The organism is Rhizobium sp. NFACC06-2 (genome assembly GCF_900101425.1).
Classification (GTDB): domain Bacteria; phylum Pseudomonadota; class Alphaproteobacteria; order Rhizobiales; family Rhizobiaceae; genus Agrobacterium; species Agrobacterium leguminum.
This window is the reverse complement of the sequence record NZ_FMVA01000001.1, coordinates 1-55191: the sequence shown is the minus strand read 5'-3', so window position 1 is coordinate 55191 and position 55191 is coordinate 1. Positions and strand designations below refer to the sequence as shown.

At 60.2% G+C, this 55191-nt stretch carries 58 protein-coding genes (1 of these 58 only partly in view); 32 read left to right on the top strand and 26 right to left on the bottom strand.

All coding sequences use genetic code 11. The features are described 5' to 3' along the window. Both F3H58_RS00300 and F3H58_RS00295 read left to right on the top strand, forming a co-directional pair. Nucleotides 1–441: the 3' portion of a cytochrome c biogenesis CcdA family protein gene (locus F3H58_RS00300; protein ID WP_149740864.1), read on the top strand. 306 nt of this gene lie to the left of the window's left edge; the window shows 441 of its 747 coding nt (coding positions 307–747); the start codon falls outside the window, past its left edge; its stop codon occupies nt 439–441. 34 nt (nt 442–475) lie between these two features. Beyond that, entirely contained in the window at nt 476–1414 is a 939-nt protein-coding gene (locus F3H58_RS00295) for an AEC family transporter (RefSeq protein ID WP_065655176.1), read from the top strand. Here the strand turns inward: F3H58_RS00295 and F3H58_RS00290 are convergent. Continuing rightward, nucleotides 1398–2606, bottom strand: coding sequence for a UbiH/UbiF family hydroxylase (locus F3H58_RS00290; RefSeq protein WP_149740863.1), 1209 nt, complete (start codon nt 2604–2606; stop codon nt 1398–1400). The two genes, F3H58_RS00295 and F3H58_RS00290, sit on opposite strands and share 17 nt — an antisense overlap. Before the next feature lie 209 nt (nt 2607–2815). Between F3H58_RS00290 and pcsA the strand changes: the two genes are divergently transcribed. The 10 genes from pcsA (at nt 2816) to F3H58_RS00240 (ending at nt 14067) form a co-directional block, all read left to right on the top strand. Further along, nucleotides 2816–3541: a phosphatidylcholine synthase gene (pcsA, locus tag F3H58_RS00285; RefSeq protein WP_035263562.1), complete on the top strand. Its 726-nt coding sequence runs from the start codon at nt 2816–2818 to the stop codon at nt 3539–3541. Nucleotides 3542–3752: 211 nt separating this feature from the next. After that, the gene (locus F3H58_RS00280) at nt 3753–5312 is read left to right on the top strand and encodes an ABC transporter ATP-binding protein (RefSeq protein WP_188128765.1); all 1560 of its coding nucleotides are present in this window, start codon (nt 3753–3755) and stop codon (nt 5310–5312) included. Beyond that, entirely contained in the window at nt 5302–6393 is a 1092-nt protein-coding gene (locus tag F3H58_RS00275; protein WP_003523441.1) for an ABC transporter permease, read from the top strand. Before F3H58_RS00280 ends, F3H58_RS00275 begins: the two co-directional genes overlap by 11 nt. Then, the gene (locus F3H58_RS00270) at nt 6393–7313 is read left to right on the top strand and encodes an ABC transporter permease (protein WP_188128720.1); all 921 of its coding nucleotides are present in this window, start codon (nt 6393–6395) and stop codon (nt 7311–7313) included. The genes F3H58_RS00275 and F3H58_RS00270 overlap by 1 nt, the downstream gene beginning before the upstream one ends. A 35-nt stretch (nt 7314–7348) precedes the next feature. Further along, on the top strand, nt 7349–8422 hold the full coding sequence (locus F3H58_RS00265) for a BMP family ABC transporter substrate-binding protein (protein WP_149740861.1): 1074 nt from the start codon (nt 7349–7351) through the stop codon (nt 8420–8422). Nucleotides 8423–8634: 212 nt separating this feature from the next. Further along, the gene (locus tag F3H58_RS00260; RefSeq protein ID WP_149741312.1) at nt 8635–9372 is read left to right on the top strand and encodes a FadR/GntR family transcriptional regulator; all 738 of its coding nucleotides are present in this window, start codon (nt 8635–8637) and stop codon (nt 9370–9372) included. A gap of 222 nt (nt 9373–9594) precedes the next feature. After that, nucleotides 9595–10956 (top strand): bifunctional UDP-N-acetylglucosamine diphosphorylase/glucosamine-1-phosphate N-acetyltransferase GlmU, encoded by a 1362-nt coding sequence (glmU, locus tag F3H58_RS00255; RefSeq protein ID WP_149740860.1) that lies wholly within the window; start codon nt 9595–9597, stop codon nt 10954–10956. 102 nt (nt 10957–11058) lie between these two features. Beyond that, a complete protein-coding gene (gene glmS / locus F3H58_RS00250; protein ID WP_149740859.1) occupies nt 11059–12885 on the top strand; it encodes a glutamine--fructose-6-phosphate transaminase (isomerizing) in 1827 nt (608 codons plus the stop codon). Further along, the gene (locus tag F3H58_RS00245) at nt 12882–13385 is read left to right on the top strand and encodes a GNAT family N-acetyltransferase (protein WP_149740858.1); all 504 of its coding nucleotides are present in this window, start codon (nt 12882–12884) and stop codon (nt 13383–13385) included. Before glmS ends, F3H58_RS00245 begins: the two co-directional genes overlap by 4 nt. Before the next feature lie 13 nt (nt 13386–13398). After that, a complete protein-coding gene (locus tag F3H58_RS00240) occupies nt 13399–14067 on the top strand; it encodes a DUF502 domain-containing protein (RefSeq protein ID WP_059760288.1) in 669 nt (222 codons plus the stop codon). Nucleotide 14068: 1 nt separating this feature from the next. On the opposite strand, the gene F3H58_RS00235 is transcribed toward F3H58_RS00240, so the two are convergent. The 4 genes from F3H58_RS00235 to recG are packed head-to-tail and all read right to left on the bottom strand — an operon-like array spanning nt 14069 to nt 17151. Further along, nucleotides 14069–14452, bottom strand: coding sequence for a type II toxin-antitoxin system VapC family toxin (locus F3H58_RS00235; protein ID WP_149740857.1), 384 nt, complete (start codon nt 14450–14452; stop codon nt 14069–14071). Continuing rightward, nucleotides 14449–14706 (bottom strand): type II toxin-antitoxin system Phd/YefM family antitoxin, encoded by a 258-nt coding sequence (locus F3H58_RS00230; RefSeq protein WP_149740856.1) that lies wholly within the window; start codon nt 14704–14706, stop codon nt 14449–14451. The genes F3H58_RS00235 and F3H58_RS00230 overlap by 4 nt, the downstream gene beginning before the upstream one ends. 54 nt (nt 14707–14760) lie before the next feature. Continuing rightward, nucleotides 14761–15033: a hypothetical protein gene (locus tag F3H58_RS00225; RefSeq protein ID WP_149740855.1), complete on the bottom strand. Its 273-nt coding sequence runs from the start codon at nt 15031–15033 to the stop codon at nt 14761–14763. Nucleotides 15034–15045: 12 nt separating this feature from the next. Beyond that, the gene (recG, locus tag F3H58_RS00220; protein WP_149740854.1) at nt 15046–17151 is read right to left on the bottom strand and encodes an ATP-dependent DNA helicase RecG; all 2106 of its coding nucleotides are present in this window, start codon (nt 17149–17151) and stop codon (nt 15046–15048) included. A gap of 189 nt (nt 17152–17340) precedes the next feature. On the opposite strand from recG, the gene F3H58_RS00215 reads away from it, so the two are divergent. The 3 genes from F3H58_RS00215 to F3H58_RS00200 all read left to right on the top strand — a co-directional run bounded on the left by F3H58_RS00215 (nt 17341) and on the right by F3H58_RS00200 (nt 21880). Beyond that, nucleotides 17341–17652, top strand: a complete 312-nt coding sequence (locus F3H58_RS00215) for an FAD assembly factor SdhE (protein ID WP_065655165.1) — start codon at nt 17341–17343, stop codon at nt 17650–17652. A gap of 4 nt (nt 17653–17656) precedes the next feature. Beyond that, the gene (gene mfd / locus F3H58_RS00210) at nt 17657–21154 is read left to right on the top strand and encodes a transcription-repair coupling factor (protein ID WP_149740853.1); all 3498 of its coding nucleotides are present in this window, start codon (nt 17657–17659) and stop codon (nt 21152–21154) included. Between the two features lie 381 nt (nt 21155–21535). Beyond that, nucleotides 21536–21880: a hypothetical protein gene (locus F3H58_RS00200; RefSeq protein ID WP_013636325.1), complete on the top strand. Its 345-nt coding sequence runs from the start codon at nt 21536–21538 to the stop codon at nt 21878–21880. A 57-nt stretch (nt 21881–21937) separates the two neighbouring features. Here the strand turns inward: F3H58_RS00200 and F3H58_RS00195 are convergent, their stop codons facing one another. From F3H58_RS00195 to F3H58_RS00185, 3 genes are read right to left on the bottom strand one after another with little or no spacing between them, the layout of a single operon-like run. Beyond that, nucleotides 21938–22870, bottom strand: coding sequence for a DMT family transporter (locus F3H58_RS00195; protein ID WP_149740852.1), 933 nt, complete (start codon nt 22868–22870; stop codon nt 21938–21940). A gap of 51 nt (nt 22871–22921) precedes the next feature. After that, nucleotides 22922–23590 carry a DsbA family oxidoreductase gene (locus F3H58_RS00190; protein WP_149740851.1) on the bottom strand — a complete coding sequence of 223 codons (669 nt, stop codon included), beginning with the start codon at nt 23588–23590 and terminating at the stop codon, nt 22922–22924. A 39-nt stretch (nt 23591–23629) separates the two neighbouring features. Further along, nucleotides 23630–25477: an extracellular solute-binding protein gene (locus tag F3H58_RS00185; RefSeq protein ID WP_149740850.1), complete on the bottom strand. Its 1848-nt coding sequence runs from the start codon at nt 25475–25477 to the stop codon at nt 23630–23632. A gap of 307 nt (nt 25478–25784) precedes the next feature. On the opposite strand from F3H58_RS00185, the gene F3H58_RS00180 reads away from it, so the two are divergent. Then, nucleotides 25785–26441 carry an invasion associated locus B family protein gene (locus tag F3H58_RS00180; protein WP_003523420.1) on the top strand — a complete coding sequence of 219 codons (657 nt, stop codon included), beginning with the start codon at nt 25785–25787 and terminating at the stop codon, nt 26439–26441. Between the two features lie 92 nt (nt 26442–26533). Here F3H58_RS00180 and hspQ read toward each other — a convergent pair whose 3' ends face one another. From hspQ to F3H58_RS00160, 4 genes are all read right to left on the bottom strand, one after another. Then, nucleotides 26534–26863 carry a heat shock protein HspQ gene (gene hspQ / locus F3H58_RS00175; RefSeq protein ID WP_149740849.1) on the bottom strand — a complete coding sequence of 110 codons (330 nt, stop codon included), beginning with the start codon at nt 26861–26863 and terminating at the stop codon, nt 26534–26536. Nucleotides 26864–26951: 88 nt separating this feature from the next. Then, nucleotides 26952–27872, bottom strand: a complete 921-nt coding sequence (locus tag F3H58_RS00170) for a DMT family transporter (protein WP_149740848.1) — start codon at nt 27870–27872, stop codon at nt 26952–26954. 100 nt (nt 27873–27972) lie between these two features. Then, nucleotides 27973–29382, bottom strand: coding sequence for a type I glutamate--ammonia ligase (gene glnA / locus F3H58_RS00165; RefSeq protein WP_003523416.1), 1410 nt, complete (start codon nt 29380–29382; stop codon nt 27973–27975). 71 nt (nt 29383–29453) lie between these two features. Continuing rightward, nucleotides 29454–29792 (bottom strand): P-II family nitrogen regulator, encoded by a 339-nt coding sequence (locus tag F3H58_RS00160; protein ID WP_003515720.1) that lies wholly within the window; start codon nt 29790–29792, stop codon nt 29454–29456. Nucleotides 29793–30150: 358 nt separating this feature from the next. On the opposite strand from F3H58_RS00160, the gene F3H58_RS00155 reads away from it, so the two are divergent. Then, nucleotides 30151–31626, top strand: a complete 1476-nt coding sequence (locus F3H58_RS00155; protein WP_149740847.1) for an NAD(P)H-hydrate dehydratase — start codon at nt 30151–30153, stop codon at nt 31624–31626. A gap of 260 nt (nt 31627–31886) precedes the next feature. Here the strand turns inward: F3H58_RS00155 and F3H58_RS00150 are convergent, their stop codons facing one another. Beyond that, nucleotides 31887–32927, bottom strand: a complete 1041-nt coding sequence (locus F3H58_RS00150) for a GlxA family transcriptional regulator (protein WP_149740846.1) — start codon at nt 32925–32927, stop codon at nt 31887–31889. A gap of 271 nt (nt 32928–33198) precedes the next feature. Then, nucleotides 33199–33417: a hypothetical protein gene (locus F3H58_RS00145; protein ID WP_080856461.1), complete on the bottom strand. Its 219-nt coding sequence runs from the start codon at nt 33415–33417 to the stop codon at nt 33199–33201. A 126-nt stretch (nt 33418–33543) separates the two neighbouring features. Between F3H58_RS00145 and F3H58_RS00140 the strand changes: the two genes are divergently transcribed. Further along, nucleotides 33544–34482 (top strand): LysR family transcriptional regulator, encoded by a 939-nt coding sequence (locus F3H58_RS00140; RefSeq protein WP_020810641.1) that lies wholly within the window; start codon nt 33544–33546, stop codon nt 34480–34482. A gap of 53 nt (nt 34483–34535) precedes the next feature. On the opposite strand, the gene F3H58_RS00135 is transcribed toward F3H58_RS00140, so the two are convergent. Together F3H58_RS00135 and F3H58_RS00130 are read right to left on the bottom strand one after the other, a co-directional pair. After that, a complete protein-coding gene (locus tag F3H58_RS00135) occupies nt 34536–35456 on the bottom strand; it encodes a methylenetetrahydrofolate reductase (RefSeq protein WP_149740845.1) in 921 nt (306 codons plus the stop codon). Nucleotides 35457–35546: 90 nt separating this feature from the next. Then, nucleotides 35547–36323, bottom strand: coding sequence for a formyl transferase (locus tag F3H58_RS00130; RefSeq protein ID WP_149741311.1), 777 nt, complete (start codon nt 36321–36323; stop codon nt 35547–35549). A 192-nt stretch (nt 36324–36515) separates the two neighbouring features. On the opposite strand from F3H58_RS00130, the gene F3H58_RS00125 reads away from it, so the two are divergent. Both F3H58_RS00125 and F3H58_RS00120 read left to right on the top strand, forming a co-directional pair. After that, nucleotides 36516–36677: an entericidin domain-containing protein gene (locus tag F3H58_RS00125; protein WP_003495552.1), complete on the top strand. Its 162-nt coding sequence runs from the start codon at nt 36516–36518 to the stop codon at nt 36675–36677. 118 nt (nt 36678–36795) lie between these two features. Next, nucleotides 36796–37548 (top strand): phosphodiester glycosidase family protein, encoded by a 753-nt coding sequence (locus tag F3H58_RS00120; RefSeq protein ID WP_502706406.1) that lies wholly within the window; start codon nt 36796–36798, stop codon nt 37546–37548. 9 nt (nt 37549–37557) lie between these two features. Here F3H58_RS00120 and F3H58_RS00115 read toward each other — a convergent pair whose 3' ends face one another. Continuing rightward, complete coding sequence (locus F3H58_RS00115) at nt 37558–37908, bottom strand: hypothetical protein (RefSeq protein ID WP_065655212.1); 351 nt, start codon at nt 37906–37908, stop codon at nt 37558–37560. Nucleotides 37909–38300: 392 nt separating this feature from the next. Beyond that, nucleotides 38301–38567, bottom strand: a complete 267-nt coding sequence (locus tag F3H58_RS27070) for a hypothetical protein (RefSeq protein WP_185740874.1) — start codon at nt 38565–38567, stop codon at nt 38301–38303. Between F3H58_RS27070 and F3H58_RS00105 the strand changes: the two genes are divergently transcribed. Both F3H58_RS00105 and F3H58_RS00100 read left to right on the top strand, forming a co-directional pair. Next, nucleotides 38566–39969, top strand: a complete 1404-nt coding sequence (locus F3H58_RS00105; protein ID WP_149740843.1) for an L-serine ammonia-lyase — start codon at nt 38566–38568, stop codon at nt 39967–39969. The two genes, F3H58_RS27070 and F3H58_RS00105, sit on opposite strands and share 2 nt — an antisense overlap. Before the next feature lie 65 nt (nt 39970–40034). Then, the gene (locus tag F3H58_RS00100) at nt 40035–40469 is read left to right on the top strand and encodes a DUF1489 family protein (RefSeq protein WP_035260632.1); all 435 of its coding nucleotides are present in this window, start codon (nt 40035–40037) and stop codon (nt 40467–40469) included. A gap of 83 nt (nt 40470–40552) precedes the next feature. On the opposite strand, the gene F3H58_RS00095 is transcribed toward F3H58_RS00100, so the two are convergent. Next, a complete protein-coding gene (locus tag F3H58_RS00095) occupies nt 40553–41161 on the bottom strand; it encodes a transglutaminase-like cysteine peptidase (protein ID WP_003523403.1) in 609 nt (202 codons plus the stop codon). 233 nt (nt 41162–41394) lie between these two features. Here F3H58_RS00095 and F3H58_RS00090 point away from each other — a divergent pair, with 233 nt between their 5' ends. After that, nucleotides 41395–41589, top strand: a complete 195-nt coding sequence (locus F3H58_RS00090; RefSeq protein ID WP_149740842.1) for a hypothetical protein — start codon at nt 41395–41397, stop codon at nt 41587–41589. Between the two features lie 271 nt (nt 41590–41860). Here F3H58_RS00090 and F3H58_RS00085 read toward each other — a convergent pair whose 3' ends face one another. Both F3H58_RS00085 and F3H58_RS00080 read right to left on the bottom strand, forming a co-directional pair. Next, complete coding sequence (locus tag F3H58_RS00085; RefSeq protein ID WP_003508056.1) at nt 41861–42478, bottom strand: PilZ domain-containing protein; 618 nt, start codon at nt 42476–42478, stop codon at nt 41861–41863. 182 nt (nt 42479–42660) lie between these two features. Beyond that, on the bottom strand, nt 42661–43218 hold the full coding sequence (locus F3H58_RS00080; RefSeq protein WP_188128719.1) for a PAS domain-containing protein: 558 nt from the start codon (nt 43216–43218) through the stop codon (nt 42661–42663). 353 nt (nt 43219–43571) lie between these two features. Here F3H58_RS00080 and F3H58_RS00075 point away from each other — a divergent pair, with 353 nt between their 5' ends. After that, nucleotides 43572–44309, top strand: coding sequence for a rhomboid family intramembrane serine protease (locus F3H58_RS00075; RefSeq protein ID WP_149740840.1), 738 nt, complete (start codon nt 43572–43574; stop codon nt 44307–44309). Between the two features lie 154 nt (nt 44310–44463). Further along, nucleotides 44464–44898: a CBS domain-containing protein gene (locus tag F3H58_RS00070; RefSeq protein ID WP_003523399.1), complete on the top strand. Its 435-nt coding sequence runs from the start codon at nt 44464–44466 to the stop codon at nt 44896–44898. Nucleotides 44899–44969: 71 nt separating this feature from the next. Here the strand turns inward: F3H58_RS00070 and F3H58_RS00065 are convergent, their stop codons facing one another. The 3 genes from F3H58_RS00065 to folE all read right to left on the bottom strand — a co-directional run bounded on the left by F3H58_RS00065 (nt 44970) and on the right by folE (nt 47210). Continuing rightward, nucleotides 44970–45911: a patatin-like phospholipase family protein gene (locus F3H58_RS00065; RefSeq protein ID WP_149740839.1), complete on the bottom strand. Its 942-nt coding sequence runs from the start codon at nt 45909–45911 to the stop codon at nt 44970–44972. A gap of 94 nt (nt 45912–46005) precedes the next feature. Continuing rightward, entirely contained in the window at nt 46006–46458 is a 453-nt protein-coding gene (hisI, locus tag F3H58_RS00060) for a phosphoribosyl-AMP cyclohydrolase (protein ID WP_149740838.1), read from the bottom strand. Between the two features lie 125 nt (nt 46459–46583). Continuing rightward, nucleotides 46584–47210, bottom strand: coding sequence for a GTP cyclohydrolase I FolE (gene folE / locus F3H58_RS00055; protein WP_003495569.1), 627 nt, complete (start codon nt 47208–47210; stop codon nt 46584–46586). A gap of 282 nt (nt 47211–47492) precedes the next feature. On the opposite strand from folE, the gene F3H58_RS00050 reads away from it, so the two are divergent. From F3H58_RS00050 to thrS, 4 genes are all read left to right on the top strand, one after another. After that, nucleotides 47493–47939: an iron-sulfur cluster assembly scaffold protein gene (locus F3H58_RS00050; protein WP_065655145.1), complete on the top strand. Its 447-nt coding sequence runs from the start codon at nt 47493–47495 to the stop codon at nt 47937–47939. Between the two features lie 3 nt (nt 47940–47942). After that, nucleotides 47943–48302: a membrane protein insertion efficiency factor YidD gene (yidD, locus tag F3H58_RS00045; protein ID WP_149740837.1), complete on the top strand. Its 360-nt coding sequence runs from the start codon at nt 47943–47945 to the stop codon at nt 48300–48302. After that, the gene (locus F3H58_RS00040) at nt 48299–48823 is read left to right on the top strand and encodes a DUF1697 domain-containing protein (RefSeq protein ID WP_149740836.1); all 525 of its coding nucleotides are present in this window, start codon (nt 48299–48301) and stop codon (nt 48821–48823) included. The genes yidD and F3H58_RS00040 overlap by 4 nt, the downstream gene beginning before the upstream one ends. Before the next feature lie 125 nt (nt 48824–48948). Beyond that, the gene (thrS, locus tag F3H58_RS00035) at nt 48949–50952 is read left to right on the top strand and encodes a threonine--tRNA ligase (protein WP_065655142.1); all 2004 of its coding nucleotides are present in this window, start codon (nt 48949–48951) and stop codon (nt 50950–50952) included. 224 nt (nt 50953–51176) lie between these two features. On the opposite strand, the gene F3H58_RS00030 is transcribed toward thrS, so the two are convergent. Then, nucleotides 51177–52157: an RgsD C-terminal domain-containing protein gene (locus F3H58_RS00030; RefSeq protein WP_149740835.1), complete on the bottom strand. Its 981-nt coding sequence runs from the start codon at nt 52155–52157 to the stop codon at nt 51177–51179. Nucleotides 52158–52267: 110 nt separating this feature from the next. Here F3H58_RS00030 and F3H58_RS00025 point away from each other — a divergent pair, with 110 nt between their 5' ends. The 3 genes from F3H58_RS00025 (at nt 52268) to F3H58_RS00015 (ending at nt 54726) form a co-directional block, all read left to right on the top strand. Beyond that, on the top strand, nt 52268–52849 hold the full coding sequence (locus F3H58_RS00025; RefSeq protein ID WP_020808944.1) for a nitroreductase family protein: 582 nt from the start codon (nt 52268–52270) through the stop codon (nt 52847–52849). Next, a complete protein-coding gene (locus tag F3H58_RS00020) occupies nt 52849–53466 on the top strand; it encodes a flavin reductase family protein (protein ID WP_065655140.1) in 618 nt (205 codons plus the stop codon). Before F3H58_RS00025 ends, F3H58_RS00020 begins: the two co-directional genes overlap by 1 nt. A 69-nt stretch (nt 53467–53535) precedes the next feature. Next, nucleotides 53536–54726, top strand: coding sequence for a DUF2336 domain-containing protein (locus tag F3H58_RS00015; RefSeq protein ID WP_149740834.1), 1191 nt, complete (start codon nt 53536–53538; stop codon nt 54724–54726). Between the two features lie 144 nt (nt 54727–54870). Here F3H58_RS00015 and F3H58_RS00005 read toward each other — a convergent pair. Beyond that, nucleotides 54871–55191, bottom strand: a 321-nt coding sequence (locus tag F3H58_RS00005; protein WP_149740832.1) for a transposase, incomplete at its 5' end; no start/stop codon positions are given.

Below are 55191 nucleotides of genomic sequence, written 5' to 3'. Positions count from 1 at the left end.
ATTCTGATGGGTCTGAATTTTCTCGGCGTGTTCCGTATCGGCCTGTTTTCGCGCGAGGCGCGGTTTCAGGGGGCGGGCAAGCCGGCCACGCTGTCCGGGGCCTATGTCATGGGTCTTGCCTTCGCCTTCGGCTGGACGCCCTGCATTGGCCCGGTTCTGGGGGCTATTCTCGGCGTCGCCGCCGCGCGCGATACGGTTGGCGACGGTGCGGCGCTGCTTGCGGTCTATTCTCTTGGCCTTGCGGTGCCGTTCTGGATCGCGGCGGCGTTTTCCGGCTCCTTCATGCGTTTTCTCGTCCGCTTCCGCCGCCATCTCGGCCTCGTGGAAAAGCTGCTCGGCATATTGCTGGTGCTGACCGGTCTCGCTTTCATGTCCGGTTTTATCACCAATGTGGCGATCTGGTTCCAGGAGACCTTTCCGATCCTGATGCAAATCGGCTAAGCCTCCCGCTGGAGTTGCTTGCGGGGGAAACATAGTGACGGATATCGTCGGATTGCTGTTACCGTTTTTCGGCCTGATCTTCATCGGCTACGGGGCGGCGCGTATCACGAAGCAGCCGGTCGAGGCGATGGGCTGGCTGAACACCTTCATCATCTATGCGGCGCTTCCGGCGCTGTTTTTCAAGCTGGTGTCGAAAACGCCGGTGGAAGAACTGGCGCGGATGGATTTCGTCGCGGCCAGTCTCGCCTGCACCTATGGCATTTTCTTGGCTGTGTTCCTGATCGGCCGGTTCGTGCGGAAAAACAGCCTTGCCGAAACCACGATCCAGAGTTTCGCGGCAAGCTACGGCAATATCGGCTATATGGGGCCGGGGCTTGCGCTTCTGGCGCTTGGCGAAAAGGCGGCGGTGCCGGTGGCGCTGATCGTCTGTCTGGAAAATGCCGCCCATTTCATCGTCGCGCCGGCGATGATGGCGGTTGCGGGCGGTGACAAGCGCTCTCCGGCAAGGCTTGCGCTGGATGTGGCGCGCAAGGTCATCACCCATCCCTTCATCGTCTCCGTCATCGCCGGCTTTCTTGCCGCTTCGCTGTCATGGCAGCCGCCGGAAGCGGTGCAGCGGCTGGTGGATTATCTGGCGCAATCGGCGGCGCCCTGCGCACTGTTTGCCATGGGCGTGACGCTGGCGCTTCGGCCGATGAAACGGGTGCCGGTGGAAATCAGCTATATCGTGCCGGCAAAGCTGATCCTGCATCCGCTTGCGGCTTATCTCGTGCTCTCGTCGCTCGGGCGGTTCGAGCCGGTGTGGATCTATTCGGCCGTGCTTTTGGCCGCGCTGCCGACCGCGACGAATGTTTTCGTCATCGGCCAGCAATATCACGTCTGGCAGGAGCGGGCGTCGGCAACGATCCTGATCTCGACGGTGCTGTCGGTCCTTACGCTGACCGGCGTGGTGTATTTCATCCAGCCTTTTTGAAGCTGCCGAACAGCAGCGAGGGCAGGGCCTTCAGCCCACGGCCCGGTTCGATGCCTTCGCGCATCACCATGCTTCTCAGCGTGCCGATGCCGGAAAGCACGTGCAGGCCCGCCGCGCGCGCCATCTGCACCGGCAGGAGATCGGAAAGCAGCGAGCGGTTCAGGAGATCGACGCTCAGCGTGCGGCTGTAGACATCCGCCCGCCGCCTGCGGTCGAAGCCGCTGCCGGCATCGGCCGCAATCGGCCGGTCGGAGACGGCGCTCAGCAATTCCGTCAGCGCGATGATGTCGCGCAGGCTGAGGTTCAGCCCCTGCGCGCCGATGGGCGGAAAACCATGTGCGGCCTCGCCGATCAGGGCGACGCGGCCCTTGCCGAAGCGGTGTGCGGTCATGGAAGAGAGCGGCCATGCCTGCACGCTGTCCTCGACGGTAACGGCTCCCAGCATGGATTGCATGCGCTCCTCGACCCGGAGGCTGAGCGCTTCCAGCGGCAGCGCCGTCAATTCCTCCGCCTGTTGCGGGGTGACGACCCAGACGAGGCTGGAGCGGTTGCCGGGCAGGGGAACCTGGGTGAAAGGGCCGGTGGGGGTGTGGAATTCCGTCGAGACATTGCCATGCGACCGGCTATGGCCGAAGTTCAAAACAATGGCCGTCTGCGGATAGGACCAGGATTTGACGCCGATGCCGGCAGCATCCCGCACCATGGATTTGCGGCCATCCGCACCGATGAGGAAATCGGCGGAGAGCGTTTCGCCGTCGCCAAGCGTCACCGTCACGCGGTCGTTGCCGATGTCGATTGTCTCGGCGGACGTGTCGAGGCGGGTAATATTGTGTTCCTGCCCGACCGCTTCGCTCAGAACGCCGAGCAGCACCTCATTGGGGATGTTCCAGCCAAAGGCGTCCAGCCCGATTTCGGAGGAACGGAACTGCACGGTGGGTGCACGCAGCAGGCGGTCGGTACCATCGATGATCTGCATGGTGGAAAGGCGTGCGGCCGAAGGCGCGATGCGCGACCACAGGCCGAGACGGTCCATGAAACGGATGGACTGGTCCATCAGCGCCGTGGTGCGCTGGTCCTTCCTGTCGCTGGAAGGTGCAACGAGCGCCACGTGGCGGCCCGCCCGCGCCAGCGCGATGGCCGCGATCTGGCCCGCAAGTCCCGCACCGGTGATGGCGATATCGAAGTGTCTCATGGTCCTGATCCGTTGTTATTTCCAAAGCATCATAAAGGCTTTGGTCGGGTAAATCCACTTCGGTCCCGGAACATCCGGTTGTGAAGATTCGTTGGTTGTGCCGCGATATTAGTCTTAGGATAAGCGGATTGAGCCGGTTGCAAAGCGTGGTGAATGGCCGCATACCGGAATGAACAGGCGGATGAAAAAACGGGGCACAGACGCTGACTATGAAAATTTTCAACTATAAGCGTGTTCCCTACGCGGAAATCCGCGCCTTTTCCGTCCATATGCTCACGGCCTCCGGCTCGTTCCTGGCTTTTCTCGGCGTGGTCGCCGCAGCCGAACACCGTTTCGTTGACATGTTCTGGTGGCTGGGGCTTGCGCTTCTGGTGGATGGCATCGACGGTCCCATCGCCCGCAAGGTCAGGGTGAAGGAAGTGCTGCCCAACTGGTCCGGCGATACGCTCGATAATATCATCGACTATGTTACCTATGTGCTGCTGCCCGCCTTTGCGCTTTATCAGAAGGGCATGATCGGCGAGCCGCTGTCCTTCGTGGCGGCGGGCATGATCGTGGTGTCGAGCGCCATCTATTATGCCGACATGGGCATGAAGACGGACGAATATTTCTTCTCCGGTTTTCCGGTGGTGTGGAACATGGTGGTGTTCACCCTGTTCGTCATGGACGCCAGCGCCACCACGGCGATGATTGTCGTTACCGTTTCGGTGTTTTTGACATTCCTGCCGATCAACTTCCTGCATCCGGTGCGGGTGAAGCGATTGCGGCCGCTCAATCTCGCCGTGGTCTTCATCTGGTGCGCGCTTGGCGGTTATTCGCTGCTGATGCATTTCGAAACCCCGACCTGGGCCGTGATCGGCTTTGTGGCGAGCGGCATCTATCTTTATTGCATCGGTGGAATATTGCAGTTTTTCCCCTCGCTCGGCGCGAAATGAGAAAAGGGTAAAGCCGTTTATTGCTTGTGCAAATTGCATTTAAGCGGCTTCTTTTTCAGTTGTGCGCAGCAGCAAAACCGTTATCAATAAGTTCTGATCGCGTATCATTGCATACTTTTTGGTGCGGGATTGGGAACAATGACCGCAACCGTTTGAAACGCCTCGAAGAAGGCATGACGGTTGGTGAGAGAGGGAACTCGTGACTGGAACTTTGGCGCCGGAGGCCGTGCCTCTCCTGTCCGTTCGCAAGCTGACCAAGCTGTTCGGCAATTTCGCCGCCTGCAACGGCATCGATCTCGATATTGCGCCGGGCGAAATCCACGCGCTTCTGGGTGAAAACGGCGCGGGCAAATCCACGCTCGTCAAGATGCTGTTCGGCGTGCTCGCCCCGACGGAGGGCGATATTATCTGGCAGGGCCAGCCGGTTTCCATAGGCTCACCCAGTGAGGCTCGCCGGCTTGGTATCGGCATGGTCTTCCAGCATTTTTCGCTGTTCGAAGCGCTGACGGTCGCTGAAAACATCGCCCTGTCGCTCGATCCGAAAATTTCATTGAAGGAAATCGCCGGGCAAGCGGAAAAGCTGTCGCGCGCCTATGGTCTGCCGCTCGATCCCAATGCGCATGTGGCCGATCTTTCGGTCGGCGAGCGCCAGCGCATCGAAATCGTCCGAGCGCTTCTACAGAATCCGCGCCTGATCATTCTCGACGAGCCGACCTCGGTGCTGACGCCGCAGGAGGCCGACAAGCTGTTCGAGACGCTGGAGAAGCTGAAAGCCGAAGGCCGTTCCGTACTTTATATCAGCCATCGTCTCGAAGAGGTGCAGCGTATCTGCGACCGCGCCACCGTTCTGCGTCACGGCAAGGTGACGGGCGCCTGCGATCCGCGCAGGGAAACGCCGGCATCGCTGGCGCGCATGATGGTGGGCAGCGATGTCGCAAGCGTTTCGCGGGCCACGGGCGAGGCGCTGGGTGCGCCGCAGATCGAGGTCATGGGGCTTTCGGTCGCGCCGCGCACGCCTTTTGCCGTGGCGTTGAAATCGATTTCCATGACTGTGCGCGCCGGCGAGGTGCTGGCGATTGCCGGCGTTGCCGGGAACGGGCAGGGCGAGCTGTTCGATGCGCTTTCCGGCGAATATCCGGTCTATAATAACGATGCGATCCATCTGCGGGGCAAGCCGGTCGGCCGTATCGGCATCAATGGCCGCCGGCTGATGGGTGCGGGTTTTGTGCCGGAAGAGCGCCATGGCCACGCCGCCGTTCCGGGCATGAGCCTTTCCGACAATCTGTTGCTGGCGCGGGCGCGCTCCGACCGCAAGGCGTTTCTGACCGGCGGTTTCCTGCGCATCGTGCGTGGCTCAGTCATCAAGGCGGCGGCGCGGCGTATTTCGGAAACCATGGATGTGCGCAAAAGCGGGGCCGATCCGCTGGCCGGGTCGCTATCCGGCGGCAACCTGCAGAAATTCATCGTCGGGCGCGAGCTTGACCGCCAGCCTGCCGTGCTGGTGGTCAATCAGCCGACCTGGGGCGTGGACGCGGGTGCGGCGAGCCGCATTCGCCAGGCGCTTGTCGATCTTGCCAAAGCGGGTTCGGCCGTCATCGTCATCAGCCAGGATCTCGATGAAATATTCGAAGTCGCCACCAATATCGCGGTCATTTCCGACGGCAAGCTCTCCGATGCCCATCCGGTGGAAGAGATGACGCTTGAAAAGATCGGCCTTTTGATGGGCGGCATTCACACGTCACATTCGGGAGCCGCCCAGCATGCGCATTGAGCTTGAAAAACGCGCGGGGGTCTCGAAGCTCTTCACCCTGCTTTCCCCGCTTCTGGCGCTCACGCTGACGCTGCTTGTCGGCGCCGTCATGTTCGCCATGCTCGGCAAAAATCCGGCTCACGCGCTTTACGCCTTTTTTGTCGAACCGCTGCTGGAAGTCTGGTCGCTGCACGAGCTGGCGATCAAGGCCGCGCCGCTGATCCTGATCGGAGTCGGCCTGTCGATCTGTTATCGCTCCAATAACTGGAACATCGGCGCGGAGGGGCAGTTCACCATCGGCGCGATCACCGGCTCCATCCTGCCGGTGCTTTATCCCGACTGGCATTCGCCGCTGCTTTTGCCTTTGATGCTGGTGATGGGCGCCGTGGGCGGCGCGCTTTATGCCGGTATTCCCGCACTTTTGAAGACGAAGTTCAACACCAACGAAATCCTCGTCAGCCTGATGCTGGTCTATGTCGCGCAGCTTTTCCTCGACTGGCTGACACGCGGCATCTGGCGCGATCCGGGCGGTTACAACTTCCCGCAGACCAAGCCGTTCAACGACAGTGCCGTTCTGCCGGAAATGCTGGCCTCGGGCCGGGCGCATTGGGGTTTCGTTTTCGCCATCGTCGCCGCCATCGCGCTGTGGTTCATGATGCGCTACATGCTGAAGGGCTTCGAGGTCACCGTGCTCGGCCAATCGGCGCGGGCAGGGCGCTTCGCCGGTTTCTCCTCCAGCCGCATGGTGTGGTTTTCGCTGCTGCTTTCCGGTGCGCTGGCGGGGCTTGCGGGCATATCGGAGGCCTCCGGTTCCATTGGCCATCTCCAGCCCAGCATTTCGCCGGGTTACGGCTTTACCGCCATCATCGTCGCCTTTCTCGGCCGTCTCAATCCGCTCGGCATCATCCTTTCCGGGCTGGTGCTGGCGCTGACTTATCTGGGCGGCGAGGCGGCGCAGCTTTCAATCGGTGTGTCGGACAAGGTGACGCGCGTGTTTCAGGGGCTGATGCTGTTCTTCGTGCTGTCCTGCGATACGCTGATCTTCTACCGCATAAGGGTCGTCTTTTCCGGCAAGGCGCATCGTAAAGAAGGAGCGGCATGATGGATATGCTTCAGGCCATTCTCCTCACCGTCATCACCGCCGCCACGCCGCTCGTCATCGCCGCTTCCGGCGAGCTGGTGACGGAGCGCTCCGGTGTCCTCAATCTCGGTGTCGAGGGCATGATGATCATGGGTGCGGTCTGTGCTTTCGCGGCCGCGCATATGACCGGGTCTCCCTATCTCGGCATTCTGGCCGGCATTGCCTCGGGTGCGGTTTTCTCGCTGCTCTTCGGTTTCCTGACGCTGACGCTCGTTACCAATCAGGTGGCGACGGGCCTTGCGCTCACCATTCTCGGCCTCGGCGTCTCGGGTATGCTGGGTGAAAGTTTCGTCGGCCTGCCGGGTGTGAAACTGCAGCCCATCGTCTTTCCGCTGCTGTCGGACATTCCCTTCCTCGGTCCGCTGCTTTTCCGGCAGGATTTGATCTTCTACCTCTCCATCGCGCTTGTCGCCGGCATCAGCTGGTTTCTGTTCAAGAGCCGCACGGGCCTCAAAATCCGCGCCATCGGCGACAGTCACGCGTCGGCCCATGCGCTCGGCATCAATGTCATCCGCACGCGTTATCTCGCCGTCATGTTCGGCGGCGCCTGCGCGGGGCTTGCGGGTGCGCAGCTGTCGCTGGTCTATACGCCGCAATGGGTGGAAAACATGTCGGCCGGGCGCGGCTGGATTGCGCTGGCGCTCGTCGTCTTCGCGTCCTGGCGCCCATGGCGGGTGCTGGCGGGCGGTTACCTGTTCGGCGCCGTCACCATCGGCCAATTGCACGCGCAGGCCTTTGGCATCGGGGTGCCGTCGCAACTGCTTTCGGCGCTGCCCTATCTCGCCACTATTGTCGTGCTGGTCATCATCTCGCATAATCGCCGCACGACCTTGATCAATACACCGGCGTCGCTTGGCAAATCCTTCGTGCCAGACAGGTGAAGCATTCTCACGTCTCCAAACCAACAGGGGTAAAAATGAAAAAACTGGTCATCGCACTCGCCGCTTCCGTCGCGGCTCTCGGCGGCGTCGTTTCTTCGGCGGAAGCCGCCGACGCCAAGAAGGTCTGCTTCATCTATGTCGGTTCAAAGACCGACGGCGGCTGGACGCAGGCGCATGATATCGGCCGTCAGGAACTGCAGGCGCATTTCGGCGACAAGATCGAAACGCCCTTCCTCGAAAGCGTTCCGGAAGGCCCGGATGCCGAACGCGCCATTGAGCGCATGGCCCGCTCGGGCTGCGAGCTGGTCTTCACCACCTCCTTTGGCTTCATGGATGCGACCGTGAAGGTCGCGCAGAAGTTCCCCAAGGTGAAGTTCGAGCACGCCACCGGCTTCAAGAATGCCGAAAACGTCGCCACCTACAATTCGCGCTTTTATGAAGGCCGTTACATTCAGGGCCAGATCGCCGCGAAGATGTCCAAGAAGGGTCTCGCCGGCTACATCGCGTCCTTCCCGATCCCGGAAGTGGTGATGGGCATCGACGCCTTCGTGCTCGGCGCGCAGTCCGTCAATCCCGACTTCAAGGTGAAGGTCGTCTGGGCCAACACCTGGTTCGACCCCGGCAAGGAAGCCGATGCCGCCAAGGCGCTGATTGACCAGGGCGTCGACATTCTGACCCAGCACACCGACACCACCGCGCCGATGCAGGTTGCCGCAGAACGCGGCATCAAGGCCTTCGGTCAGGCTTCGGACATGATCGCGGCCGGTCCGAAGACGCAGCTTACCGCCATCAAGGACACCTGGGGCGCCTATTACATCAAGCGCACGCAGGCTCTTCTCGATGGTACCTGGAAGTCCGAATCCGTCTGGGACGGCCTGAAGGACGGCATCCTGACCATGGCGCCCTACACAAACATGCCTGACGACGTGAAGAAGATGGCTGAGGACACCGAAGCCAAGATCAAGTCGGGCGAGCTGCACCCCTTCACCGGCCCGGTGAAGAAGCAGGACGGTTCTGAATGGCTGAAGGCGGGTGAAAAGGCCGAGGACGGCGTTCTGCTCGGCCTCAACTTCTACGTTGCCGGCGTCGACGACAAGCTGCCGCAATAACGGGACTTTCCATTCCCGCTGATAACAGGCCGCGCATGAAATTCATGTGCGGCCTTTGTTATTTTCATATGTTTTACGCCGTGGACGAAGTTTGCCTTTGCTTTTCAGGCGACTTGATGTTTTTCACTATATTCTGACTTGAGATATACACGTCTGGCGCGATTTTTTAAGATCGCCAACCGAACGGAAGGACATGGCACTTGCAGCGCGAAATGCTCGATGCGGCTATCGGTTTTCGAAAGCTGGGGACAAATCATGCACAGGTCGTTCACAAGCTCGGTCTCGATATCGTGTCCGGCACCTTCAAGACGGGTGAAATCCTGCCGGGCGATGCCGAGCTGATGGAGCGGCTGAAAGTATCGCGCACAGTGCTGCGCGAAGCGATGAAGACGCTGACCGCCAAGGGCATGATTTCCCCCAAGGCGCGTATCGGCACCCGGGTGACGGAGCGCGAAAGCTGGAACATGTTCGACAGCGAAGTGCTGCTCTGGCATTTCGAGGCGGGCGTCAGCGACGAGTTTCTGCTGCATCTTTACGATATCCGTCAGGCCTTCGAGCCCTATGGCGCAGGGCTTGCCGCCATCAGGGCAAAGGATGGCGATATCGCCAAGCTCGCCGCTTACGCCAACGAGATGGGCAATACCGCCTATTCCAAGGAAAAGCGCGCGCTTGCGGATATGAATTTCCATGTCCTCATTACCGAAATGTCCGGCAATCCGTTCATGCGCACCGTCGGTTCGCTGATAAAGGCGGCTCTGGTGGGCATTTTTCGGATGAGCAACCCGGAAACCGATCCCAATGAGATTTCCGACGTCTCGGCCTCCCACCTGCGGCTCGTGGAGGCGTTTCGCCTGCGCGATGAGGCCGCAGCGCGCCGCGAGATGGAAAGGCTGATCGAAAACGGCCGCCAGCAGGTGCTGGAATTCACTGCTCGTAACCCCCGGCGATAAATCACACCGCGGGAGCGGGATGCGATCCCATTCCAATCACGTTTGATGAAAATCGGTGCGGAAATTTGGTGCAGATTTGCATGGTTTCTTAAGTGGGCCGCCGTTATAGCAATTCCGGAATGAAATTACCGATGCGCCCGTTCGTTTGCCGGACGGCGTGAAGTCAAACATATGCCGCCGTCCTGGCCGCCCTGCGGCCGGTGACTGGGTGTTGGAGGTCTTATGGAGCGCAGCTCTCTAGCCGTTATTCTCGCAGCGGGCGACAGCACGCGCATGAAATCGTCGAAATCCAAGGTGCTGCATCCGGTCGCCGGGCGTCCGATGATCAGCCATGTGGTTGAGGCGGTGGCTGGATCTGGCGTCGGCTCGGTGGCGCTGGTGGTCGGGCGCGATGCCGACAATGTCGCTGCCGCCGCAAGCATGAAGGGTCTTCAGGTCGAAGCTTTCCTGCAGACGGAACGCAAGGGCACCGGCCATGCGGTTCTTGCCGCACGCGCAGCCATCGAGCGCGGTTTCGACGATCTCATCGTTGCCTATGGCGATGTACCGCTCATCACGTCTGCAACGCTCGACCGTGCGCGTGAGGCGATTGCCGCCGGCGCCGATGTCGCCGTCATCGGTTTCCATACCGACCGCCCGACCGGTTATGGCCGGCTTCTGGTCAAGGATGGCGAACTTGTCGCTATTCGCGAGGAGAAGGACGCGACCGATGCGGAGCGTAAGGTTACCTGGTGCAATAGCGGATTGATGGCCATCAACGGCCGCAACGCGCTGGACCTGCTCGACCGGATCGGCAACAGCAATGTGAAGGGCGAATATTATCTGACCGATGTGGTCGAGATCGCCCGTTCCCTCGGCCGCCGCGCCGTCGCCATCGATGCGCCCGAAACGGAACTGGTCGGCTGCAACAACCGCGCCGAACTGGCCTTTATCGAGAAGCTCTGGCAGGAACGCCGCCGCCACGAACTGATGGTGGATGGCGTTTCGATGGTTGCGCCCGAAACAGTCTTCCTCTCCTATGACACCAAGATCGGTCAGGACGTTTTGATCGAACCGAATGTCGTCATCGGTCCCGGCGTCACCATCGAGCCGGGCGCCGTCATCCATGCGTTTTCGCATCTGGAAGGGGCGCATGTCGCCGAAGGTGCGGCCGTCGGCCCCTATGCGCGGCTGCGTCCGGGCGCGAACCTGCACGCCAATGCCAAGGTAGGCAATTTCTGCGAGGTCAAGAAGGCGGAGATCGGTGAGGGCGCCAAGGTCAACCATCTGACCTATATCGGCGATGCATTCATCGGCGCGGGCAGCAATATCGGTGCGGGCACCATCACCTGCAATTACGACGGCTACAACAAGGCTGAGACGCGCATTGGCGCCAACAGCTTCATTGGCTCGAACTCGTCGTTGGTCGCTCCTGTCACCATTGGAGAGGGGGCCTATATCGCCTCCGGCAGCGTGATTACCGATGACGTGCCTGATGATGCGCTGGCGTTCGGGCGCGCACGCCAGGAGGTGAAACCAGGTCGCGCGACGGTGGTGCGCGAGCGGGCGAAGGCGCTGAAGGAAGCGAAGAAAAAGTCGTCCTGACGGACGTTACCAAACGATACCGAAAGTGACCGGCGCCATAATTGCGGATTGTTCGGGAACGGTTAGTAGTTTCGGCGAAGAGATCGCCGTCTGGAGAAATATATGTGCGGAATTGTCGGAATTGTCGGAACCCAGCCCGTTGCTGAACGGCTTGTCGATGCGCTGAAGCGTCTCGAATATCGCGGCTACGATTCGGCTGGTGTCGCCACCATCGACAATGGCGCGATGGACCGTCGCCGGGCGGAAGGAAAGCTGTTCAACCTGGAGAAGAGACTTTCGGAAGAGCCGCTGCCGGGCGTGGTCGGCATCGCTCACACCCGCTGGGCGACGCACGGTGTTCCCAACGAAACCAATGCCCATCCGCATTTTGTCGACGGCGTCGCCGTCGTGCATAATGGCATCATCGAAAACTTCGCCGAACTGCGTGAAGAGCTGACCGCCGGAGGCGCGAGCTTCACCACCCAGACCGATACCGAAGTGGTGGCGCAGCTTCTGGCGAAATATACCCGCGAGGGTCTTGGCCATCGCGAAGCGATGCTGAAGATGCTGAACCGCGTGACCGGCGCCTATGCGCTGGTCGTCATGTTAAAGGACGATCCCGGCACGCTGCTTTCGGCGCGCTCCGGCCCGCCGCTTGCCGTTGGTTACGGTCGGGGCGAAATGTTCCTTGGTTCCGACGCCATCGCGCTGTCGCCCTTCACCAACGAGATCACCTATCTGGTGGATGGCGACTGCGCCATCGTGACCCGGCAGGGTGCGGAAATCATCGATTTCTCCGGCAAGCCGGTGAAGCGCGAGCGTCAAATCTCGCAGGCGACGGCCTATGTGGTCGACAAGGGCAACCATCGCCACTTCATGGAAAAGGAAATCTACGAGCAGCCGGAAGTCATTTCCCATGCGCTCAGCCACTATGTGGATTTCGCTTCCAAGACCGTGAAGCAGGCGGACACGGCCATCGATTTCGCCAAGCTTTCCGGCCTTGCCATTTCCGCCTGCGGTACAGCCTATCTGTCCGGCCTGATCGGCAAATACTGGTTCGAGCGTTATGCCCGTCTGCCGGTGGAAATCGATGTCGCCTCGGAATTCCGTTACCGCGAAATCCCGCTCGTTCCCACGCAGGCTGCGCTGTTCATCTCGCAATCCGGTGAAACCGCCGATACGCTGGCGGCCCTGCGTTATTGCCAGCAGGAAGGGCTGAAGATCGGCGCGGTGGTCAACACGCGTGAATCCACCATGGCGCGCGAATCCGATGCGATCTTCCCGATCCTCGCCGGTCCGGAAATCGGCGTCGCCTCCACCAAGGCCTTCACCTGCCAGCTTGCCGTGCTCGCTTCGCTTGCCGTTGCCGCCGGAAAAGCGCGCGGCACGGTCACGCCCCAGCAGGAAACCGAACTGGTTCGCCATCTCACCGAGATGCCGCGCATCATGAGCAAGGTTCTCAACAGCATCCAGCCGCAGATCGAAGCGCTGTCGCGCGATCTGTCGCGTTTCAAGGACGTGCTTTATCTCGGCCGCGGCACCAGCTTCCCGCTGGCGCTGGAAGGCGCGCTGAAGCTCAAGGAAATCTCCTATATCCACGCCGAAGGTTATGCCGCGGGCGAGCTGAAGCATGGGCCTATCGCGCTGATCGACGAGAACATGCCGGTCATCGTCATCGCGCCGCATGACCGTTTCTTCGAAAAGACCGTTTCGAACATGCAGGAGGTCGCCGCGCGCGGCGGCCGCATCATCTTCATCACCGACGAGAAGGGCGCCGTGGCGTCCAAGCTCGACACCATGGCGACGATCACGTTGCCCAATGTCGATGAGCTTATTGCGCCGATGGTCTTCTCGCTGCCGATCCAGCTGCTCGCCTATCACACCGCTGTCTTCATGGGCACGGATGTGGACCAGCCGCGCAATCTGGCGAAGTCGGTAACGGTGGAATGATCGTCCGGCCGGAGCGGCAGGGGGATGAAGAGGCGATCGCTCGCGTTACGGAAGATGCTTTCCGTAACGTCGATTACAGCGACAAGACGGAACATCTGATCGTCGAGCGGTTGCGCAGGGCGGGCGCGCTTACCGTTTCACTGGTTGCCGAGGACAGCGAAGGCATCATCGGCCATATCGGTTTTTCGCCGGTGACGCTTACCAGCGGCGAGACCGGCTGGTTTTGCCTCGCACCGCTTTCCGTAACGCCGGAACGGCAGGGGCAGGGCGTCGGCTCTAGGCTGGTGCGGGACGGGCTGGCCGTTCTGGAGCGTCTGAATGCTTCCGGCGTGGTCGTCGCGGGCGATCCGGACTATTATGGCCGCTTCGGTTTTCGCCATGTCGAAGGGGTGAATGCGGAAGGGATTCCTGACGAATATTTCACAGTTCTTCGCTTGCATGGTGGAACTCCATCCGGCATTGTCGGTTTTCATCCGGGTTTCGATGGCGACAACGCTTAATTCCGAACGGTAAATGACCGATATTCCAGTCAAAATTTCATTCGCAGCCCGCCTGCGCAATAGTTTCCTCACGGGCGTTCTGATCCTCGCGCCCGTCACCATCACCATGTGGCTGGTGTGGAGCTTTCTGCAATGGGCCGATAGCTGGGTGAAGCCCTATATTCCCGCCCGTTACGATCCCGAGCAATATTTCGATGTGGCTATTCCCGGTTTCGGCCTGCTGATCGCCGTTATCGGCATCACGCTCATCGGCTTTCTCGGCAATAACCTCATCGGCAAATGGATTTTCGGCGTCGGCGAATCCATCCTCAACCGCATGCCGCTGGTGCGGCCGATCTACAAGAGCATCAAGCAGCTGTTCGAATCCGTTCTGAAAGAGCATTCGAACTCCTTCAAGAAGGTCGGCCTGATCGAGTTTCCGTCATCCGGCACCTGGGCGATGGTGTTCGTCGCCTCCGAGGCCAAGGGCGAGCTTGCCCATCGTTTCAATGAAATGGGCCAGCAGATGGTCGCCGTCTTCCTGCCGCCGACACCGGTGCCGACAGCCGGTTTTCTGCTGTTCGTGCCGAAAGACAAGATCGTGATGCTGGACATGACGCCGGAAGATGCGGCGAAACTGCTGATATCCGGCGGTCTGGTGGCCCCGGATTTCAAGCCGCCGAAGATGATCGCGCCGGTTTGAGCTATATAACGCCGAGGATGTCCGTCTGCGAAAAGTCGTTGCCGACGTAAAGCAAAGGGCAACCCTCGGTTTTCGCCAACTCGTAGGCAAAACAGTCGCCTAAATTCAACCCGGCGGGATGAATGCCTTTACCCCAGATGCGGTACGCTTCGGAAACGCCATGCGCCGATTTGAGGGTGACGGGTTTGATTTCGACGCTCAGACCTTCGATCAGCATCTCTAGTTCCCGGCTGCGGTCACGCCGCTGCGCCACGATCATGGTTTCCGCAAGCGTCCCCGCGGAAATGAGCAGAGGCTCATCTGTTTCGAGCGCTGCGGCGCAGGCATCCGCTTTGGGTTCATCGAGCAGGATCGCCATCAGAGCCGATGTATCGATAACGATCATTTCGGGAGGCCATGCTCGTCATAGAGAAAATCCTGACTATGCGCGGCATCCGGGCCATCATCGGCTTTGTTTGCGACAGTCGCGCGCACTTTTGCGAGCGCGGCTCTGCGGGAGGTTTTATCCGCCACGGCAATGACCGGAACCAGCCGCGCGGCGGCGTGGCCATGACGAGTGAGAATGACCTCGTCACCGGCTTCCGCGCGGCGCACCAGTTCGGTAAGCTGACTTTTTGCATCCGTCACGGATATCTGCACGGCTAACCTCGGGCGTTAAAGTTAGCATTATATTAGTCCATTCAATGGACCATATCAATCCTCGTCATCGAGATCATCCACCTCTGTTCCGGTGGTCGTGGCGTGGAATACGGGAACGAAAAGCCGCATATAAACCAGCCGCACGCTCCAGCCCTGTTCCAGTGCCTCCGCCCAAGCCTTTTTGCGGCCGGGCTTTTTGAATGCCTTGCCAATCGCCTTTTTCGCACTCTTCGCAAATGTCTCGGGTTGCAGGATGTTCTGGGGGGAGCACAGCGCGTATCCCTTGCGGAAGGCGGGTGGCGGGCGGCGCGGGTCGATCATGTTCATGGGCGTTCACTTTCAGCCGGCGTGCAGGAAACGAATCGCTTCGTCGCGGCGGTGCAGATAGAGCAGGGTGCGCAGGCTCTCGCCGCGCGGGCCGGTCAGTTCCGGGTCGCGCTCGATGACGTAGGCGGCGTCCTTGCGGGCGATTTCGAGAAGATCGGCATGGGCCTCGAGGCTGGCGATGCGGAAGCCCGGCGTGCCGGACTGGCGGGTGCCGAGCAGCTCGCCTTCGCCGCGCAGCTTCAAATCTTCCTCGGCGATCAGGAAGCCGTCCTCGCTGTCGCGCAGGATGGAGAGCCGGGCACGGCCGTTTTCGCTGAGCGGGCCCTTATAGAGCAGGATACAGGTGGAGGCTTCGTCGCCACGGCCAACGCGACCGCGCAGCTGGTGAAGCTGGGCAAGGCCGAACCGTTCGGCATGTTCGATGACCATGATCGTCGCGTCAGGCACGTCGACGCCCACTTCCACCACTGTCGTTGCCACCAGAAGCCGGGTTTCGCCGTTCTTGAAGGCCAACATGGCGGCGTCTTTTTCCGGGCCACTCATACGTCCGTGAATGAGCCCGATATTTGCGCCAAGCATTTGCGACAGAACCGCGTGGCGCTCTTCTGCTGACATCAGGTCGGACTCTTCGGTTTCCTCCACCAGCGGGCAAATCCAGTAGGCCTTCTTGCCCTCCTTCAGCGCCGCGCGCAGCCGCTCGACAATATCGCCGATCCGTTCAGTCGGGATCGTCACGGTCTGGATCGGTTTGCGGCCCGCCGGCTTTTCGGTGAGCTTGGAGACATCCATATCGCCGAAAGCGGCCAGAACCAGCGTGCGCGGAATAGGCGTGGCGGTCATGACCAGCATATGCGGCGTGATGCCCTTGGCGGTGAGGCGCAGGCGCTGGTGCACACCGAAGCGATGCTGCTCGTCCACCACTGCCAGCACGAGGTTCCTGTAACTCACGCTATCCTGAAACAGCGCATGGGTGCCGATGACGATCTGCGCTTCGCCGGAAGCGACGCGCTCCTCGATCTCGCGGCGCTCCTTGCCCTTGGTGCGGCCGGTCAGCACTTCGACGGTGATGCCCGCTGCCTGAGCGAGTTTGGATATGGTGGCGTAGTGCTGCCGGGCAAGGATTTCGGTCGGGGCCATCAGCACCGCCTGTCCGCCGGCCTCCACCGCCGTTGCCATGGCCATCAGCGCCACCAGAGTCTTGCCCGCGCCGACATCGCCCTGCAGCAGCCGCAACATGCGGTCTTCGCCGGCCATGTCGGTCAGGATATCTTTCACCGCAGCGCTCTGGCTTGCCGTCAGCGAGAAGGGCAGTTGCGACAGGATTTTGGCGGCGATATCACCCTTGGCGCGGACCGGCTGGCCCGCCACCTTGCGCAGCCGCTGGCGCACCAGCGCCAGTGAGAGCTGCCCGGCCAGGAATTCGTCATAGGCAAGCCGCCTGCGCGCCGGGGCTTGCGGTTCGATATCGGCGCTGTCGCGCGGGTCGTGCAATTCGCGGAAGCTGGACGCCACGTCACCGAAGCCCTGCCGGGTCTTGAACGTCTCGTCGATCCATTCCGGAAAGACCGGCAGCTTTGAAAGCCCGCCTTCGATTGCCTTGCGCAGCACCTTGGCAGACAGCCCGGCGGTCATGGGATAAACGGCTTCGACCAAAGGCAGGTTTTCCGCCTCGGAAAGCTTCACCATGAAATCCGGATGCACCATGGAGGCGCGGCCGTTGAACCAGTCCACCTTGCCGCTGACGAGAACCTCTTCATCGACGGGCAGGGCCTTGGACAGCCAGTCGCCCTTGGCGCGGAAAAATGTCAGCGCCAGTTCACCGGTTTCGTCATGCAGGAAGACGCGATATGGCGCGTTGCGGTTTCCCGGCGGTGGCGGCTGGTGGCGGTCGACGCGTCCCTGAATGGTGACAATGGCGCCGGGTGCTGCAAGCGCAATGCCGGGGCGGTTGCGGCGGTCGATGACGTTGGATGGCGCGTGGAAGAGGAGATCGATGACGCGGGTGTCGTCGGCGCTTTCCCGGCTGAGCAGCTTAGCCAGAAGATCGGCAAGTTTCGGCCCCACACCGGCAAGGGTGGAGACGGAGGCAAACAGCGGATCGAGAATGGCCGGGCGCATGGGTCAGCAAAATCGGGGAAGGGGGCGGCTTATGCAAGACTTCGCTGGTCACAAAGGCGGGTTATCACCGGCAGATTTTCACTGCCGTGGCATTATTTCGATAAAAACCGGTTCCCAAGCGTTCGCCTCCTGTTCTATAGGAGGTCGCAGTCAACATTCTGTTGAATAGCCAACCGAAAGGTGAATGCGATGACTGGACTGGTGCGCACGAGCGCCGACCTCGATCCGAGACGCCGGCGGATACTTTACCGCTGCTGGCACCGCGGCATTCGCGAGATGGATCTGGTGCTCGGGCAATTCGCGGAAGACAATATTGCCGGGCTTTCCGATGACCAGCTCGACGAGTTGGAAGTCATCATGGCGGAAGAGGATAACGACCTCGTCAAGATGGTGACCGGTGCGCTTGCCATACCGGAAAAATTCCAGACCCCGCTGTTCGAGAAGATCGCCTCCTACCGTCCCGATTTCGATCTCGTCACCACTGACACCCTGAAAGCGTGAGAATATGATAGCCGGATTCGATGCAAAGCTGGTGTCGTCGGCCGATACGCCGCTGACCATCGGAAACGTGCCTTCCGGCATGGAAGCCCTTTTGCTTGCCGATATGGCGCGGGCCGGCACGTCGGTCGCCTATGTGATGTCGGATGGCCAGCGGGTCGCCGATCTCGAACAGATCCTCGGTTTCGTCGCGCCGGATATTCCGGTGATGACGCTTCCCGCCTGGGACTGCCTTCCCTATGACCGCGTGTCACCGAGCGCTGACACCTCGGCGCGCCGGCTGGCGGCGCTCTCCGGTCTGATCGCTCACGCGAAGAAACCGCATCCGGCCATCGTGCTCGTCACCGTCAACGCCATGCTGCAGAAGATGGCGCCGCGCGACATTATCGAGAGTCTCGGCTTTTCTGCCAAACCCGGTAACCAGATCCGCATGGAGGAGATTGCCGCGCGGCTGGAGCGCAACGGTTTCGACCGGGTGGCGACGGTGCGCGAAGTGGGTGAATTTGCCGTGCGCGGCGGCATTCTGGACGTCTTCGTGCCGGGAACGGAAGAGCCGGTGCGGCTCGATTTCTTCGGCGATACGCTGGAAAGCATCCGCACCTTCGATCCGGCCAGCCAGCGCACCATCGGTCAGGCGCGCTCGCTCGATCTGAACCCGATGAGCGAAGTGACGCTGACGCCGGATACGATCAGCCGTTTCCGCAAGAATTACCTGTCGCTGTTCGGTGCAGCGACGCGAGACGATGCGCTTTATCAGGCCGTCTCCGAAGGCCGCCGTTATGCCGGCATGGAGCACTGGCTGCCGCTGTTTTACGAGCAGCTGGAGACCGCCTTCGATTATCTGAAGGATTTCCGCATCGTCACCGATCATACGGCGCGGGAGGCGGCGAAAGAGCGCTCCAAGCTGGTGCTCGATTACTACGATGCGCGCCGCAGCTCCGGCGAAACCAAGGGCTCCACGCAGGGCGCGCCCTATAAGCCTGTTTCGCCCGGCCAGCTTTATCTCGACGGCAAGAGCTTCGATGCCGCGCTTGCTGCCGTCAATGCGGTGCGTCTCACGCCCTTCAACGAGCAGGACAGCGAAGGCCGCCCGGTCGCAACGCTTGACGCCCATGTCGGGCCGCGCTGGGCGCGCCCGCCAACCGAAGGCGAGAGCGAAGAACGGGTGAATGTTTTCGATCTGGCGGTGAAGCACATTGCCGAGCGCCGCGCCAAGGGCTGGAAGGTGCTGATCACCGGCTGGTCGGAAGGTTCGCTCGACCGCTTGTTGCAGGTGCTGAACGAGCACGGGCTTGAGAAGATCAAGCCGGTTACCTCGCTGAAAGAGGTGGAGAAGCTCGGCAAGGGCGAGGCGGCCTCGGCGGTTCTGAGCCTTGAGACGGGTTTCGAAACCGGGACGCTGGCCGTTATCGGCGAGCAGGATATTCTCGGCGACCGCATGGTGCGCCGCTCCAAGCGCCGCAAACGCGGTGCGGATTTTATCTCGGAAGTGGCTGGTCTGGACGAGGGCTCGCTGGTCGTCCACGCGGAACACGGCATTGGTCGTTTTGTCGGCCTGCAGACCATCGAGGCGGCGGGCGCACCGCGCGCCTGTCTGGAACTGCACTATGCCGATGACGCCAAGCTGTTTCTGCCGGTTGAAAACATCGATCTTCTGTCCCGTTACGGTTCCGATGCGGCGGAAGCGCAGCTCGACAAGCTTGGCGGTGGCGCATGGCAGATGCGCAAGGCCAAGCTCAAGAAGCGCCTGCTCGACATGGCCGATGAGCTTATCCGCATTGCGGCCGCGCGTCTGGTGCGCCATGCGCCGGAGCTCATTACGCCGGACGGGCTCTATGATGAGTTTGCAGCTCGTTTCCCCTACGACGAAACCGAGGACCAGCTAAACGCCATCGAGGCGGTGCGGGAGGATCTCGCGGCCGGCCGGCCGATGGACCGCCTTATCTGCGGCGACGTTGGCTTCGGCAAGACCGAAGTGGCGCTGCGCGCCGCCTTCCTTGCCGCCATGAATGGCGTGCAGGTGGCGGTCGTGGTGCCGACCACGCTGCTCGCCCGCCAGCATTTCCGGACTTTCTCGGAGCGCTTTCGCGGGTTGCCCATCCGGGTGCAGCAGGCGTCGCGCCTTGTTGGCTCCAAGGAACTGGCGCTGACCAAAAAGGAAGTCGCCGATGGCAAGACGGACATCGTCGTCGGCACGCATGCGCTGCTCGGTGCGGGCATCAGTTTTGCCAATCTTGGTCTGCTCATCATCGACGAAGAGCAACATTTCGGCGTCAAGCACAAGGAACGGCTGAAAGAGTTGAAAAGCGATGTGCATGTGCTGACGCTTTCTGCGACGCCAATTCCACGTACGCTGCAGCTGGCGATGACCGGCGTTCGCGAACTCTCGCTCATCACCACGCCGCCGGTCGACCGCATGGCGGTGCGCACCTTCATCTCGCCCTTCGATCCGCTGGTGATCCGCGAGACCTTGATGCGTGAGCATTATCGTGGCGGCCAGAGTTTTTACGTCTGCCCCCGTCTTGCCGATCTCGCCGATATCCATGCCTTCCTGCAATCGGATGTGCCGGAACTGAAGGTGGCTGTGGCGCACGGCCAGATGCCGGCGGGTGAACTCGAAGACATCATGAATGCCTTCTACGACGGCAAATATGATGTGCTGCTGTCGACCACCATCGTCGAATCCGGCCTCGATGTGCCGACCGCCAATACGCTGATCGTGCACCGCGCCGATATGTTCGGTCTTGCCCAGCTTTACCAGCTGCGCGGCCGTGTCGGCCGTTCCAAGGTGCGCGCCTTCGCGCTCTTCACCCTGCCGGTCAACAAGGTGCTGACGACGATGGCCGAGCGGCGGCTGAAGGTGCTGCAATCGCTCGATACGCTGGGCGCCGGCTTCCAACTGGCGAGCCACGACCTCGATATTCGCGGTGCGGGCAACCTGCTCGGCGAGGAGCAGTCCGGCCATATCAAGGAAGTCGGTTTCGAGCTTTACCAGCAGATGCTGGAAGAGGCGGTTGCCGAAGTGAAGGGTGACGAGCAGGTGCAGGATAGCGGCTGGTCGCCGCAAATCTCGGTTGGCACCTCCGTCATGATCCCGGAAGACTACGTGCCGGATCTGCATCTGCGCATGGGTCTTTACCGCCGCCTTGGCGAGCTTGCCGATATCAGCGAGATCGATGGTTTCGGTGCGGAAATGATAGACCGTTTCGGTCCCCTGCCGAAAGAGGTGCAGCACCTGCTCAAGATCGTCTACATCAAGTCGCTCTGCCGCGTTGCCAATGTCGAGAAGGTGGATGCCGGGCCGAAGGGCGTGGTCGTGCAGTTCCGCAACAAGGAATTCCCCAACCCGGCGGCGCTTGTGGGGTATATCGGCAAGCAGGGTTCCATGGCGAAAATCCGCCCCGATCACAGCCTGTTCCTCAACCGCGATCTGCCGACGCCGGAAAAGCGGCTGGCGGGTGCGGCGATGATCATGACGCAGCTGGCGGAACTGGCGCGATCATAGATTTGAGCTTTCGGGGGGGTGTCCATTTGGACGTGGGCCGAAGGTGGGTGGGGCTTTACCCCCCTCTGCCCTGCCGGGCATCTCCCCCTCAAGGGGGGAGATCGATATGCGGCGAGGTTTCGACTATCTCAACGGTCGAGGATGAAGCGGCGACAGATCGTCCTGTCGATCTCCCCCCTTGAGGGGGAGATGCCCGGCAGGGCAGAGGGGGGTAAAGCCACACCCACCTTTGGCCACTCACAAATGCCCCACGCGGCTCAGCGAAAATTACCGCGATGTAACGAAACGGACATCTACCGGTAGCCTTCGTGGGCGTAATCTCATCCTCATACCCGGTGCGGCGGATGAGTGGATGCCGCCGGGTGATGAAGGAGCAGGACGATGTGGACCAATATCAACAGGTTTGCCACCGCTGGTCTGGTTGCTTTGACAATTGCGGGCACCACAATTGCCACCACCAGCCAGGCGGAAGCGCGCAATAATTTCGGCCGCGGCCTTGCCGCAGGCATTGCCGGCACGATCATTGGCGGAGCGCTGATTGCGGGTGCAAGACATCCCGGTTACGCTTATGGCCCCGCCTATTACGCGCCCGCCTACGGTCCGCCCGTTTATGCTGCACCGGCCTACGGCCCGCCAGTTGTTTACCAGCCGGTCTATCCACGCTGCCACGTGGCGTGGAGGCAGAACGCCTGGGGCGATATGTATCGGGTCAGGGTTTGTGATTGACCGAATGCCATGCCGGCGACGCGATACGCGTTGCCGGTTCTTCGCATTCGTTAGGCTTCAGCGCCCGTCTTCCGGCGTGATGCCGACGGCCACGTTCTGATCGGTGGCGGCGATCGAGGCGGGCAGCGGCACTTTTCTCTGCTTCTCGCGGATCAGCGTCAACAGGCCGGAGCCGACGATGAGGGCGATGCCGACGAGCATCCAACCGTCGATACGGTCACCGAAAATCAGATAACCGAACAGGATGGCCCAGAGCATCTGGCTATATTGCGTGGGACCGATCATGGCGGCGGGCGCATATTGGGCGGCATACATGACCAGGACGTTGCCAAGCGCGCCGAGCAGGCCATATCCCGCCAGCAGCAGCCATTGCTCGCCGGCTGGCATGACAAAAGTCGGCACCATGGCGATGCCGCTTATGGTGAGACAGCCGAGCACACCAGCCCCATAAAGCGAGACGTTCTTTTCCGACGGTCCCATGGCGCGGAAGATGACAATGCTGAGCGCGCCGCTGAAGCCGCCGATGATGGCGCCGAGATGGCCGACGCCCAGTTCGCGGAAGCCCGGCCGCAGGATGACCAGCACGCCCAAAAAACCGATGATGACGGCGGACCAGCGGCGGATGCCGACCTGTTCCTTCAGGAACACCACCGACATGATGGTGACGAAGGAAGGAAGGAGGAAGATCAGCGCGAAGGCTTCCGCCATGGAAAGATGGGTGAAAGCGGTCACGCTGCCCACTGCGCCGGTGCCGGCGGCAAAAAAGCGGATGATCCACAAAGGGCGGTTCGTCGTTTTCACCACATCCACCCAGTGATCATTGCGCTTGCGGATGAAGGGCAGGGCGACGAGGCCGAAAAGGGCGCCGAAGAAGGCCGATTCGATAGGTGAAATCTGGCCTTCTATGAGTTTAACGCTTGCATCGCTCCAGGCGTAGGCAGCGAAGGCGGCAAAGGCAAGCAGAATGCCTTTCAGGGTCTGGTCGGACACGGAAACACCGGCGAAAAATCGAGTTGATGAAAACCGCCGGTGGTTTGACCGTCAGTTCATCGATCTATGCTCGTCCGCCTTGATTTTTGCAATATCCCGCAGTGCAGCAATCAATACATCGGGCGTTTGTGCACCGCTTATGGCGTATTTCTGGTCGATGATGAAGAAGGGCACGCCGGCGACGCCCATCTGCTGGGCAGCATCGATTTCAGCGATGACCGTATCCTTGTCCGCGTCGGAAGCCAGCAGCCGCTCCACCACTTTCGCATCCATGCCGGCCTTTGCGGCAATGTCTGTCAGCACCGCGTGATCGCCGATGTTGCGACCCTCTTCGAAATTGGCCCTGAACAGCCCGGTCACGACGCGTTCCTGAACGTCGCGGCCTTCGGAATGGGCCCAGAGCGACAGGCGGTGGGCATCGAGCGTGTTCGGCCCGATCTTGATCGCGTCGAAATTGTAGTTGATGCCGACTTCCCTTCCGAGTTGTACAAGCGTGGCATGCGCCTGTTCGAGGCGTTCCTTGCCGAGCTTTTCCTCGAGTGCGGCTTTCTGGTCGACGCCTTCTGGCGGATAATCGGGGTTGAGGCGATAGGGACGCCAGTTCACATCGACGCTGATTTCGTCCTGCACCTCGGCAATGGCAAGATCGAGCCGAGCTTTGCCGAGATAACACCATGGGCAGACCATGTCCGATACGACGTCGACAACGATGCGTTCCATGGCTGATATTCCTTATATGATCGACATGATGGCGGCAGGTTATTGCGCCCGCGCATCCCACCAGGTCTGTTTCTGATTGCCCTGTATGGGTGTCATATCCGGGCGGTCGATATATTTCCAGCGCGCGACCCATTGGGCGCCTATATAATAGAGCGGAATGATATAATGTCCCGCCACCAGCAGGCGGTCGTAGGCGCGCACGGCTGCCTGGAAATCTTCCGTTGAACGGGCCTGCAACAACGCCTCTATCATCCGGTCTATATCTGGATTGGCAACACCTGCATAATTGAAGCTGCCCTGCGCATCGCGCGACAGCGAGTCCCAGCGGTTCAGCTGCTCCATCCCGGGCGAAAGCGATGAGGGCAGGGAGCGAATGATCATGTCGTAGTCGAAGCTGTTCGAGCGGGCCTGGTATTGCCCGTCATCGACCGAGCGGATGCCCATGGCGACGCCTATCAGGTTCAGCGAGCGCTGATACGCAAGCGCGATGCGTTCCTGCGCCGGGTTCTGCGTCATGATTTCGAAGGCGAGCTGGCGGCCATTGGCATCGGACATCTTGCCGTTCTTGATGCTGTAACCAGCCTCTTTAAGCTTGTCGACGGCCATTTTGAGCACCTTGCGGTCGGCGCCCGTGCCGTCTGTCGTGGGCAGGGCGTAGGTGCCTGCCAGCAGTTCAGCAGGCATGGTCTTGGCCGCATCGCCGAGCAGCGCAAGTTCGCGTTCGTCGGCAGCGTTGCCATAGGCGCCGAGCGGCGAGTTCTGCCAGTAGCTCTGGGTGCGCTTGAAGGAGCCGCCGAGGATGTTCTTGTTCATCCATTCGAAATCGAAGGCATAGGTAAGGCCTTCGCGCACCCTTTCGTCGGCGAAGACGGCGCGGCGGGTGTTGAAAACGAGGCCGAACATGCCGGTGGGCAGGCGGGGCTGGAAGACGTCCTTGACGATATCGCCGCGATGGACGGCCGGGAAATTGTAAGCCTGTCCCCAGTGGGAGGTATCGGAAGTGCCGTTGATGGCATCGCCTTCAGGATAAATGTCGATATCGCCCTTCTTGAAGGCCTCGAACATGGTGGTGACCTGAAGGAAATAGGTGACGCTGATCTCGTCGTAATTGTCGAAGCCGACCTTGCCGGGAATATCCTTGCCCCAATAATCCGGGTTCCGCTCCCAGATGATTCGTTCGCCCGGCCGCAGGGTTTTGATTCGGTATGGACCCGAACCGAGGACCGGGCCGAGGCCCGCCTGCTCGAATTTTTCCGGATCGATCGCATGTTTCGGCAGGATCGGGGTGGAGGAGGCGAGAATGAGCGGCGTTTCGCGGTTCGCCTTGTCATTGAAGGTGAAACGCACGCTGCGATCGCCGATTTTTTCCAGCTTCGCTACCCCGTCCAGACGGGTGTTGAAGGGCGGGCGCCCTTTTTCCTTCAGGAGATTGAAGGTGAAGATGACGTCATCTGCGGTCACCGGCTCGCCGTCGGACCATTTTGCCTTCGGGTTGAGGTTGAACTGGACGAAGCTGCGCTCCTCATCCCACTCTGCGGTTTCGGCGAGCAGGCCGTAAAGGCTGAAAGGCTCGTCGCTGGAGCGCAGCATCAGCGGTTCGTAGAGAAGATTGCCGAATTCCGGGTCCCAGACGCCGCGTGCGGTGGTGCGCATTCCCTTGAGAACGAAGGGATTGAGGCTGTCGAAGGTACCGACGACGCCGTAAGAGATTCGGCCGCCTTTCTTCACGTCCGGATTGACGTAAGGGAAGTGGCGGAAATCTGCCGGCATAGCAGGCGTGCCATGCATGGAAATGCCGTGAAGCGGCTGTGCCAGGGCGGTTCCGGCGGGAAGCAGGGATGATCCCAGAAGGAACAATGCGGGGATGAGGGCCGCAAGGTTGCGCATGTCACTATCCTGTCTCAACGGTCAGTCCGATATGTGGACCTGACCGGTTTATCGTCATGATTCTGGCAGATATGTAGCACACGGACATTGCATGACCCATGCAACGGCGGGAAATCTTGGGTCAGCTCAAGAAAAAGTTAAAGAAGTGCTGGATATCGCCGCGATCGGCATGTAACAGGGGGACCGGAAGAGACGGGTCACGCATTTGCCTCATTTAAACGACAGTTGAACGGGCAGAAGGATACCGCCATCGGCGAACAGGATCTTGCGGTTCTGTTCTGGCAGACATTCAGGAGACGGAACTCTTATGATGCACAAGGCAAACACATTCACCCGGACGGCTCTGTCCGCTCTGGTCCTTTCTCTCGGCGCAATGTCCGCTCCGGCCATCTCGCAGGCGCAGGATGCGGCTCCCGCCGCTCAGGGCGCTGGCGCTCCGCCGCTCGGCTGGTTCAAGACCTGCTCCAAGCAGGAAGACAACGATGTCTGCGTCGTGCAGAACGTGGTTCTTGCCCAGAACGGCCAGATGATCACCGCCGTCGGCCTCATCACCGTTGAAGGCAAGGTCAACCGCAAGCTGCTGCAGGTCTCCGTTCCGACCGCGCGTCTCGTTCCTCCGGGCGTGATGATGCAGATCGACGGCGGCAAGGGCCAGAAGCTCGATTACGCCGTTTGCCTTCCCGACAAGTGCACGGCCGAAGTTCCGCTGACGGACGCGATGATCGCTTCCCTGAAGAAGGGTAGCGAGGTGGTCTTCACCTCCATCAACTTCCGCCGCGCGCCGAACCCCATCAAGATCGCGCTCTCCGGCTTCACCGGCGCCTATGACGGCCCGGCGATCACCCAGTCGCAGCTTGCCGAAAGCCAGCGCAGCCTGCAGGAAGGCATGCAGAAGAAGGCTGAAGAGGCCCGCAAGAAGCTGGAAGCCGCACAGGACGCTGCCAAGGGCGCGCCGAAGCCCTGATCGCAGCGTAAGCACCAAAAACAGGAAAACCGGTCTGGCGACAGACCGGTTTTTTTATGCCCCTGGGAGGGAGGGGAGAACGTTGGCGGGGGTCAATGCGCCGTCGACATTTTCGGGCGCCATTCGCCGTTCGGCGCCTTGTCGAAGATGCGGCCGATATTGGGGTTTCGGAGCGGCGTCTCGTTTTCGTCGTGGACGAGGTTCTGTTCGGAAACATAGGCGACATATTCCGTCTCCTCGTTTTCGGCCAGAAGATGATAGAAGGGCTGGTCGCGATCCGGCCTGATTTCCACAGGGATGGCGTTCCACCATTCCTCGGTATTGGCATATTCCGGGTCCACGTCGATCACCACACCGCGGAACGGAAACACCTTGTGGCGGACGATTTCGCCAAGCGTGAATTTTGCGTTTCTTTGTTTCATGGCATGTACTTCCTTTCCCAATACTAGGTGGTATCGGAATGCGAAATATCAAGACCTAGCGGTTTTGGCGCCGGTCTGCCTTCCGCGTTCAGCGCCTTCTGCCGATGGGTGCGGTGGCGATGATGACGCCGCCGGTGACCAGCACGATGCCGATGGCGTGATAGGTCTCGAAAGTCTCCCCCAGAAACAGCGTGGCCATGAGGATCGAGACCGGCGGCATCATGTAAAGCGTGACGCCAGCGGTGGCGGGACCGAAGACGCGCACTGTATGGGTAAAGCAATAAAAGGCCAATAGTGAGGCGAACAGGATGATGCCGCCGATCTTGGCCCAGGCCATTGGCGTGGCGGGCAACATGCCGCCCTGCGCCAGTTCCAGCGCCGCAGGCGGCAGAAGCACGAGCGCGCCGGAAAAGGCGATCAGGCCGAAAAGACTGAAAGAGGCCATCTGCCGTGCAGCGGGATTGCGCAGCAGCAGAGAATAGACCGCAAAGGCGATGGCCGCCGTCAGGATCGCGAAATCGCCAATGTTGAAATTCAGGTGCCAGAGAGCGGACATATCGCCCTTGAGCACGATGGCCGCCACGCCGGCAAAGGCGATGACCATGCCTGCCACTTCCAGCTTCCGGATCGGGCGGCCCTGAAAGACGCGCTGGAACAGGATGATGAACAGCGAGGACGTGGTGTAGATCAACGTGCCGTTGGCGGCCGTCGTCATGGTCAGCCCCCAATAGACCACGCCGCCGCAGATGCCCATGCCGAGAATGCCGAGGACGAGCCAGAGCAGCGTTTTTCGCCGCACGAAGGCAAGGCAGTTGCGCCAGTCGGCGATCATGAAGGGGGCGATGATGAGGGTCGAGCCGATCCAGCGGATGAAGGCGGCGATGAAGGGTGAGACTTCGCCGACGACGCCACGGCCGAAAATGACATTGCTGGAAAAAAAGAACGGCACCGCCAGAAAGATAAGCCAGTCCGTGAGGCGCGTTTGCTGAGAGGCTGGCTTGTTCGACATTCTTCGCAATGATGGCTGGGCTTCAAAAGAAAACGGCGGCTTTCCAGGGAAAACCGCCGGAATGGATGGAGCGCCCCGATGGGAGCGCTCCAAAGGCCGATCAGGCCGAGTAGTACATGTCGAATTCGACCGGATGCGGGGTCATTTCGAAACGCATGACTTCCTGCATCTTCAGCTCGATGAACGAGTCGATCTGGTCGTCGTCGAACACGCCGCCGGCGGTCAGGAACTTGCGATCCTTGTCGAGGCTTTCCAGCGCTTCGCGCAGCGAGCCGCAGACGGTCGGAATCTTCTTCAGTTCCTTGGCGGGAAGGTCGTAAAGGTCCTTGTCCATCGGCTTGCCGGGGTGGATCTTGTTCTTGATGCCGTCGAGGCCGGCCATCAGCATGGCCGCAAAACCGAGATAGGGGTTCTGGGTCGGGTCCGGGAAGCGGACTTCGACGCGCTTTGCCTTCGGGTTGGAGCCGAAGGGAATACGGCACGAGGCGGAACGGTTGCGCGCGGAGTAGGCGAGCAGAACCGGCGCTTCATAACCCGGCACCAGACGCTTGTAGGAGTTGGTGGTGGGGTTGGTGAAGGCGTTGATGGCCTTGGCGTGCTTGATGATGCCGCCGATGTAATAGAGGCAGGTCTCGGAAAGGCCTGCATATTCGTCACCTGCGAAGGTCGGCTTGCCGCCCTTCCAGATCGACTGGTGAACGTGCATGCCCGAGCCGTTGTCGCCGAAGATCGGCTTCGGCATGAAGGTTGCCGTCTTGCCATAGGCATTGGCGACCTGGTGCACAACGTACTTGTAGATCTGCATCTTGTCGGCGCTGGAGACGAGCGTGTCGAACTTCACGCCCAGCTCGTGCTGTGCGGCAGCCACTTCGTGGTGGTGCTTTTCGACGACGACGCCCATTTCGGCCAGAACCGTCAGCATTTCGGAGCGCATGTCCTGCAGGCTGTCGATCGGCGGAACCGGGAAATAACCGCCCTTGACGCGCGGACGGTGGCCGAGGTTGCCGGTCTCGTAATCCGTGTCGTCGTTGGACGGCAGTTCGGACGAGTCGAGCTTGAAGCCGGTGTTGTAGGGATCGGCCTTGTACTTCACGTCGTCGAAGACGAAGAATTCCGGCTCCGGGCCAACGAAAACGGTGTCGCCGATGCCGGATGCCTTGAGGTAGGCTTCGGCCTTCTTGGCAGTGCCGCGCGGGTCGCGGTTATAGGCTTCGCCCGAGACCGGGTCGAGAATGTCGCAAAGGACGACCAGGGTGGACTGGGCGAAGAACGGGTCGATATGGGCGGTGGCCGGATCGGGCATCAGCACCATGTCGGACTCGTTGATGGCCTTCCAGCCGGCGATCGAGGAGCCGTCGAACATGACGCCATCGGCGAACATGTCTTCGTCCACACAGACAACATCCATGGTGACGTGCTGCAGCTTGCCCTTGGGGTCGGTAAAGCGCAGGTCCACGAACTTGATGTCGTTATCCTTGATCTGCTTCAAGATATCGTTTGCGGTCGTCATTTAAACATTTTCCTTGAGTGTGATGATGACGAGGTGAAAACCCAAGCCTCCCCGGCTCGGGACGTTCTTGATTATATGGCGTCCACGCCTGTTTCACCGGTACGGATGCGGATGACTTCCTCGACATTGGAAACGAAAATCTTTCCGTCGCCGATACGTCCTGTCTGCGCCGCATTGCGGATCGCCTCGATGACGGCTTCCGCATTCTCATCCGCCAATACGACTTCGACTTTCACTTTCGGCAAAAAGTCCACGACGTACTCCGCTCCGCGGTAGAGTTCCGTGTGGCCCTTCTGACGACCAAAGCCTTTTGCTTCCGTGACCGTGATTCCCTGAAGTCCGACTTCCTGAAGGGCTTCCTTCACTTCATCGAGCTTGAAAGGCTTAATGATCGCTTCGATCTTTTTCATGAGAAAATATCTCTCCGCTTCTCCCGTTAAAGCAGGTAACTCCCGCTCTGCCACAAGAATGCACGTATTGTGCCAGATCGGAAGCGGGCTTGAAGAAAAAACTTCGATCCCCCGGCTTTCCGACACAAAATGCATTCGCTTTTTGCGCTTTTCCAGCCAATTTCTCGCGGAAACCCGAAAAATCCATCAGCATTTCTGTGAATTTGTATTATTTTAGTTTTTTTGAATATTTGGAAAGGCGTGGGTAGAGCAATGGCTGTTTGTTTATATTTTATGCATTTGTCTATTATTTAGACATGGCTATTTGCTTATTTTTGTATCGATTGCCTTTCCGGCGTTTTGAAGGGATGATCGGGACATGAAATCCCTTCCGCGCCTTTTCCTGATCGACCCTGTTGCCATGGCCCGCATCGATGCGGCGGCCGGGCAATCCGGCATTCCTCTTTATGACCTGATGGAGCGGGCGGGGCAGGCGGTTGCGGCCTCGGTGCTGCGTCACTATCCGCAGGCGCAGCGTTTCGTCGTGCTCTGTGGTGGCGGCAACAATGGCGGCGATGGTTATGTGGCGGCGCGGGCGCTTTTGCAGAGCGGTGCGGTCGTCGCGGTTCATCATCTCGGCGATGTCGGCGCGGTCAGGGGCGATGCCCGGACGGCATTCGAGCGGAGCGGCGTGACGCCGCTGCCGTTTGACGGGTATTCCCCAGTTGCCGGTGACGTGGTGATTGATGCGGTGTTCGGGGCCGGATTGTCCCGCGATGTTCCGCAGGAGCTTATCCGGGTGATCGAGGCGGTCACGCGGGCGAAGGTGCCGGTTCTCGCCGTCGACCTGCCCTCGGGCCTCTGCGGCAGGCGGGGCGTGCCTCTCGGTGCATCGTTCAGGGCTGAGCGGACGGTGACCTTCATGGCGCGCAAGCCGGGTCATCTGCTGATGCCGGGGCGGGAGCTTTGTGGAAAGCTCGAGGTGTTCGATATCGGCATTCCGTCCCGCATCCTTGATGCCCATGCGGGATCGGTGGCGGAAAATAGCCCGCTGATCTGGCGGGATGCCTTGCCTCATGCCGATATGGAAACCCACAAATTCCGTCGCGGGCATCTGACCGTCTTTTCCGGCCCGGCCCATGCGACGGGCGCAAGCCGCATGACCGCGCTTTCGGCACTGAAGGCGGGGGCGGGCATCGTCACCATCGCTGCGCCGAGGCAAGCGCTCGATGTGCTCTCCGTCACGCTGACGGCGGTGATGAACGCGCCGGTGGACGATGCCGACGATCTGCGGTCGTGGCTGGACGATGGGCGTCATGGCACTTTCGTTCTCGGCCCGGGTTTCGGCGACCTCGAAAAGGTGCGCCACTTCGTGTCTCTGCTTGGAGATAAGGCGGTCGTGCTGGATGCCGATGCGATCACGGCTTTCAGGGATCACAGGGAGGCCCTGTTTGCGCGTGTCACGTCGGGCAAGGGCAAATTCGTGCTGACGCCGCATGAGGGCGAGTTTGCACGACTGTTTCCCGATCTTGCCGCCGACAAGATGCTGAGCAAGATCGAGAAGGCGCAGGTCGCTTCGGCCCGCAGCGGCGCCGTGCTGGTCTATAAGGGCGCGGATACGGTGATTGCCGCGCCGGATGGCCGGGCGCTGGTCAACACCAATGCTCCCGCAAGCCTTGCGACAGCTGGATCAGGCGATGTGCTGGCCGGCATCATCGGCGCGCTGCTGGCGCAGGGAGCTCCCGCTTTCGAAGCGGCCGCGGCCGGGGTCTGGCTGCATGGCGAGGCCGGCCATAGGGCAGGCGACGGCTTGACAGCGGAAGACCTTGCCCATGCGGTTCGGCCGTTTGGGTGAAGTGGTCTGATTGTGTTTGCTAGCCGCTGACCAAGTTCGGTGGTTTAGCAAAGTTCCATCATCCGCACTCGGTCACCCCGGACTTGATCCGGGGTCCAGCGCGATCAAGTCCTTGATCGCGAAAGACTCTTCTCACGGCGCAGAAGCGCCGTGACTGGATGCCCGATCATCCTCGGGCTTGTTCCGGGGACCGGCATGACGGAGGAGAGGTTTTTTATCCTGAAACAAGCTCCGTCGTGTTTGTAGCCTTTACCACGCATTCAATGCGCGGCCTTGCCTGCCTGGCTCGCCATCGCCATTCGCGAGGCGCTGATCAGGAGCTTGCGCTCGGCGCGTTCCTGCTGCGGCGTGCGATTGTAGATTTCGCGATAACACTTGGAAAAATGCGAGGCTGAGACGAAACCGCAGGCGACGGCGACTTCGACCACCGGCATGGCCGATTGCACCAGCAGGTGGCGGGCGCGGTCGAGGCGGATTTCGAGATAATAGCGGGCGGGCGAGCGGCCCATTTCCTGGCGGAAGAGGCGCTCCACCTGCCGGCGCGACAGATCGGCGGCATCGGCGATATCGAGCAGCGACAGCGGCTCGGCAAGATTGCCTTCCATCAATTCAATGATCGACAGGACCTTGCTGTTCTGCACGCCGAGGCGGGCGCGCAGCGGCAGGCGCTGGCGGTCATTGGGGCTGCGCACCCGGTCGGTCAATTGCTGTTCGCAGACGCGGTTGACGAGGTTTTCGCCGAAATCCTGGCCGATCAGGCTCAGCATCATGTCGAGCGAGGCCGTGCCGCCAGCGCAGGTGTAGATGTTGCTGTCGACTTCGAAGAGGTCGGCATAGACCTCCACCTGCGGGAAGGCTTCGGAAAAACCGGGCAGGTTTTCCCAGTGGATCGCGCAGCGCTTGCCGTTCAAAAGGCCCGCCTGTGCGAGAATATGGGCCGCGGTACAGAGGCTGCCGATGGCGATGCCGCGATTATAGGATTCGCGCAGCCAGGCATTGACGGATTTGTTGATGTGTTGATCCACATCGATGCCCGAACAGATGATCGCCATTTCCGGGCGGTTTTCGCCGTTGACGTAGCGCCGCTCATCGGCAAGACAGGTATCGGGCTCAAGACAGATGCCGCTTGACGACATGACCTTCTGGCCATCGAGCGAGGAGAGCCGCCACTCATAGGCCTGATAGCCCAACATTCGGTTGGCGATGCGAAGCGTTTCAACCGCTGCGGCGAATGGCAGCATGGTAAATTGCGGAATGAGAAAAAAGACGATTGAGCGCTTCTTCTGGGAGTTTCTGCTCATTTGCCCGTGCTCCGTTGCGAATACGCAATTCCTCCCTTGGAATTGGTCTTCTGGATGTCCTGTCTACGACATCTTTAACGAAAAATACGCCGTGGAATCGGGGCTGTCAAAAAATCGCTTTTGAAATATGCAAATTTTGCGACAAGCCTTTAAAAAAGGCGGCGTGTCGCATGTAAAACAGGCACGCTATTTTGCGCCCTTGTCCCTCCATTCGAAGGGCGGGCAGGGATGGCTCGCACGTCTGGAAACGTTGCGGGCCACCGGTTGAATGTCATCTGCGGATGACGTTTATGCGGCTGTTGTCCGTCGTCGGCCATCCGATATCCTTCAATGTTTCAGGCGGCAATGCCTCTAGTGCGCGAAGCATTTTTTCGCGACGCCATGCGGCGTAACGGGCGGCAACATGGTCGGACAGGCGATGAAGCCAGCCGCTGGATGACGGACGGTGCGAGGAACGGTTCGTCACGGGGAGATAATGTATCATGGTCATGTCTTGATCCTTTCCTGAACCACGATCCTGTTTGCGACTTTGGTACGCGCTTGCCGACGAGGCTAAATCCGCCCCGTCAATCGATGTCACGGATGGTGCGCGCTTGTTGACATTCAATCAAACGAAATGATATCCATCTATAAATCAAAATATTTGAAGGTGCGTGCCATGACCGTGACTTTCCGCCAACCGCTGCCGTTGCTGGATAACGACATATTGAGAACCTTCGTCGCCATTGCCGAAACGGGGAATTTCTCCACCGCTGCGGAAGTGGTGTTCAGAACACCGTCTGCGGTTTCCATGCAGATCAAGAAGCTCGAAGAGCAGTTGAAAACGACGCTTTTCCTGCGCGATGCCCGTTCGGTGACATTGACGGCGCATGGGGAGACGCTTTTGACCTATGCGCGGCGCATGATTGCGCTGTCCAACGAGGCCGTGTCGCGTTTCGTCATGCCGGAGCTTTCCGGCGTCGTCCGTCTCGGCGCACCGGAGGATATTGGCGAGCGTGGCCTGCTGCCTGGCATTCTCAAGCGTTTTGCCGAGGCTTTCCCCGGCATCATGATCGACGTCACCATCGATTCCAGCTCCAATCTCTATAAGCGCATGGATGAGCAGAGGCTCGATCTTGCCCTCGTCAACTGTGCCTCCCATCCCCTTCGGGATACGGGCGAGGTGCTGATGCGCGAGCGTCTGGTCTGGGCAGGCGCAAAATGCGGCACGGCCTATCTGCGCGATCCGCTGCCAATCTCCATCTGGGAAGAGGGTTGCATCTGGCGCTCGGAAGCGATCCATTCGCTGGAAAAGCGCGGCCGCAATTTCCGCGTGGCCTATCTCAGCGGCCATACCATGGCGCAGCGCGCGGCGATTGCCGCCGATCTCGCCATCGCGCCGCTGCCGCGATCCTATGTGCAGAACGACATGGTCATTCTGGGCGACAAGGAAGGCCTGCCGGAACTCGGCTGTTTCGATATCCGCCTGATCATGGGTGATAAGGCGTCCCGCCCTGTTCTTGCCGTGGCTGAAAGCATTCGAAACGCTTTTGTCGAAGTCGCCAAGGCGGCCTGAGATATTGGAGGTGCGCGGCGGCCGTGGCCCGTCGCGCCGTTAGAATCGCGGTTTTAGCCCGCCATCGAATCCGGCGATGCCGAACTGTCCACCGCGCCGGTTTGCCAGCTTCCACGCTTGACCAGCCAGTCGGCCGAATTCTGCAATCCGCCGAAGGGGAAGACGTGAATTTGCCGGATCGGCCCTTGCGGATTGGCCTGCCAGTGCCGCTCGATGGGTCCGACGACGCTTTCCGGTGAATGGCCCTTGGCAAGCGTTGTCAGCGAAAGCGCGTTCTTCTTGAGATAGGCGATTGAATTGCCGACGCCGCAAAGCGCGGCATATTTCAAAAGCGTCGTGATCTTGGCCGGGCCGGAAACGCCGATATGCACCGGAAGCTCGATGCCTGACGCCGCAAGTCCTTCCGCCCAGGCGATGAAACGCGCGGGATCGAAACCGAACTGGGTGACAATGCGCATTGCGGCATCGCTTCTTTCGGCAAAATCGCGTTTCAGCCTGAGTGCGGCCATGGCCGTCTCCTCGTTGAAATCGGGGCTGCCTTCCGGGTGGCCGGCGATGGCGATCTGTCTTATGCCGCAACGGTCGAAAATGCCGGTGGACAGGATGTCCATGCTGGATGCGAAGGGACCGGCCGGCCGGTCGACGCCGCCACCGACAACCAGAACATCGGTTACGCCCGCTTCTCCGGCAAGCCGTTTTACCTGTTCCTCAAACGCTGCGCGGGAGGGGATGCGTCGCGCTGCAAGATGCGGCACCGGCTCATAACCGAGATCGCGCAAATGTCCTGCGGCTTCAACGAGCCTTTCCTGCGAGGCCGCTCCAGTGTCGGTGAGATAGACGCGCACACCCTGCGGAAAGAGACCGGCAAGGTCGGTCGAGCCAAGCACCTGCGCCGGCGAGGCTTCGATGGACGCGGGAATGATGGAAGCGGTGGAGATATCGGGCAATTTGTGCGTGATCCTTTTTATTATCATGCACCTATTTTGCGGCGAAGTCTGTGCCTGTTGCGGCAAGACAGGCTTGCATCTGCGACGAAGCTCGGCCCCAATCCCTGACGCGTGGCTTCACCAGATCCGTTTCGTCAGGCCGTTCCAAAGCCATGTCCAGATGGTCGGCGGGAAGCGCAGTACCGATTTTCCGGGTGAGGGCGGCTGCGGCGCAAGGCTGCCGGAAAGGGCGTCCTCGATGGCGCTGACGGCAATATCCACCGAAGCGGCGGTCAAAAGCAGGGGGTAAGTGGCAATCGTGTCGGAAGGCGATGGTTTCAGCCGCTTCTCGTAGAGCGTGGCGCCGGTATCCACGCCCTTGTCGACCAGATGCACGGTCGCGCCGAAATTGCCGCGGTCTTTTTCCACCAGCGCCCAGTATCCGCCCATCTGCCCGCGATAGGCAGGATTGATGCCGGCATGGAAATTGATGACCGGGCATTGCAGGGCCTGAAGCGTGGTCGGTGTCAGCAGGCGGCAGGAAATGGTGAAGATCGCCGCCGGTTTCAGCAGATTGGCGGCCTTGCGGCATTCCTCATCGTTGAGCGAGGCGAATTGGGTGACGGGGAGACTGTGATGGAGATCGGGAGAAAGGCCGTGTTCGGCGATGATCTCATTGCTTCTGCGAACCGTGAAGCGCTTGCCGAGCCGCGAGGCGATCATCGTCGCCATCTGGCCCGCAGCGACAATCCAGCCGAGCCGTCGCGCGCGCCGCCTGAGAATGACCGACTTGCTTTCCGGTTGCTCCATGAAAACATGGATGTCGGGAAATCGGGCCGCCAGCGCATTGATCATGACATTGGGGTTCACACCGCCTGCCGTCATCACCAGAAGCCGATTGTTGATGTCAGTCATATCACCCACGGGATTTTCCTAAGCCACGATCCGGATGCCGAGTTTCTCTCGGGAACTTCAAAACCATGTTAATTTTCATCGACAGGATTTTTTGAAATGCTGCTGGAACGGATTTTTGGGACTCACGTTATTGTGACGCATATCACATCGGTACTTGCCTTTGGACGGCAAGTCATAGGGGAGTAGTTTCACATGATCACACGCATTCTTTCGACCGTTTTCGTGGCTTTGTTGACCGTTGTCACCCTGAGCTCCTGTGGTAACACCATTCGCGGCATGGGTCGTGACACGGCGAACGCCGTCGACGCGACGCAGGATGCCGGCCGCAATGTGGACCGCGCCGCCCGTCGCTGACGACATCTCCCCTTAAAGGTCCGGCGTCATCCTGAAACACGGGTGACGCCTTTTCTTTGACCGAATTTTCCTGCGAATGTGCGCCGACAAGAATCACGGGGCGGGCATGAACGGATCGATGAAAAGACTGGCGAAGCTGCTGTTGCCTTTGCTGTTGCCATTTTCGGCTCAGGCCGGCGGGCAGGCGGATTTCTGCAGGATCATGGACCATGCCGGTGGTCGTTATACCGTCTGCAGTTTCGACCCGGCAAAAAGCACCATCCGGATTTACGACCGCGATCATGTCTCCGGCCAGGGATATGGCTCCTTCGCTGCTCTCTCGTCGGCGCTGTGGCGGCAGCACATGTTCAGCGTCTTTGCCATGAATGGCGGCATGTACCATTCGGACTATTCCCCTGTCGGCCTCTTTATCGAAAATGGCATCGAACGCTCGCCGATCAGCACCGGCGGCGGCTGGGGCAATTTTCATCTTCTGCCCAATGGCGTGTTTTATCTGAAGGGGGCGGCGGCCGGCGTGCTGGAAACGCAGGCCTACCTGGCAGCGGATTCCACGCCGGACTTCGCCACGCAATCCGGGCCGATGCTCGTCATCGATGGCAAGCTGCATCCGCGCTTTCTGCCCGATAGCGACAGCCTGAAGCGGCGCAACGGCGTCGGCGTTTCCCGCGATGGCATGGTGCATTTCGCCATTTCGGAAAATACCGTGCGCTTTTACGATTTCGCCACGCTGTTCAGGGATGTGCTGCACGCGCCGAATGCGCTCTATCTCGACGGCACCATATCCAGCGTCGATATTCCCGCAATGAAAAGGCGGGACTCGCTGTTCCTGATGGGGCCCATCATCGCCGTTGTCGACAGGGTGCCGGATTAGCCTGAACGATCAGATCGGCGCCTTGGGATAGGCTTTTTCGAGACCGGCCGATGCCGTCAGTCCCTTGCGGAAGGCGAGAAAAGCGGGGTGCTGGCTCGCCCTTGCGGTTTCCATGATGCGGATCTGCAGCCGGGCAGGGGCATTGCCGCCAAGCCATTCGCCAGTCGTTTCCAGCTTCAGGCTGTTGAGGAAGCGGGCATTGGTCTGCTGGTCGAGATAAAGATTGAGGCCAGCCAGCAGGTTCTCGTCCTGCAGGGCGTTTTCCATCAACAGCAGCACCCAGGCTTTATCCTCGCTTGCAAGCGAAGTGAGTTTCGATGCGACTGTTTCGCGATCGGGGAAGGAGGATGCCTGCTGCATGGGGTGACTCGCATCGTTGCCGTTGCCATTGTCGATAAAGCACAGGTCATGCCCTTTCAAGGCGCGACGCTTCAGCGCAAGAAATTCGACCGTAAGGTGTTTGGTAGGCGGGGTTTTCAACAGATGTTTGTAGGAAAGCTTTAAATAACGGTTACACTTTAGCCTAAATTGCGGCGAAGCCCAAAATGGCGCTTCTACGGGCCTCACGCTAACACCTTGTTTTTTCACATACCTATGCGCGGGGCGAATGGCAGCCTGTCGAAAACGCCTTCATTTAGCCGCTTTTTGCATTTGCCTTCGCCGCCAGATTTTAATAAATGCTTGCCTCAACGGGCCGGGTCTTGAAGATCCCCCGGAGAGTGAATAGCTGGAGTAATCATGGAAGAAACCGCTCAGAAATCCTGCTGGGGCGTCACCTTGCGCGCACTTGCAGGCTTTGCCGCTTTTCTCGCATTGACGTACATTTTTGGCAGCCCATAAGCATCTCTCCTGAATGACGGGTTTTGAAACGGCGCGGTTTTCCTTTGGAAACCGTGCTGTTTTCGTTTGAGGGCAATTATGTCGCAGCTGCGCAAACCGCTGACGCTCTTTTGTGGCGATCCGTTTTGGCTTTGGATATGATGGTGGTGGAATCCATTCTTATTCAAGGCGAACTTCATGTTTCTTTCGGTCTTTGACGTCTTCAAGATCGGTATCGGTCCTTCGAGCTCCCATACGATGGGGCCGATGACGGCAGCCAACCGCTTTCTGGCGCTGATCCTTAGCGATGAGTGGCCGCGGCCGGCAGGCGCGGCCGTTGCGCAGCTGAAGGTCAGCCTGCATGGCTCGCTCGCCTTTACCGGCATCGGCCACGGTACCGGGCGTGCCGTCATTCTCGGCCTCACCGGCGAACGGCCGGATATTGTCGACCCCGATGCGATGGACGCCATCATCGAGACGGTGGAAAACGCCGGCACCGTGACGCCGCCCGGCCATCCTTCCTATGTGTTCCGCCCGGCCGAAGATCTGGTCTTCGACAAGAAGAACCCGCTGCCCGGCCATGCCAACGGCATGATTTTTTCCGCCTTCGACAATCAGGGCAGGCTGCTTGTCAAGCGCATCTATTATTCCGTCGGCGGCGGTTTCGTCGTCACCGATACGGAGCTGGAGGCGATCAAGCAGCGTGGCAAGACCATCGATAACGGTCCGCGCGTGCCTTATCCCTTCGCCACCGCGCGGGAAATGCTGGATATGGCGGCCCGTTCCGGCCGCACCATCGCCCAGATGAAGCGGGCCAACGAGGAGACGGTGGTTTCCCGCGAGGAGCTGAACGAGCGTCTCGACCAGATCTGGGAGGCGATGAACGGCTGCATCGAGCGCGGTCTGAAAGTGGACGGCATCATGCCTGGCGGCCTGAAGGTGCGCCGCCGCGCCCGCTCCATTTACGAGAAGCTGAATGCGGAATGGCGCAGCAACCGGCTGAACCCGGTCATGGCCAATGACTGGCTGAGCGTTTACGCCATGGCGGTCAACGAGGAAAACGCCGCCGGCGGTCGCGTGGTGACCGCGCCGACCAACGGTGCGGCGGGCGTCGTTCCTGCCACCGTCAGATATTTCCGGCATTTCCATGAGGATGCGAGCGTCGATGACGTGCGCGACTTTTTGCTGACGGCGGCCGCCATCGGCGGCATCATCAAGCACAATGCCTCGATTTCAGGCGCGGAAGTGGGCTGTCAGGGCGAGGTGGGCTCGGCTTCCGCCATGGCGGCGGCAGGCCTTGCCGCGGTCATGGGCGGATCGCCAGAACAGGTGGAAAATGCCGCCGAGATCGCGCTCGAGCATCATCTCGGCATGACCTGCGATCCGATTGCCGGGCTTGTGCAGGTGCCGTGCATCGAACGTAATGCCATGGGCGCGGTGAAAGCGGTGACGGCGGCCTCGCTGGCGCTGAAGGGCGACGGCCAGCATTTCGTGCCGCTCGATGCCTGTATCGAGACCATGCGCCAGACCGGCAACGACATGAGCGAGAAATACAAGGAAACCTCCACCGGCGGCCTTGCCGTGAACGTTGTGGAGTGCTGAACGGGCAGGGCGTCAGGCATGGTTGCCATGCTTGACGCCCGCCGCAAAAAGGCATTGATAGAACCATGCCTTTACATCTCATCAAACTTTGCGTCGGTGCGGATTCAATCCAGGACTTGAGAGACTGGGTCGCGCATCGTGCGCTCACCGCAATAGCCGCGGGCCTTGAGCCGCACAGCGTCCACACAACCCGGATGATCCCGAAACGTGTTGAGGAATTGCTCGAGGGCGGTTCGCTTTACTGGGTCATCAAGGGGCAGGTGCAGGCACGGCAGAAACTTCTCGATATCCGCTCCTTCAAGGGGGAAGACGGTATTTCCCGCTGCGATCTCATTCTCGGCCCGGAGGTCATCGAAACCTCACCTGCGCCGAAGCGCCCGTTTCAGGGCTGGCGTTACCTGAAGGACGACGAGGCGCCCCGCGATCTCGGCGGCGGCACGGGCGGCGAGGACATGCCTTCCGATCTCAGGCGGGAACTGGCGGAGCTTGGGCTGCTCTGACGCTCAACGGATTTGACAATGAAAAAGCCGGCATCCTTGCGGAGCCGGCTTTTTCATTTGGGGGAGACGGGTCGGTCGTGCGGTCAGTTGATACCGCCGACCGCAGTGGTGGCGCGGCCATCCTGAATTTTCACCCAGCGGCCGGGATTGGCGGTGTCCTGGCGCTTCAGGTAGGTATATTCGGTTTCCGACCAGTTCATGACCTTGTTGCGCATGTTGTCGAGAACGAAATCGCCACGATCGGTGCGGACGGTCAGAACGGCGTGGCCTTCGCCATTCGGCTGCAGAACCACGGTGATCAACAGGTTGGAGGCGGAGAAGCCCTTGTTCATCAGCATCTTGCGCTTCAGGAGCACGAAGTCTTCGCAATCGCCGACCGTGGTGGGATAGGCCCAGCGTTCTTCGACGCCATAGATTTCCATGTCGGTCATCGGCGTGATGGTGGTGTTGACGGTGTAGTTGACGTCGAGCATCGTCTTCCAGCGCTCTTCGGTCAGCTTCATCGGGCCGTTGTCCAGCGATGTCGGCTGGCATTCGCTCTGATAGGTCTGGCAGAATTCATAGTGGCCGATCGGCGGGTTGGCCTTGCCGATGACGCGCATGACGGCGGCCGGCGAGGCGCTTGCCTGATGCGCGAAGGCGCTGACGATGAATGCGATCAGAGTGAAAACGAAACGGTTGTTCTTGTTCATTGCTTGTCTCCCCGTGGTGAGGAGACATTCGCAGGTATATTTTGACCCGGCGGAAATTTGCGAAGCGCAATTTGAGCTTAAATTTCAGCAAATTAGCCGTTGTTTTGAACTGTATTCGAACTAGTTTTTATGCGTGTTTGAAGCAAATTTTATTACAATTTTACGCATCGTGGCTTTAGGTTTTTGGTAGCCATCTAGACCGCTGTATTGACAGCGGTTTTCCGCGTGCTGCGGTGTCCGTTTTCGCGCGCGGCCGGCTGGCGACACTTGCCGAAGAGGTGGATTTCCCGTTTTGGGATGGCTGTTTCAGGTTGATACAGGCCGGAAAAAGCGACAAAAAAACTTCAAAAAAACTGCATTTTTTCTGGAAAAAAGTTTTGCGGAGCGGTTTTCGCGCCGTGGATGAGCTGGCCAATGGCGCAACATGATCCGCCGCGCTTATCCCTTTTACCGACTATGATGGATCCAGGCCGGTCTGCCGTAAGCGTCAGGGCGTGAAAATGGAAGTTCGGTAGCGAGAAATGAGAATGAAGCACCTGACGCCAGAAGCGGCCCGATATGGCCGAAGACAGAACATAGCCCGTCAAGGGGCCGTCCGGGAATCTTCGCAATTATGCGATTGGGTCGAGCGCAAAACGCGCCAAAAATGCTGCACGCATTCTTACGGGCGCAAAACCTGCCGTGTCCGGGTGGAATTAGTTAGAGAAACTCGATCAGTGCGTCGGGTGACTGGACGCGGTCGAATTCCACGGCGACGCCTTCCATGAAGTGGCGCACGATCTTGCCGCTCATGTTCTTGCCGAGCTGGACCCGGCTTCCGAGCGGCGGCCGGTTTTCGATCTCGATTGCCGCGCCCGACAGGGAAAGGTCGATCAGCCGGCAGGCGACGAGCACGCCGTCTTCCAGAACGAGCTGGGCCCTCGCATTACGCGGCGTCAGGCGGTCGTGGCGGCGGTCTTCCGGCAGGCCGAGCAATTGACGCTTGGCAATCCAGGCGAGCTGCGCGGCGAGTTTTTCCCGCTTGCGCTCCGGCGCGTTGATGGCGATGAGGAAGCCCGATGCGGTGAGCGATGTCACCGTGCCTTCGATGCGGCCGATATGCTGGAGATAGGCGATGACGCGGTCGCCGTGGCGGGCAATGCCCGAGCAGGTGAACTGCGCTCTTTCGGCGGTCATCTCGGTCGCGGTGCAATCATATTCTTCATGGTCGGGCAACATCAGGCGGCCGGTGAAGGACACGCGGACGGCGTCGTCGAGATGAGCTTCCTCAACCGGACGCAGGATTTGGGCGGTGTTGACCGAGCGGGACGAAAACATGGGCAGCGCAATTGTAATGAATGATGACGGTAAATTTCTACCTTGCGCGAGTTAACAGACTGTATTGTTTAACCTCTACAATTTTTCTGATCGGCAATATTGTTGCAGTTCTGACGTATTTTTTTGAGATTCCGGCGCTGCCGGACCTCTCCCGGAGGGGCGGGAGCGTTGGAACAGGTCCGTCAGCAGCTTTCGGCGCGCGGTGTATCCTCGGCCCCCTTGTTCAGCGGATACCCTTCCGGCGCGATGTCCAGGCGCAGCAGGCGGCTGCTTTTCATGGACAGGCACTGGATGGGCGCGGCGAATTCGTGTCTCGGCCGCTCCGCAAGCAGCGCCCCGAGCAACCTTGGGGCGGCGTCGGGATCGGTGCGAAGCGGCAGGAGCAGCATTTCGAACGCCAGCGGTGCCGCGCCATGGCCGTCCTCCGCCTCGACATCGAAGACCACGGGTAACTGGTGGTGCAGGATGCCGCGCGCGACGCGGCAGGGGAAGACGGCATTTGCCGGCTGCCACAATTCCGAAAACGGGCGATCCCGCAATTCCCGCCCGAACAGATCGCAAAGACGAGTACCGGCAAGGCGGAAGAACGGGGTGTTCTCTCCCTTGTCCGTGAGGATAAAAAGATCGCCAAGGTGATGTTTCAGCTTTGCGGGATCGATGTCCTCGCGTCGCGGGGCCGATCGCTTGCCGCGCAGTTCATCCCAATAGGCATATATGTCCAGTCCGGCCATGCTCTTCATAGCATCTCTCCATGTTCGTTTTTGGGACATCATGTCCATCCGAACGTCTGTATCTGGAGGCGTAGCGATTTTCGTGCCAAGTGAATTTATTAAGGTTAACAAAGGGTTGATATTGCCCGATGGCGATAGTCGTGGCATCGGAGCGGCCATGTCGGGGAAAGCTCCGTCAGCACAATTCGATGGCGTCGCCTGTTATTTTAAGGCGGGCCCGCAAGCCGGACCGCCCGCGGCCCGGCGTCCTTGCCGCTAGCGGTTTGGGCGTCGAGCGCTTCAAGGGCGGGACGGCTTTTTTTTCGTTCGGGCTTCCTATATTGCTCGGGGACGCAAAATTCGACCAAGACAGGGATGGGATCATGTCCTATGGGGACGGCGAACAGCCGCCGGTTTCGGAAACGCCGGAGCCGAAAGACGACACGAACAATCCCGTCTTCAACCTGCCATCGCTGCTGGTCAGCATTCTGGCCGCGCTGATCGTCGCTTATGTCGTTCCCGCCTATCTTCTTTCGGAGGAAGGCAATGGCTGGTTCATCTTCACCTTCGGCTTCATTCCGCTGCGTTATGCGGTGCCGTTTTCCCAGCAGGGGCTGGAATGGCTCTGGACGCCGGTGACCTATTCTTTCCTGCATGGCGGCATCGAGCACATTCTCTTTAACGGATTGTGGCTGATGGCCTTCGGCGCGCCGGTTCTGCGCCGGATCGGAACAGTGCGCTTCGTACTGTTATGGTGCATTTCCGCCGCCGTTTCCGCCTTCGGCCATGCCGCCCTGAACTGGGGTGATGTGACGGTGCTCATTGGCGCATCCGGTGTCGTATCGGCGCTGATGGGCGCGGCTTGCCGCTTCGCCTTTCCCGCGCGTGGCGGATATAGCGCCTCCTTCGGCCATCTGATGCCGCGGCAGAGCATTCTTGCGGCGCTTTCCAACCGCACCGTGCTGATCTTCACGCTGATGTGGCTGTTCGGCAATGTGCTGATTGCGGTCGGCGTGCCGCTGTTCGGCGATGTCGGCGGTGAAATCGCCTGGGATGCGCATGTCTTCGGCTTTCTGCTCGGCTTCCTGTTCTTCGGGCTTTTCGATCGACGGCTGGCCTGAGCCGATCACGCTCCTTGTCGGCCGTGGCGCAAATTTGCTTTCGCGCGTCCCATCCGGGATTGCATTCATGCGGACCTCAGCGCACGATATCCCATGATTTGCAAGCGCCGGGGGAGACTGCGGCGCTGCGTATCGCTGCAAAGAGGAGGAAGGCATGCCAACATTCGTAAAGGATCTTCTCGACCGCAAGGGCCGGGACGTCGTGACTGTCGGTCCGGAGGTCAGCATCGGTGAGGCGGCGGGAACGCTGCACGCGCATAAGATCGGTTCCGTCGTCGTGACCGACGCCGATGGCGTCGTTCTCGGCATCTTCACGGAGCGCGATCTCGTAAAGGCCGTGGCGGGCCAGGGTGCCGCTTCCCTCCAGCAATCCGTGTCGGTGGCCATGACCAAGAATGTCATACGCTGTCATCACAATTCCACCACCGATGAGCTGATGGAAATCATGACGGGCGGACGCTTCAGGCATGTGCCGGTTGAAGAGAATGGCCGCCTTGCCGGCATCATTTCCATCGGTGACGTGGTTAAGGCGCGGATCGGCGAGATCGAAGCCGAAGCGGAGCACATCAAGGCCTATATTGCCGGGTGAGTTAGTTCGCGAAGCGTATTACTTCCCTCATTCCTGTCACAAGCACAGGAATGAGGCGAGGGTCTCGCGCATCAGCGCCGGAATGCCTGCTGCATGCGCTCAAGCTCCGGAATGCGGGAGCGCGTTTCCTCATATCCCCGGTCGATGGCTTCGCTGGCGCGATGGAATTCCGAGAGGCCGATATCGTTGATGCGGGGATGCATCATCAGGTCTGGAGGATCGCCCGCCAGGCGCGAGCGCGAAATCCGGTCCTGAATAATGTTAAACGCCTGCACCATGACGCCCGGCAGGCCGGGACGCGGCGGGCTTTCCACCGCCGGTGCGACGCCGCCATGCGATGGCGAGGCGGCGTGCTTGACCACGGCGGAACGGCCGAAAAGGTCGTAATTCAGATTGACGGCGACGACCAGCGCCTGCTCATAGGCTCGGCAGACCGAAACCGGCACGGGGTTGACGAGCGCACCGTCTATCAGGGTGCGACCGTTGCACTGCACGGGTTCGAAAATGCCCGGCAGCGCATAGGAAGAGCGCAGCGCGGTGACGAGATCGCCTTGGTGAATCCAGACCTCGTGGCCGGTGCGCAGTTCCGTCGCGACGGCGATGAAGGGATGGTCGAGGTTTTCGACGCGCAGGCCCTCCAGATGTTCCTGCATGCGTTTGGTCAGCCGCATGCCGCCGAAGAGCCCGCCGCCGCCGATGGTGAGATCGAGCAGGCCGGCAATGCGGCGCATCGTCAGCGAACGGGCGAACTCCTCCAGCTCATCGAGCTTGCCGGCGAGATAACAACCGCCCACCAGCGCGCCGATCGACGTACCCGCAATCATGCCGATCTTCACGCCAGCCTCGTCCAGCGCCCGCAGCACACCGATATGGGCCCAGCCGCGCGCCGCACCGCCGCCAAGGGCGAGCGCTATGCGGTGCTTGTCGACGATCTGGGTGACGGGCGGCTCATTGCCGGTGGCTTCGGGATTTCCAGCCGCAAGTTGATTGTGACGATTTCCCCATCCCAACATGACCGCACTCCCTGCCAGTTCCTCAGGCTTCCCTCAAATCCCTGAAGCCTATTATATTGGTAGCAAATTGGTGCGGCCGATGGAAGGTGGCCGTTTATGTGTCGGAATAGGTGGTGGCCGGATCGAAATGGCGGGTGTCGTCGGTGATCCTGGTCACAGCTTCACCATTGGAGAGTTCGACGGTACGATAAAAGCACGAGCGGCGGCCGGTATGGCAGGTCGCGTCATGGCCGGCGACGGAGACCTTCAGCCACACGGCGTCCTGATCGCAATCGGTGCGGAATTCCTTCACCGTCTGCAGATTGCCTGACGTTTCGCCCTTCTTCCAGATTTTGTCGCGCGAACGGCTGTAATAGTGGGCGATGCCCGTCTCCAGCGTCAGCGACAGGGCTTGCGCATTCATATGGGCGACCATCAGCAACTCGCCGTCACGGGCATCGGTGACCACGGCGGTGACGAGGCCGTGGGCATCGAATTTCGGCGAAAAAAGACCTGCGTTTTCGAGCACTTCCTTGTCCGCAGGTGCGGACGGAAACGAAATGGACATGGCTACCCCGGGAGAAAAGCGGAAGGTTTCAGAGCGGCGGAGGCAATGGAATCAGTCCGCCACTCCAAAATTTGTCTGGGCATCGGGTTTCTCGGAAACCCGCGCTACACTTTTCGGTCCAACGCTTAGCGGTTCCGCACCATGGTCATGAAGCGCACCTGTTCGGCCGGATCGTTCTTGAACGTGCCGGTGAAGCTGGTGGTCAGCGTCGTCGACCCCTGCTTGTTTACGCCGCGCATGGACATGCACATATGTTCGGCGTCGATCATGACGGCCACACCGCGCGGTTTCAGGGTTTCCTCGATCGATCTGGCGATCTGCGCGGTCATGTTTTCCTGCGTCTGCAGGCGGCGGCCGAAGATTTCGACGACGCGGGCGATCTTCGACAGGCCGAGCACGCGGCCGGCCGGAAGATAGGCGACATGCGCCTTGCCGACGATAGGCACCATATGGTGTTCGCAATGGGAGAAGAAGGGGATGTCGCGCACCAGCACCACATCGTCATAACCGCCGACTTCCTCGAAGGTCGTGCCGAGCACGTCCTGAACGTTCAGCTCATAACCGGCAAAAAGCTCGCGATAGGCCTTGGCGACGCGCTTCGGCGTATCCAGAAGTCCTTCGCGGGCGGGATTTTCTCCTGCCCAGCGCAAGAGAACGCGCACTGCTTCTTCCGCTTCGGCCTGGCTTGGGCGAGCTTCTGCCACGTCGGGTTTTGCGCCAGCGCCGGGGAAATTCTTCACGATCGCATCCATTCCGTCTCTCCCGATGCGGGTAAAGGCCGCACCTGAATTCGTTTTTCATCGCGAACTCATGTTCGCAGTTGCTGCTATCTGGTTGTTTTACAGCATTTTGGCAAGACCGATGCTGTTATTTCGGTATCGGAGCCGTTAATTTCATCACGGCTTGATGTCCAGAAAGCTCGTTAGCATATATTGAGAATGGAGGGCAGGAAAGCTTCACTGCGACAAACGCTGTGTTTGAAAAATTTGACCTGTCCTGTTTTTGGGCAATCTCGAGCGCGCCGGGCACCGACGATGGACGATATCTACAATAATCGCATTCTGGACTTTGCCGGGAATATTCCGCTCATCGGCGTTCTTGAGGATGCCGACGCCAGCGCCGAGAAACACTCCCGGCTGTGCGGGTCTAAGCTCAAGGTCTATCTGAAGGTCGAAGGCGGCATCGTGACGGCGTTTTCGCATGAGGTTCGCGCCTGCGCGCTCGGCCAGGCCTCCGCCTCCATCATGGCGCACCACATCATCGGGGCTTCCAGCGGCGAAATCCGGCAGGCGCGGGAAGACATGCTCGCCATGCTGAAACAGGACGGCGAGGGGCCCGCGGGCCGTTTCGAAGACATGCGGGTGCTTCAGCCCGTCCGCGATTTCAAAGCGCGCCACGCCTCCACCATGCTGACCTTCGAAGCGGTGGTCGATGCGCTCGACCAGATCGAGGGGCGGCCGGCTCTCAACGCCGCAGGTTAGGCGATGTGCGGCGAACCGGGCTGCCGGCACCAGCAGACGACGGAAAAAGCGGGCCGATCCCGCAACTGGACAGGCAGCTTTGCCAAAACGCCGGGGCGGCTTCTGGGCGTCGGTTTCATCCGGTTTTATCAGCTGACGCTATCCGGCTTCATCGGGAATTCCTGCCGCCATATCCCCACCTGTTCCGAATATGGCTATGAAGCCATTGCCCGACACGGGCTATGGGCCGGCGGGTGGATGACGCTGTTTCGCGTCGCGCGCTGCGGGCCGGGCGGCACCAGCGGGCTGGACCCGGTGCCGGAAGCGCTCGATGGCGGCAGGCGCTGGTGGATGCCGTGGCGTTACTGGAGCCTGCATCGATGAATGACTATGTGGCCCTGCTGCACAGCATCGTGCTCGGCGCGGGCAAGCGGCTCGTCATGGCCGATCTCAGGGCCTTGGCGGAAGAGCTGGGATTTGCCGAATGCAGAACGCTGGTCGCGACTGGAAATCTGGTTTTTCGCGCCGGGGCGGCACCTGTTCGTGAGATTGAGGAGAGGCTGGAGCGCGCCTTCGAAGACCGCTTCGGCAAACATGTCGATATTCTCGTTCGTTCGGGCGGCGACTGGCTGAAACTGGTGGCGGACAATCCCTTCGCCCAGGGCAATCCGCCGGATGTCTGCGTTCGGGTGATGCGCGCGCCGCTGGACAACGGCGTCCTCGAATTGCTGGAGAAATACCGTGAGAGGGAAAAGATCGCGCTTGCCGGCGGCGATCTATGGATCGATTTTTGCGGCAAGCCGAGCGAGAGCAGGCTGCTGTCCGTGCTGACCACCAAAAGGCTCGGTATCGGCACGACCCGCAACGCCAATACGGTCAATGGTCTCGCGCAAATGCTTCGCTGAACGACCCTTCGCCTTTGACTGCAATGGCAAAAGCCTTTATCAGCCTGCCTGTCCGCTTGTCGCGGGCAAATCATTATTCCAACACCACCCGCATTCGTTGGCGGGACTGGACAGGAGATTAGACAATGTCTGAAGCTGTTTCCCTTACATTTCCCGATGGATCCGTGCGCAGCTACCCCGCCGGTACGACCGGCCGCGAGGTCGCCGAATCCATTTCTAAATCGCTTGCCAAGAAGGCCGTCGCCATTGCGCTTGACGGTACCGTGCGCGATTTGTCCGAGACCATCACCGATGGCAAAATAGAGATCGTCACGCGTGAAGACGGCCGTGCGCTGGAACTCATCCGCCACGATGCCGCCCACGTCATGGCCGAAGCCGTGCAGGAACTGTGGCCCGGCACGCAGGTGACGATCGGCCCTGTCATCGAAAACGGCTTCTATTACGACTTCGCCAAGAACGAACCCTTCACGCCGGAAGATCTGCCGAAGATCGAAAAGCGCATGAAGGAAATCATCCTGCGCAACAAGCCGTTTACCCGCGAGGTCTGGTCGCGCGAGAAGGCCAAGGAAGTGTTCGCCGCCAAGGGCGAGAACTACAAGGTCGAGCTGGTCGACGCCATTCCGGAAGGTCAGGACCTGAAGATTTATTATCAGGGTGACTGGTTCGATCTCTGCCGTGGTCCGCATATGGCCTCCACGGGGCAGATTGGCACGGCCTTCAAGCTGATGAAGGTGGCCGGCGCCTATTGGCGCGGTGACAGCAACAATGCGATGCTGTCGCGCATCTACGGCACCGCCTGGGCGACGCAGGAAGAGCTGGACAATTATCTCCACGTGCTGGCCGAAGCCGAAAAGCGCGACCACCGCCGCCTCGGCCGCGAAATGGACCTGTTCCATTTCCAGGAAGAAGGTCCGGGCGTTGTGTTCTGGCATGGCAAGGGCTGGCGCATGTTCCAGACGCTGACGGCCTATATGCGCCGGCGGCTCGCCAACACCTATCAGGAAGTCAACGCGCCGCAGGTGCTCGACAAGTCGCTGTGGGAAACTTCCGGTCACTGGGGTTGGTATCAGGAAAACATGTTCGCGGTAAAATCCGCCCATGCCTTTACCCATCCCGATGACGAGGAGGCCGATCAGCGTGTCTTTGCGCTCAAGCCGATGAACTGCCCCGGGCACGTGCAAATCTTCAAGCATGGCTTGAAGTCCTACCGGGAAATGCCTGTCCGTCTTGCGGAATTTGGCACTGTGCACCGCTATGAGGCTTCCGGTGCTCTGCACGGCCTGATGCGCGTTCGCGGCTTTACGCAGGATGATGCGCATGTCTTCTGCACGGAAGAGCAGATGGCGGCGGAATGCCTGCGCATCAACGATCTGATCCTGTCGGTCTACGAGGATTTCGGCTTCAGCGAAGTCGTCGTCAAGCTCTCCACGCGTCCGGAAAAGCGCGTCGGTTCCGACGATCTGTGGGATCGCGCCGAAAGCGTGATGATGGATGTTCTGAAGACCATCGAGGAACAGTCCGAAGGCCGCATCAAGACCGGCATCCTGCCGGGTGAGGGGGCGTTCTACGGGCCGAAGTTCGAATATACGCTGAAGGACGCCATCGGCCGTGAATGGCAGTGCGGCACGACGCAGGTGGACTTCAACCTGCCGGAACGTTTTGGTGCCTTCTATATCGACCAGAACTCCGAAAAGACGCAGCCGGTGATGATTCACCGCGCCATCTGCGGCTCGATGGAGCGTTTCCTCGGCATTCTCATCGAGAACTTCGCCGGCCATATGCCGCTGTGGTTTGCGCCGCTGCAGGTCGTGGTCGCGACGATCACCTCGGATGCGGACGATTACGGCCGCGAGGTTGCCGAAGCGCTGCGCGAAGCTGGCATGGCGGTCGAGACCGATTTCCGCAACGAGAAGATCAATTACAAGATCCGCGAGCATTCGGTGACGAAGGTTCCGGTCATCATCGTCTGCGGACGGAAAGAGGCGGAAGAGCGCACCGTCAACATCCGCCGTCTCGGTTCGCAGAACCAGACGCCGATGTCGCTGGAAGATGCGATTACGAGCCTCGTGGACGAGGCAACGCCGCCGGATGTGAAGCGCAAGCTAGCGGCGAAAAAGCAGGTTGCGTGATAATGATTACGGCCCCTTCGAGGGCCGTTTTTGTTTGCGGTGCGATGTAAAGTGGTAGTGATGTCATTGGTAGAGGCGGAGCATCCACACTCCGTCACCCCGGACTTGATCCGGGTTCCAGCGCGATCAAGCCCTTGATCGCAAAAGACTCTTCACACGGCGCAGACGCGCCGTGGCTGGATGCCGGATCAAGTCCGGCATGACGGATGAGATGTAGGTGACGCCTACTCGAAATCCCCGGTCATATCTTCCGGCGCCTGATCCTTCATCAGCACTTCCACGTCCGAATCCCGGCCGGAGGTTACTTTGAAGTTGCGCTGGTAGACCTTGTCCTTGTTGCGGGCGATGGCGGTATATTCGCCTTCCGCCAGCACCATGGTCGAAAAAGCGCTGACGCTTTCGTTTACCACGTCGCCGCCGCCGTTGAGCACGGACCAGGCCGTATCGGCAATGGCTTCTCCGCCTTCTTCGGAAACGAGCTTGAGGGTGATCTGGGCGGCCTGATGCTGGAGCGTCGCTTCCGTCAGCTTGCCGGCTTCCACCTGGATGTCGGCGCGCACCACCGCGTTGACGTTGCCATATTCGGAAACCACGTGATAGGTGCCGGCATTCAGGCGCACGATGGTGTTGGGCTTGATATCGGCCATAACGAGGCCGCGCTCGCCATCGGGGCGGGCGTCTGACGAATAGACGGAAAATTTGAGCTGGTTGCCGGAAATCTGCTTGTCGGAACCCGCAACCGCATTCAGCACGAAGCCGCCGGCATCGAGAATAAGCACCTGTTTCTGCACATTGCCGGAGGCCGGGACATTGAGTTTCTTGGTGACGCCCGCACGGCCGAAGGCGACGTTGACGAAATATTCGCCCGGCACCAGATGGAATTCCGCCGAGCCGCCTTCCGAACTTGCCAGCATCGGCAACTTGCCGTCCGCGCCGGGAATGGGGCTGAAGACGCGCCAGGACAGGCCTTCCTTCACCGCTTCACCTTCGCTGGTCAGCTTGGCTTCCATGGTGATATCGCGGGCGGTGCTTTCCGGGGCTTTGGGTGCGGAAGGGGCGGTGAAAGCGTTCAGCTTCGGCATTTTCGGCGTGCCGCCGAGCTGCTTGAAGTCTTTGAAGGCGTCCTGTGAAAAAGCGGCTTGCGATAAAAGACCAAGCACGGCACATGCAATGGTCAGACGTGCCGCGATTTTGATTGCCGACATTTTCGATACCGATTGACTTCTTGATTTTCCCGGATCACTTCAAAACCAATGCCGTGGCTATTTCAAGGCCCATGTTTTTGCGATGACAGCAGAATGGAAGATTTTTGATCATGACAAATGATATCAAGCTCCTCGATTATCTCAAGGTTCGCCGTTCCACGCCGGCCCTGCAACTTGCCGAGCCGGGGCCTTCGAAGGCGGAAATCGAGGACATCCTTCGCCTTGCCGTGCGTGTGCCTGACCATGGCAAGCTCGCCCCCTGGCGCTTCGTCGTCTATCGCGGCGAGGAGCGCGTGCGTCTCGGTGAGACGGCGCTGAGGATCGCGCTTGAAAAGAACCCGGAACTGGACCTGCAGCAGCAGGAAGCGGAACGCACCCGCTTCACCCGCGCGCCCGTCGTTATCGCCGTCATCAGCACCGCAAAGCCGCATTTCAAGATTCCGGAATGGGAACAGGTCATGTCCGCCGGTGCGGTGTGCCTCAACCTCATCTTCGCCGCCAATGCCAGCGGTTTTGCAGCGAACTGGCTGACGGAATGGTTTGCTTTCGATTCCGCATTTCTCGCGGAAATCGAGGTGGGCGCGGAAGAGAAGGTGGCCGGGTTCATTCATATCGGCTCGACAACATTCCCGCCGGTGGAGCGGCCGCGGCCGGAGCTTGCCGATGTCGTCACCTGGGTCGGGGACGTTTGATGTTCTACACCACGGACACCAACCAGCATGGCCTGCCGCACGATCCGTTCAAGGCCATCGTCGCACCGCGTCCGATCGGCTGGATCGGCTCGAAGGGCAGGGACGGTTCCCTCAACCTCTCGCCCTATTCCTTCTTCAATGCGATTTCAGACCGGCCAAAGCTTGTGATGTTCTCCTCCAGCGGCAGGAAGGACAGCCTGCGCAATGTCGAGGAAACCGGCGTCTTCACCGCCAATCTCGTCAGCCGCCATCTGGTGGACCGGATGAATGCGTCTTCCGCACCGGTTGGCTATGATGTCGACGAGTTCGCCCTTGCCGGTCTCACCGCCGTCGACGGGCGGGTGGTGGATGCGCCTTTCGTGGGCGAGGCGCTGGCGGTTCTGGAATGCCGCGTGACCCAGATACAGCAGCTTAAGGACGTTGACGGCCAGCCGGCGGATTCGTGGATGGTGATCGGACAGGTCATGGCGATCCATATCGATGAAACGATCATTCGCGACGGGCGCATCGATATGGGGCTGTCGCGACCCGTGGCGCGCATGGGCTATATGGATTACTGCGATGGCGGCAGCGATGTATTCCAGCTGCAGCGCCCCTCTACTGCGCCGTCAATATAGTCCTTGTTCGGCTACGGTTAATTTTTATGGTGAACCAAACGTAAACCATTTGCGCCTAGAGTTTTATACATGGTGGCGGCGATGATGCCGCCATCCATTGTTGCGAATGTTTTCGAGGCTCAGGTGATCGTACAGGCATTTCTTCGCTGGTCTGAAAAGGCTGGCTCGACCGAGCGGGCGAAAGCCGCCAATGCTCTCGGCCGTGCCTATCTTCAGTCCGACATGGCGCGCGAGAACCGCGATGCCGCCTATATGGCGATGACCTATCTGCTCGACGATCCTTCGCCGCGTGTACGACTGGCGCTTGCCGAGGCGCTGGCGGATGCCCATGAGGCACCGCGCGCCATTCTCGTTTCACTCGCCGAAGACCAGCCGGAAATTGCCTGCACCGTCATTGCACGTTCACCGGTTCTCGGCGAGGCCGATCTGGTCGATCTCGCCGGGCGTGGAGAAAGCCTGACGCGCGCGCTCATCGCCGCAAGGCCGGGCCTGCCGCGCGGTGTCTGCGCAGCGCTTGCCGAAGTCGGCGACCTGCCGGAAACCATCATCCTGCTCGAAAACGACGATGCCTTCATCACGCCGTTTTCGCTCAGGCGCATCGCCGAGCGCCATGGCTCGGATGCCGATATTCGCGACCTCCTGCTTCGCCGCGAGGCGCTGCCCGCCGATGCGCGTCACCTGTTGATGGGCCGCATCAGCGAAGCTCTCGCGGGCTCCGCGCTGGTTCACGCAATGATCGCACGCAACCGTGCCGACAGTCTTTTCCGCGAGGCTGAAGATTCCGCCACCATCCTTCTCGCCGCCAGTGTCTCCTCGCCGGAGCTGCCGGCGCTGGTGGAGCATCTGCGCCAGCGGCTGGAACTGACGCCGGCGCTACTCATCCATGCCGTCTGTTCGGGCCGGCTGGAATTTTTCACGGCGGCCATGGTCAATCTCTCCAGTCTCGATGACCGCAAGGTGCGCGCCATTCTGGCGACGGGGCGGCCGCATGCCTTGAAGGCGCTGTTCCAGTCGGTCGGTCTTTTCGGCGATGTTGTCGACGTCTTCATCGAGGCGACGCTGCTGTGGCGCCGTGCCGCCCGCTCGCAGCTCTCTGATGTGGCGGCCTCCGTCTCGGCGGAACTGCTGGCGCATTTCCGCGACGTCAACGGTTCCGAAACGCTGTTCGAACTGCTGCATGCCGTGCGCAAGCTCGCCATCGCCGAAGAGCGGCAGAAGGCTCGGTATTATGCGGAAGCGCTGACGGTCGAGGCGGCGTGAGGTCCGGGTTTCCCTGTGTGCATCCTCTCATCCTCATTCCTGTGCTTGTTACAGGAATCCAGCCAGCCCAAGTCCTTGGGGTGAAAAGACTCTTTGCGCCGCGCAGACGCGCGCCGGCTGGCAACTGTATTGATGCATGTTGTTTCAAGCTGCTTGGAATGTGGTTTTATCCCTGAGCATGGCGTTTGCGATGACGAGCAGTTTGCGGGCGATGGCAATGATCATGACCTTGAACGGTTTGCCTTTGGCCTGCATGGCCTGAACCATGCGGGCGAATGGCGACTTTAACCGGTAGGCCACCAGCGCCGCCATGTAGAGGGCATCGCGAACGCGCTTTCGTCCGCCGCGGATATGGCGCTGGCCGCGGTGAATGCCGCTATCGGCATTGAAGGGGGCAAGGCCTGCAAGCGCCGCCATGCCGCCGGGCGAACTGTCGCCCAGTTCCGGCATGTGGGCCATCAGGGT

Excerpts from the sequence above, each read along its gene's own strand:
- glmU (WP_149740860.1), top strand. The coding sequence starts at position 9,595 with ATGGAGCGCAGCTCTCTAGCCGTTATTCTCGCAGCGGGCGACAGCACG.
- F3H58_RS00245 (WP_149740858.1), top strand. The coding sequence starts at position 12,882 with ATGATCGTCCGGCCGGAGCGGCAGGGGGATGAAGAGGCGATCGCTCGC.
- F3H58_RS00100 (WP_035260632.1), top strand. The coding sequence starts at position 40,035 with ATGCCTTTACATCTCATCAAACTTTGCGTCGGTGCGGATTCAATCCAG.
- F3H58_RS00070 (WP_003523399.1), top strand. The coding sequence starts at position 44,464 with ATGCCAACATTCGTAAAGGATCTTCTCGACCGCAAGGGCCGGGACGTC.
- F3H58_RS00290 (WP_149740863.1), bottom strand. The coding sequence starts at position 2,606 with ATGAGACACTTCGATATCGCCATCACCGGTGCGGGACTTGCGGGCCAG.
- F3H58_RS00235 (WP_149740857.1), bottom strand. The coding sequence starts at position 14,452 with ATGATCGTTATCGATACATCGGCTCTGATGGCGATCCTGCTCGATGAA.
- F3H58_RS00160 (WP_003515720.1), bottom strand. The coding sequence starts at position 29,792 with ATGAAAAAGATCGAAGCGATCATTAAGCCTTTCAAGCTCGATGAAGTG.
- F3H58_RS00240 (WP_059760288.1), top strand. The coding sequence starts at position 13,399 with ATGACCGATATTCCAGTCAAAATTTCATTCGCAGCCCGCCTGCGCAAT.
- F3H58_RS00275 (WP_003523441.1), top strand. The coding sequence starts at position 5,302 with ATGCGCATTGAGCTTGAAAAACGCGCGGGGGTCTCGAAGCTCTTCACC.
- F3H58_RS00200 (WP_013636325.1), top strand. The coding sequence starts at position 21,536 with ATGTGGACCAATATCAACAGGTTTGCCACCGCTGGTCTGGTTGCTTTG.
- F3H58_RS00115 (WP_065655212.1), bottom strand. The coding sequence starts at position 37,908 with ATGCAGCAGGCATCCTCCTTCCCCGATCGCGAAACAGTCGCATCGAAA.
- F3H58_RS00105 (WP_149740843.1), top strand. The coding sequence starts at position 38,566 with ATGTTTCTTTCGGTCTTTGACGTCTTCAAGATCGGTATCGGTCCTTCG.
- F3H58_RS00180 (WP_003523420.1), top strand. The coding sequence starts at position 25,785 with ATGATGCACAAGGCAAACACATTCACCCGGACGGCTCTGTCCGCTCTG.
- F3H58_RS00260 (WP_149741312.1), top strand. The coding sequence starts at position 8,635 with ATGCTCGATGCGGCTATCGGTTTTCGAAAGCTGGGGACAAATCATGCA.
- F3H58_RS00030 (WP_149740835.1), bottom strand. The coding sequence starts at position 52,157 with ATGTCGGCAATCAAAATCGCGGCACGTCTGACCATTGCATGTGCCGTG.
- hspQ (WP_149740849.1), bottom strand. The coding sequence starts at position 26,863 with ATGAAACAAAGAAACGCAAAATTCACGCTTGGCGAAATCGTCCGCCAC.
- F3H58_RS00130 (WP_149741311.1), bottom strand. The coding sequence starts at position 36,323 with ATGACTGACATCAACAATCGGCTTCTGGTGATGACGGCAGGCGGTGTG.
- F3H58_RS00075 (WP_149740840.1), top strand. The coding sequence starts at position 43,572 with ATGTCCTATGGGGACGGCGAACAGCCGCCGGTTTCGGAAACGCCGGAG.
- F3H58_RS00125 (WP_003495552.1), top strand. The coding sequence starts at position 36,516 with ATGATCACACGCATTCTTTCGACCGTTTTCGTGGCTTTGTTGACCGTT.
- F3H58_RS00185 (WP_149740850.1), bottom strand. The coding sequence starts at position 25,477 with ATGCGCAACCTTGCGGCCCTCATCCCCGCATTGTTCCTTCTGGGATCA.
- F3H58_RS00150 (WP_149740846.1), bottom strand. The coding sequence starts at position 32,927 with ATGAGCAGAAACTCCCAGAAGAAGCGCTCAATCGTCTTTTTTCTCATT.
- F3H58_RS00155 (WP_149740847.1), top strand. The coding sequence starts at position 30,151 with ATGAAATCCCTTCCGCGCCTTTTCCTGATCGACCCTGTTGCCATGGCC.
- F3H58_RS00120 (WP_502706406.1), top strand. The coding sequence starts at position 36,796 with ATGAAAAGACTGGCGAAGCTGCTGTTGCCTTTGCTGTTGCCATTTTCG.
- thrS (WP_065655142.1), top strand. The coding sequence starts at position 48,949 with ATGTCTGAAGCTGTTTCCCTTACATTTCCCGATGGATCCGTGCGCAGC.
- folE (WP_003495569.1), bottom strand. The coding sequence starts at position 47,210 with ATGGATGCGATCGTGAAGAATTTCCCCGGCGCTGGCGCAAAACCCGAC.
- F3H58_RS00145 (WP_080856461.1), bottom strand. The coding sequence starts at position 33,417 with ATGACCATGATACATTATCTCCCCGTGACGAACCGTTCCTCGCACCGT.
- F3H58_RS00085 (WP_003508056.1), bottom strand. The coding sequence starts at position 42,478 with ATGTTTTCGTCCCGCTCGGTCAACACCGCCCAAATCCTGCGTCCGGTT.
- glnA (WP_003523416.1), bottom strand. The coding sequence starts at position 29,382 with ATGACGACCGCAAACGATATCTTGAAGCAGATCAAGGATAACGACATC.
- yidD (WP_149740837.1), top strand. The coding sequence starts at position 47,943 with ATGTGCGGCGAACCGGGCTGCCGGCACCAGCAGACGACGGAAAAAGCG.
- F3H58_RS00025 (WP_020808944.1), top strand. The coding sequence starts at position 52,268 with ATGACAAATGATATCAAGCTCCTCGATTATCTCAAGGTTCGCCGTTCC.
- recG (WP_149740854.1), bottom strand. The coding sequence starts at position 17,151 with ATGCGCCCGGCCATTCTCGATCCGCTGTTTGCCTCCGTCTCCACCCTT.
- F3H58_RS00170 (WP_149740848.1), bottom strand. The coding sequence starts at position 27,872 with ATGTCGAACAAGCCAGCCTCTCAGCAAACGCGCCTCACGGACTGGCTT.
- hisI (WP_149740838.1), bottom strand. The coding sequence starts at position 46,458 with ATGTCCATTTCGTTTCCGTCCGCACCTGCGGACAAGGAAGTGCTCGAA.
- F3H58_RS00225 (WP_149740855.1), bottom strand. The coding sequence starts at position 15,033 with ATGAACATGATCGACCCGCGCCGCCCGCCACCCGCCTTCCGCAAGGGA.
- F3H58_RS00080 (WP_188128719.1), bottom strand. The coding sequence starts at position 43,218 with ATGAAGAGCATGGCCGGACTGGACATATATGCCTATTGGGATGAACTG.
- glmS (WP_149740859.1), top strand. The coding sequence starts at position 11,059 with ATGTGCGGAATTGTCGGAATTGTCGGAACCCAGCCCGTTGCTGAACGG.
- F3H58_RS27070 (WP_185740874.1), bottom strand. The coding sequence starts at position 38,567 with ATGAAGTTCGCCTTGAATAAGAATGGATTCCACCACCATCATATCCAA.
- F3H58_RS00135 (WP_149740845.1), bottom strand. The coding sequence starts at position 35,456 with ATGATAATAAAAAGGATCACGCACAAATTGCCCGATATCTCCACCGCT.
- F3H58_RS00020 (WP_065655140.1), top strand. The coding sequence starts at position 52,849 with ATGTTCTACACCACGGACACCAACCAGCATGGCCTGCCGCACGATCCG.
- F3H58_RS00270 (WP_188128720.1), top strand. The coding sequence starts at position 6,393 with ATGGATATGCTTCAGGCCATTCTCCTCACCGTCATCACCGCCGCCACG.
- pcsA (WP_035263562.1), top strand. The coding sequence starts at position 2,816 with ATGAAAATTTTCAACTATAAGCGTGTTCCCTACGCGGAAATCCGCGCC.
- F3H58_RS00065 (WP_149740839.1), bottom strand. The coding sequence starts at position 45,911 with ATGTTGGGATGGGGAAATCGTCACAATCAACTTGCGGCTGGAAATCCC.
- F3H58_RS00190 (WP_149740851.1), bottom strand. The coding sequence starts at position 23,590 with ATGGAACGCATCGTTGTCGACGTCGTATCGGACATGGTCTGCCCATGG.
- F3H58_RS00140 (WP_020810641.1), top strand. The coding sequence starts at position 33,544 with ATGATATCCATCTATAAATCAAAATATTTGAAGGTGCGTGCCATGACC.
- F3H58_RS00215 (WP_065655165.1), top strand. The coding sequence starts at position 17,341 with ATGACTGGACTGGTGCGCACGAGCGCCGACCTCGATCCGAGACGCCGG.
- F3H58_RS00265 (WP_149740861.1), top strand. The coding sequence starts at position 7,349 with ATGAAAAAACTGGTCATCGCACTCGCCGCTTCCGTCGCGGCTCTCGGC.
- F3H58_RS00040 (WP_149740836.1), top strand. The coding sequence starts at position 48,299 with ATGAATGACTATGTGGCCCTGCTGCACAGCATCGTGCTCGGCGCGGGC.
- F3H58_RS00015 (WP_149740834.1), top strand. The coding sequence starts at position 53,536 with ATGGTGGCGGCGATGATGCCGCCATCCATTGTTGCGAATGTTTTCGAG.
- mfd (WP_149740853.1), top strand. The coding sequence starts at position 17,657 with ATGATAGCCGGATTCGATGCAAAGCTGGTGTCGTCGGCCGATACGCCG.
- F3H58_RS00095 (WP_003523403.1), bottom strand. The coding sequence starts at position 41,161 with ATGAACAAGAACAACCGTTTCGTTTTCACTCTGATCGCATTCATCGTC.
- F3H58_RS00050 (WP_065655145.1), top strand. The coding sequence starts at position 47,493 with ATGGACGATATCTACAATAATCGCATTCTGGACTTTGCCGGGAATATT.